The 56,363-nt window shown below is 70.5% G+C and carries 51 protein-coding genes, 1 tRNA gene and 1 pseudogene (1 of these 53 running past the window's edge); 26 read left to right on the forward strand and 27 right to left on the reverse strand.

Annotated elements, in window-relative coordinates:
• Nucleotides 1-2,116: helix-hairpin-helix domain-containing protein (locus tag GFH49_RS09690; RefSeq protein WP_230396221.1), on the forward strand; the 2,116-nt coding region annotated here is incomplete at its 5' end.
• A 93-nt stretch (nt 2,117-2,209) separates the two neighbouring features.
• Here the strand turns inward: GFH49_RS09690 and GFH49_RS09695 are convergent.
• Nucleotides 2,210-2,929 carry a hypothetical protein gene (locus GFH49_RS09695; protein WP_155055413.1) on the reverse strand — a complete coding sequence of 240 codons (720 nt, stop codon included), beginning with the start codon at nt 2,927-2,929 and terminating at the stop codon, nt 2,210-2,212.
• Between the two features lie 47 nt (nt 2,930-2,976).
• Here GFH49_RS09695 and GFH49_RS09700 point away from each other — a divergent pair, with 47 nt between their 5' ends.
• Complete coding sequence (locus tag GFH49_RS09700; RefSeq protein WP_005485166.1) at nt 2,977-3,165, forward strand: DUF5703 family protein; 189 nt, start codon at nt 2,977-2,979, stop codon at nt 3,163-3,165.
• Between the two features lie 84 nt (nt 3,166-3,249).
• Here the strand turns inward: GFH49_RS09700 and GFH49_RS09705 are convergent, their stop codons facing one another.
• The 3 genes from GFH49_RS09705 to GFH49_RS09715 form a co-directional block, all read right to left on the reverse strand.
• Nucleotides 3,250-4,119 (reverse strand): chaplin, encoded by an 870-nt coding sequence (locus tag GFH49_RS09705; RefSeq protein WP_155055414.1) that lies wholly within the window; start codon nt 4,117-4,119, stop codon nt 3,250-3,252.
• A 114-nt stretch (nt 4,120-4,233) separates the two neighbouring features.
• The gene (gene chpH / locus GFH49_RS09710; RefSeq protein ID WP_155055415.1) at nt 4,234-4,467 is read right to left on the reverse strand and encodes a chaplin ChpH; all 234 of its coding nucleotides are present in this window, start codon (nt 4,465-4,467) and stop codon (nt 4,234-4,236) included.
• 145 nt (nt 4,468-4,612) lie between these two features.
• A complete protein-coding gene (locus tag GFH49_RS09715; protein WP_155055416.1) occupies nt 4,613-5,938 on the reverse strand; it encodes a M20/M25/M40 family metallo-hydrolase in 1,326 nt (441 codons plus the stop codon).
• Nucleotides 5,939-6,125: 187 nt separating this feature from the next.
• Here GFH49_RS09715 and GFH49_RS09720 point away from each other — a divergent pair.
• Nucleotides 6,126-6,210: transfer RNA gene (locus GFH49_RS09720), tRNA-Leu, on the forward strand.
• 564 nt (nt 6,211-6,774) lie between these two features.
• Complete coding sequence (gene gltX / locus GFH49_RS09725; protein WP_230396227.1) at nt 6,775-8,139, forward strand: glutamate--tRNA ligase; 1,365 nt, start codon at nt 6,775-6,777, stop codon at nt 8,137-8,139.
• 11 nt (nt 8,140-8,150) lie between these two features.
• Here the strand turns inward: gltX and GFH49_RS09730 are convergent, their stop codons facing one another.
• From GFH49_RS09730 to GFH49_RS09770, 9 genes are read right to left on the reverse strand one after another with little or no spacing between them, the layout of a single operon-like run.
• Entirely contained in the window at nt 8,151-9,143 is a 993-nt protein-coding gene (locus GFH49_RS09730; RefSeq protein ID WP_155055418.1) for a glycosyltransferase, read from the reverse strand.
• Nucleotides 9,140-9,760, reverse strand: a complete 621-nt coding sequence (locus GFH49_RS09735) for an HD domain-containing protein (protein WP_155055419.1) — start codon at nt 9,758-9,760, stop codon at nt 9,140-9,142. Before GFH49_RS09735 ends, GFH49_RS09730 begins: the two co-directional genes overlap by 4 nt.
• Nucleotides 9,757-11,487: a carbamoyltransferase C-terminal domain-containing protein gene (locus GFH49_RS09740; RefSeq protein ID WP_155055420.1), complete on the reverse strand. Its 1,731-nt coding sequence runs from the start codon at nt 11,485-11,487 to the stop codon at nt 9,757-9,759. The genes GFH49_RS09735 and GFH49_RS09740 overlap by 4 nt, the downstream gene beginning before the upstream one ends.
• A 25-nt stretch (nt 11,488-11,512) precedes the next feature.
• Nucleotides 11,513-12,331, reverse strand: coding sequence for a radical SAM protein (locus GFH49_RS09745; protein ID WP_155055421.1), 819 nt, complete (start codon nt 12,329-12,331; stop codon nt 11,513-11,515).
• Nucleotides 12,328-13,428, reverse strand: coding sequence for a hypothetical protein (locus GFH49_RS09750; protein WP_155055422.1), 1,101 nt, complete (start codon nt 13,426-13,428; stop codon nt 12,328-12,330). The genes GFH49_RS09745 and GFH49_RS09750 overlap by 4 nt, the downstream gene beginning before the upstream one ends.
• Nucleotides 13,425-14,543: a radical SAM protein gene (locus GFH49_RS09755; RefSeq protein ID WP_155055423.1), complete on the reverse strand. Its 1,119-nt coding sequence runs from the start codon at nt 14,541-14,543 to the stop codon at nt 13,425-13,427. Before GFH49_RS09755 ends, GFH49_RS09750 begins: the two co-directional genes overlap by 4 nt.
• Complete coding sequence (locus GFH49_RS09760; RefSeq protein WP_230396222.1) at nt 14,533-15,525, reverse strand: D-2-hydroxyacid dehydrogenase; 993 nt, start codon at nt 15,523-15,525, stop codon at nt 14,533-14,535. Before GFH49_RS09760 ends, GFH49_RS09755 begins: the two co-directional genes overlap by 11 nt.
• Entirely contained in the window at nt 15,522-16,847 is a 1,326-nt protein-coding gene (locus GFH49_RS09765; RefSeq protein WP_155055425.1) for a glycosyltransferase family 4 protein, read from the reverse strand. The genes GFH49_RS09760 and GFH49_RS09765 overlap by 4 nt, the downstream gene beginning before the upstream one ends.
• On the reverse strand, nt 16,837-17,385 hold the full coding sequence (locus GFH49_RS09770; RefSeq protein WP_230396223.1) for an ATP-binding protein: 549 nt from the start codon (nt 17,383-17,385) through the stop codon (nt 16,837-16,839). The genes GFH49_RS09765 and GFH49_RS09770 overlap by 11 nt, the downstream gene beginning before the upstream one ends.
• Nucleotides 17,386-17,585: 200 nt before the next feature.
• Here GFH49_RS09770 and GFH49_RS09775 point away from each other — a divergent pair, with 200 nt between their 5' ends.
• The 5 genes from GFH49_RS09775 (at nt 17,586) to GFH49_RS09795 (ending at nt 26,895) form a co-directional block, all read left to right on the forward strand.
• Nucleotides 17,586-19,046 (forward strand): NsdA family TPR-like regulatory protein, encoded by a 1,461-nt coding sequence (locus GFH49_RS09775; protein ID WP_155055427.1) that lies wholly within the window; start codon nt 17,586-17,588, stop codon nt 19,044-19,046.
• Complete coding sequence (locus GFH49_RS09780) at nt 19,043-20,002, forward strand: FAD-dependent oxidoreductase (protein ID WP_155055428.1); 960 nt, start codon at nt 19,043-19,045, stop codon at nt 20,000-20,002. Before GFH49_RS09775 ends, GFH49_RS09780 begins: the two co-directional genes overlap by 4 nt.
• A 757-nt stretch (nt 20,003-20,759) precedes the next feature.
• Nucleotides 20,760-24,623 carry a Pls/PosA family non-ribosomal peptide synthetase gene (locus GFH49_RS09785; RefSeq protein WP_155055429.1) on the forward strand — a complete coding sequence of 1,288 codons (3,864 nt, stop codon included), beginning with the start codon at nt 20,760-20,762 and terminating at the stop codon, nt 24,621-24,623.
• Nucleotides 24,624-24,694: 71 nt separating this feature from the next.
• Entirely contained in the window at nt 24,695-26,065 is a 1,371-nt protein-coding gene (locus GFH49_RS09790) for a M1 family metallopeptidase (protein WP_155055430.1), read from the forward strand.
• Between the two features lie 395 nt (nt 26,066-26,460).
• Nucleotides 26,461-26,895, forward strand: coding sequence for a YchJ family protein (locus GFH49_RS09795; protein WP_196217913.1), 435 nt, complete (start codon nt 26,461-26,463; stop codon nt 26,893-26,895).
• A 14-nt stretch (nt 26,896-26,909) separates the two neighbouring features.
• On the opposite strand, the gene GFH49_RS09800 is transcribed toward GFH49_RS09795, so the two are convergent.
• Nucleotides 26,910-27,611 (reverse strand): FadR/GntR family transcriptional regulator, encoded by a 702-nt coding sequence (locus GFH49_RS09800; RefSeq protein ID WP_155055431.1) that lies wholly within the window; start codon nt 27,609-27,611, stop codon nt 26,910-26,912.
• A gap of 146 nt (nt 27,612-27,757) precedes the next feature.
• On the opposite strand from GFH49_RS09800, the gene GFH49_RS09805 reads away from it, so the two are divergent.
• The 4 genes and pseudogenes from GFH49_RS09805 to GFH49_RS09820 all read left to right on the forward strand — a co-directional run bounded on the left by GFH49_RS09805 (nt 27,758) and on the right by GFH49_RS09820 (nt 31,462).
• Complete coding sequence (locus GFH49_RS09805) at nt 27,758-28,276, forward strand: gluconokinase (RefSeq protein WP_155055432.1); 519 nt, start codon at nt 27,758-27,760, stop codon at nt 28,274-28,276.
• A gap of 112 nt (nt 28,277-28,388) precedes the next feature.
• Complete coding sequence (locus GFH49_RS09810) at nt 28,389-29,786, forward strand: GntP family permease (protein WP_155055433.1); 1,398 nt, start codon at nt 28,389-28,391, stop codon at nt 29,784-29,786.
• A 13-nt stretch (nt 29,787-29,799) separates the two neighbouring features.
• Nucleotides 29,800-30,104, forward strand: a pseudogene (locus tag GFH49_RS09815) (SDR family NAD(P)-dependent oxidoreductase); the annotation flags it as partial.
• Between the two features lie 233 nt (nt 30,105-30,337).
• Nucleotides 30,338-31,462: a hypothetical protein gene (locus GFH49_RS09820; RefSeq protein WP_196217922.1), complete on the forward strand. Its 1,125-nt coding sequence runs from the start codon at nt 30,338-30,340 to the stop codon at nt 31,460-31,462.
• A 9-nt stretch (nt 31,463-31,471) separates the two neighbouring features.
• Here the strand turns inward: GFH49_RS09820 and GFH49_RS09825 are convergent, their stop codons facing one another.
• The 3 genes from GFH49_RS09825 to GFH49_RS09835 all read right to left on the reverse strand — a co-directional run bounded on the left by GFH49_RS09825 (nt 31,472) and on the right by GFH49_RS09835 (nt 34,013).
• Entirely contained in the window at nt 31,472-32,089 is a 618-nt protein-coding gene (locus tag GFH49_RS09825; RefSeq protein WP_155055435.1) for a cytochrome b/b6 domain-containing protein, read from the reverse strand.
• Complete coding sequence (locus GFH49_RS09830) at nt 32,076-32,825, reverse strand: molybdopterin-dependent oxidoreductase (protein WP_155055436.1); 750 nt, start codon at nt 32,823-32,825, stop codon at nt 32,076-32,078. The genes GFH49_RS09825 and GFH49_RS09830 overlap by 14 nt, the downstream gene beginning before the upstream one ends.
• Before the next feature lie 237 nt (nt 32,826-33,062).
• Nucleotides 33,063-34,013 carry a hypothetical protein gene (locus tag GFH49_RS09835; protein ID WP_155055437.1) on the reverse strand — a complete coding sequence of 317 codons (951 nt, stop codon included), beginning with the start codon at nt 34,011-34,013 and terminating at the stop codon, nt 33,063-33,065.
• A gap of 475 nt (nt 34,014-34,488) precedes the next feature.
• On the opposite strand from GFH49_RS09835, the gene GFH49_RS09840 reads away from it, so the two are divergent.
• The 7 genes from GFH49_RS09840 to GFH49_RS09870 all read left to right on the forward strand — a co-directional run bounded on the left by GFH49_RS09840 (nt 34,489) and on the right by GFH49_RS09870 (nt 40,248).
• Complete coding sequence (locus tag GFH49_RS09840) at nt 34,489-35,382, forward strand: DMT family transporter (RefSeq protein WP_155055438.1); 894 nt, start codon at nt 34,489-34,491, stop codon at nt 35,380-35,382.
• A gap of 33 nt (nt 35,383-35,415) precedes the next feature.
• Complete coding sequence (locus GFH49_RS09845) at nt 35,416-35,949, forward strand: NUDIX hydrolase (RefSeq protein ID WP_155055439.1); 534 nt, start codon at nt 35,416-35,418, stop codon at nt 35,947-35,949.
• 2 nt (nt 35,950-35,951) lie between these two features.
• Nucleotides 35,952-36,344 (forward strand): YidH family protein, encoded by a 393-nt coding sequence (locus tag GFH49_RS09850; protein WP_155055440.1) that lies wholly within the window; start codon nt 35,952-35,954, stop codon nt 36,342-36,344.
• Complete coding sequence (locus GFH49_RS09855; protein ID WP_155055441.1) at nt 36,341-36,670, forward strand: DUF202 domain-containing protein; 330 nt, start codon at nt 36,341-36,343, stop codon at nt 36,668-36,670. Before GFH49_RS09850 ends, GFH49_RS09855 begins: the two co-directional genes overlap by 4 nt.
• Nucleotides 36,671-37,375: 705 nt before the next feature.
• Nucleotides 37,376-37,672, forward strand: a complete 297-nt coding sequence (locus tag GFH49_RS09860; protein WP_155055442.1) for a hypothetical protein — start codon at nt 37,376-37,378, stop codon at nt 37,670-37,672.
• A 290-nt stretch (nt 37,673-37,962) separates the two neighbouring features.
• Nucleotides 37,963-39,024 (forward strand): phosphotransferase family protein, encoded by a 1,062-nt coding sequence (locus GFH49_RS09865; protein ID WP_155055443.1) that lies wholly within the window; start codon nt 37,963-37,965, stop codon nt 39,022-39,024.
• A gap of 6 nt (nt 39,025-39,030) precedes the next feature.
• Nucleotides 39,031-40,248: an acyl-CoA dehydrogenase family protein gene (locus tag GFH49_RS09870; RefSeq protein ID WP_155055444.1), complete on the forward strand. Its 1,218-nt coding sequence runs from the start codon at nt 39,031-39,033 to the stop codon at nt 40,246-40,248.
• A gap of 102 nt (nt 40,249-40,350) precedes the next feature.
• On the opposite strand, the gene GFH49_RS09875 is transcribed toward GFH49_RS09870, so the two are convergent.
• Together GFH49_RS09875 and GFH49_RS09880 are read right to left on the reverse strand one after the other, a co-directional pair.
• A complete protein-coding gene (locus GFH49_RS09875; RefSeq protein ID WP_155055445.1) occupies nt 40,351-40,944 on the reverse strand; it encodes a TetR/AcrR family transcriptional regulator in 594 nt (197 codons plus the stop codon).
• A gap of 44 nt (nt 40,945-40,988) precedes the next feature.
• Nucleotides 40,989-41,840 carry an SDR family oxidoreductase gene (locus tag GFH49_RS09880; RefSeq protein ID WP_155055446.1) on the reverse strand — a complete coding sequence of 284 codons (852 nt, stop codon included), beginning with the start codon at nt 41,838-41,840 and terminating at the stop codon, nt 40,989-40,991.
• Between the two features lie 185 nt (nt 41,841-42,025).
• On the opposite strand from GFH49_RS09880, the gene GFH49_RS09885 reads away from it, so the two are divergent.
• Entirely contained in the window at nt 42,026-43,282 is a 1,257-nt protein-coding gene (locus GFH49_RS09885) for an exo-beta-N-acetylmuramidase NamZ family protein (RefSeq protein WP_155055447.1), read from the forward strand.
• 139 nt (nt 43,283-43,421) lie between these two features.
• On the opposite strand, the gene GFH49_RS09890 is transcribed toward GFH49_RS09885, so the two are convergent.
• Nucleotides 43,422-46,232 carry a penicillin acylase family protein gene (locus GFH49_RS09890; protein ID WP_155055448.1) on the reverse strand — a complete coding sequence of 937 codons (2,811 nt, stop codon included), beginning with the start codon at nt 46,230-46,232 and terminating at the stop codon, nt 43,422-43,424.
• A gap of 199 nt (nt 46,233-46,431) precedes the next feature.
• On the opposite strand from GFH49_RS09890, the gene GFH49_RS09895 reads away from it, so the two are divergent.
• Both GFH49_RS09895 and GFH49_RS09900 read left to right on the forward strand, forming a co-directional pair.
• A complete protein-coding gene (locus GFH49_RS09895; RefSeq protein ID WP_155055449.1) occupies nt 46,432-47,040 on the forward strand; it encodes a hypothetical protein in 609 nt (202 codons plus the stop codon).
• 122 nt (nt 47,041-47,162) lie between these two features.
• Nucleotides 47,163-47,891 carry a 3-keto-5-aminohexanoate cleavage protein gene (locus GFH49_RS09900; protein ID WP_196217914.1) on the forward strand — a complete coding sequence of 243 codons (729 nt, stop codon included), beginning with the start codon at nt 47,163-47,165 and terminating at the stop codon, nt 47,889-47,891.
• A 45-nt stretch (nt 47,892-47,936) separates the two neighbouring features.
• Here the strand turns inward: GFH49_RS09900 and soxR are convergent, their stop codons facing one another.
• Nucleotides 47,937-48,407: a redox-sensitive transcriptional activator SoxR gene (soxR, locus tag GFH49_RS09905; RefSeq protein WP_155055450.1), complete on the reverse strand. Its 471-nt coding sequence runs from the start codon at nt 48,405-48,407 to the stop codon at nt 47,937-47,939.
• A gap of 138 nt (nt 48,408-48,545) precedes the next feature.
• Here soxR and GFH49_RS09910 point away from each other — a divergent pair, with 138 nt between their 5' ends.
• Nucleotides 48,546-49,007, forward strand: coding sequence for a MaoC family dehydratase (locus GFH49_RS09910; RefSeq protein WP_155055451.1), 462 nt, complete (start codon nt 48,546-48,548; stop codon nt 49,005-49,007).
• Between the two features lie 27 nt (nt 49,008-49,034).
• Here the strand turns inward: GFH49_RS09910 and GFH49_RS09915 are convergent, their stop codons facing one another.
• The 3 genes from GFH49_RS09915 to GFH49_RS09925 all read right to left on the reverse strand — a co-directional run bounded on the left by GFH49_RS09915 (nt 49,035) and on the right by GFH49_RS09925 (nt 51,679).
• Nucleotides 49,035-49,658: a TetR/AcrR family transcriptional regulator gene (locus GFH49_RS09915; protein WP_155055452.1), complete on the reverse strand. Its 624-nt coding sequence runs from the start codon at nt 49,656-49,658 to the stop codon at nt 49,035-49,037.
• A 94-nt stretch (nt 49,659-49,752) separates the two neighbouring features.
• A complete protein-coding gene (locus GFH49_RS09920; RefSeq protein ID WP_155055453.1) occupies nt 49,753-50,040 on the reverse strand; it encodes a YiaA/YiaB family inner membrane protein in 288 nt (95 codons plus the stop codon).
• Between the two features lie 487 nt (nt 50,041-50,527).
• Nucleotides 50,528-51,679: an acyl-CoA dehydrogenase family protein gene (locus GFH49_RS09925; RefSeq protein ID WP_155055454.1), complete on the reverse strand. Its 1,152-nt coding sequence runs from the start codon at nt 51,677-51,679 to the stop codon at nt 50,528-50,530.
• A gap of 89 nt (nt 51,680-51,768) precedes the next feature.
• On the opposite strand from GFH49_RS09925, the gene GFH49_RS09930 reads away from it, so the two are divergent.
• Nucleotides 51,769-52,419, forward strand: a complete 651-nt coding sequence (locus GFH49_RS09930; protein ID WP_155055455.1) for a TetR/AcrR family transcriptional regulator — start codon at nt 51,769-51,771, stop codon at nt 52,417-52,419.
• Nucleotides 52,420-52,569: 150 nt separating this feature from the next.
• Nucleotides 52,570-53,280: an ArsR/SmtB family transcription factor gene (locus GFH49_RS09935; RefSeq protein ID WP_155055456.1), complete on the forward strand. Its 711-nt coding sequence runs from the start codon at nt 52,570-52,572 to the stop codon at nt 53,278-53,280.
• 262 nt (nt 53,281-53,542) lie between these two features.
• Here the strand turns inward: GFH49_RS09935 and GFH49_RS09940 are convergent, their stop codons facing one another.
• The 3 genes from GFH49_RS09940 to GFH49_RS09950 form a co-directional block, all read right to left on the reverse strand.
• A complete protein-coding gene (locus tag GFH49_RS09940) occupies nt 53,543-54,622 on the reverse strand; it encodes a Zn-dependent alcohol dehydrogenase (protein ID WP_155055457.1) in 1,080 nt (359 codons plus the stop codon).
• An 11-nt stretch (nt 54,623-54,633) separates the two neighbouring features.
• On the reverse strand, nt 54,634-56,022 hold the full coding sequence (locus GFH49_RS09945) for an aldehyde dehydrogenase family protein (protein ID WP_155055458.1): 1,389 nt from the start codon (nt 56,020-56,022) through the stop codon (nt 54,634-54,636).
• 149 nt (nt 56,023-56,171) lie between these two features.
• Nucleotides 56,172-56,363 carry the 3' end of a DUF3574 domain-containing protein gene (locus GFH49_RS09950; protein WP_155055459.1) on the reverse strand. It continues 261 nt past the right edge of the window, so the window shows 192 of its 453 coding nt (coding positions 262-453); its start codon lies off the right edge, out of view — the gene reads right to left on this strand; its stop codon occupies nt 56,172-56,174.

The raw sequence follows: 56,363 nt of genomic DNA on the forward strand, positions 1-56,363 counted from the left end.
CCAGACCGGGACCGACGCGGACGCCGGCCAAGGCGCAGCCGACGCGGGCGAGGACCACGGCCGCGACGGAGCGGGCCAGGCATCGCGTACGGGGGATGAGGGCGCCGGCGCCGCCCAGGTGTCGGAGGCTGAGGCTGAGCTTGCTGCTCAGCGGGTCGAGCGGGAGCGGATCGAGCGCCGGAAGGCCGAGAAGGCGGCGCCCATCACGGCAGGGGCGAAGCTCAGTGGAACGGCCGCCGAGCTGCTCGCGGCCGTGCGTGCCGTGGAGAGCGGCGAGAGGCCCGCCGCCACCGTCTTCAGCGAGCCGGAGCCGACACCCCGGCGTCCCGCCCCCGAGCCGGTGCGCCGCCCGCAGACCGAGGCGGTTCAGACAGCCGACGCGGGCGCGGTCACGGCCCCCGCAGCCGAGGCCGTCGACGCCGTGCGGCACGTGCTCGCCGGCGGTGGCGCCCCGGAGGCGCTCGCCCCGCAGGTCGCCGCGGTCCTCGGCGAGAGCGCGAGCGACGTGCTGCGGGCGGACCCCTGGCAGTTGCTGCGGGTCACCGGGGTGCGTCCCGAGCAGGCCGACGGGTTCGCGCGGGCGCTGCTCGGCGCCGAGTCCGGCCCGGCCGACGAGCGGCGCGGCCGTGCGGTCACCGTCTGGCTCCTGGAGCAGGCCGCCCTGGCGGGGCACACCGCCCTCGACCTGCCCGACCTCACCGCCGCGCTGGCCCAGCGGGGCGTGCCGGACGCGGACACCGCCGTACAGAACACGCTCGCGGAGGGCGAGGCCCTGGCCTTCCAGGACGCGTTGGACGACAAGGGCGGCGACGAGGGCGACGAGGAGCGGCCGGTCCGGATCCTGGTCGGTCTGGAGCGGTACGCCCTCGCCGAGGAGAGCCTCGCCGACGGACTGGCCCGGCTGATCAACTCCGTGCCCAAGCAGGACGGTTCGGCCGACGAGTGGGAGCGGGCCGCGTCGGCGGCGGGCTCCGCGGGCGAGTTGATCCGCGCGGTCGCGGCCCACGGTCTCGTGCTGCACACGGGCGGCGAGGCGTCCCTGGCCGAACCGGCGGCGCTGCTGCGCACTGCTGCCGAACTCGGCCTCCGCGCCTGGGCCGCCACCCACAGCCCGCTGGGCCGGACGCGTTTCGCGGCGCTGCTGAGCGAGCCGGGCGGCTCCCGGGTCACCACGGTGTCCGGCCTGCTCTCCGGTGCCGAGGGCCCCGGCCGGGACGCGGACGGTGCTCTCGACCTCGACCTCCTCGTAGTGCTGGACGCTCCGCAGCTGGACGTGGAGACGGCCGCGCTGCTCTCGGAGTCGTTGCCGGACGGGGCGCGGCTGCTGCTGGCCGGTGATCCCGGGGTGCTGTGGTCGGCGGGTCCGGGGCGGGTGTTCGCGGATCTGCTGGCGGCGCGGGTCTGCCCCCAGATCGCCTCCCGGCGGCCCGACCCCGGTCCGCTGGGCGAGTTGGTCTCCGGGATCGGCGTCGGCGAGCTGAATCAGGTGGACTCGCCGGGCAGGGAACTGGTGATCGTGCCGGTGCGGGACGCGGGCGAGGCGGTGCACCGGACCGTGCAGCTCGTCGCGGACTCGGTGCCGCGGGCGATCGGCGTGCCGGCCGGGCAGACCGTCGTCATCACGCCGGGCCACGGCGGCGCGGCCGGTACGCGCGCGCTGAACGCGGCACTGAAGGAGCGGCTGAACCCCGGCCCCGGCCGGTTCGGCGGCTTCGACCCCGGCGACCGGATCGCCTACTCCCCCGCACCGGGCCGTACGCTGCCGGGCCAGGTGGTGAAGGCCGACGCCGACGGGCTGCACCTGTCGTGCGCGGGCGCCCCGGTCGTCGTACCGAAGGAGCGGGTGGAGCAGTCCGTGCGGCACGGGTGGGCGCTGACCGCGCACCAGGCGGTGGGTGCCCGGTGGCCCGCGGTGGTCGTGGTGCTGCCCGGTGACGCCGCGCAGGCCCTCAGCCGCCCCTGGGTCTACACCGCCTTCGGCCGGGCGGAGCGCCATCTGTCCGTGGTCCACGGAGTCGAGCAGGCGCTCCCGCGTGCGGTGGCCGAGGTCCCGCCCAAGCCCAGGACGACCCGCCTGCCCGTCCTGCTGGCCCCGCAGGTCCCGGCGGCGGGCTGACGGGCTGACCGCCGCCGACATGGACGACGGCGGCGGCCGCGGAGGCCGGAACCTCCGTGACCACCGCCGTCGTACCGGTCGGCGTTCAGCCTGTCAGCGGTCCACGTCCAGTGGCTCCAGGTCCTCTTCCTCCACCTCTGCCTCCGCCTCGTCCTCATCCAGGGCCGAGTCGAGATCGTCGTCCTCGACCTCGGCGTCGATCTCGTCGTCGAAGACCGCACTGACGTCGAACCGGCAGACCACCTGCTGCGGGTCGATCGCCTCGAACGGTGTCTCCAGCCACTCGCCGGGATCGGCGGGCTCGTCCGACGCCGTCACCCAGAGCGTGGAGTCGCCCTCCTCCAGGCCGAACTCCTTGTGCCGTGAGGCGATCTCGTCCGGTTCGAACTCGCCGAACAGGATGCCCACCGCTCCGTGCACGGTGGCGGAGGTGTCCGCGCCCGCACCGTCCCTGCCCTCGTCGTCCGCCGCCTCGACCCGCTGGGCCTGCGCCAGCAGCCGCTGCGGTTCCACCACGGCGTAGTCGCGGCGGATCAGCACGCTCAGCGCGTTCGGCTCCTCGGGCCCCGCGTACGGCGGCAGCGCGCCTTCGGTACCGGGGATCTCGAAGGGTGTGACCTCGTCGTAGCGGTCGTAGAGCAGCTCGTCGTACTCCTCGGCGGCCGCGGCGAGCTGGTTGAACGCCTCGTAGACGGCCGGGTCGTCCTCCCCCAACCGGCGTTCGACCGCGGCCAGGTGGCGGTCGAGCGCGGTCTTGACCGCCTCGGCGGCGGCGCGTACCTCGGCAGCGGTGGGCTGCGCAGCATCAGACATAGAGCAGACGCTATCCGTACCGGGGCTCTGCCCGCACAATAGATGCGATGCCGGAATACGAATTTGTCGACGTGTACGTACCGCGCGGGGTCTCCCGCAAGGACGCAACACGCCTGCTGACGGACCATGCCGAGTACGGACACTGGGAATTGGACCGCCTGAGCCTGCTGCGGGACGGGAGCCGCAGGGTGCGGTTGCGCCGACGGATCATCCGCCAGGTGCGCGCCACGTGGTGAGCTGAGGCAGGAGAAACGGAGCGGGCCCCACCGTGGCGGAGCCCGCTCCGTTTCTGTGCGTGCCGCTACTTCTGGACGGTGCCGCTACGCCGAGGCGCGTGCCCTGCGGTAGAGCACCGTGCCCGCCAGCAGTGCTCCCGCGCCGACCGGGAGGACGACGCCGAGGGGCAAGTCACCGCCGGTGTGGGCGAGCTGGGCGCTGCCCTGCGGCTGACTGATCGACTGGGCGCCGGTCTGGTTGCCCTGCGACGAGCCGTTGCCGCCGTCCGGAGTCTCATCGTCCGCGCCGGGCGGCGTGCCGGGCTCCACGGGGTTGCCGGGCTGCTCGGGATTGCCCGGATCGCCGGGGTTGCCGGGGTTGCCGGGCTGCTCAGGGTTACCCGGGTCACCTGGTTCACCGGGATCACCGGGATCACCGGGCTGCTCGGGGTTGCCCGGATCATCCGGATTCCCGGGCGGCGGCGTCTCGTGGTCGCCCCCGCCGGGAGGTGTGCTCGGCTGTCCGCCGCCGGAACCGTCGTTGTTCGCGCAGTCGTTGCCCTTGGTGCCGCTGCCGACGCCGATGATGTCGACGCTGTTGCCGCAGACGTTCACCGGGACGTGGACCGGCGCCTGGACGTGGTTGCCCGAGCCGACGCCCGGGGAGTCCTTGGCGTGGCCGTCGGCCTGCGAGCCGCCGGAGCCGCCGGAGCCGCCGTGACCGCTGTTCCCGCCCTGGTTGACGCACTCGTTGCCCAACGCCGGGTTGAGGATCCCGACGACGTTGACCGAGTTGCCGCAGACGTTGACCGGCACGTCCACCGGCGCCTGCACCGTGTTGCCCGACAGCACGCCGGGCGACTTCGAACTGGAGCCGCTCGCGCCCGAGTCGGCGTGGGCCTGACCGCTGACGGCGGCGATCACGCCGGTCGCGGCCGCCACGGTCATCAGGCCTTTGCGGGTGACCTGTCTCATTGCTGCTTACCTGCCTTGTACCTGCGTTACCGACGCGGAAGACCGGACGGCCCCGGAGCGCTTGGTGTGCGCTCCGGGACCGGCGGTGTGGACGAGAACCTCAGAGAGGTGGCGTCACTTGTTGACGCAGGTGTTGCCGAAGGCGGGGTTCAGCAGCCCGATCACGGAGACGGTGTTGCCGCAGACGTTCACCGGGACGTGAACCGGGGCCTGAATCACGTTGCCCGAGACGATGCCGGGAGAGTGCACGGCGGCACCCTGCGCACCCGAGTCGGCAACGGCAAGGCCCGCACCCGCGAGAACCAGACCACCAGTGGCGGCAGCAGCGGCGACGACCTTCTTGAACATTATTCCTCCTTGTTGGCAATGCGATCCAAAGTCGCGGATCACATCAGCTGTAACGAGGAGGAACTAATGGAGCTACGAGCTTATGGTCGTCTTCACCCGTCCCGGGCGATCTCCGTACACACGGGCGAATGCCGACGTCAACGCGTCATGACGCGTCGATGAACCGGTCGAGTACCCGCACCCCGAACTTCAGCCCCGCCACCGGCACCCGCTCGTCGACGCCGTGGAACATGCCCGCGAAGTCCAGCTCCGGCGGCAGCTGCAGCGGCGCGAAGCCGAAGCAGCGGATGCCGAGGTCGTCGAAGGACTTGGCGTCGGTGCCGCCGGAGAGCATGTAGGGGACGGCCCGGGCGATCGGGTCCTCGGCGCTCAGCGCGCTCTGCATGGCGTCGACGAGCTTGCCGTCGAAGTCGGTCTCCAGCGCCTTGTCGCCGTGCACGTCCTCCCGCTTGACCCGAGGGCCGAGGATCCGGTCGAGGTCGGCGAGGAACTCCTCCTCGTACCCGGGCAGGAAGCGCCCGTCGACGTGCGCGGTCGCCTGGCCGGGGATGACGTTGACCTTGTAGCCGGCGCCGAGCATGGTGGGCGCCGCCGAGTTCCGCAGCGTCGCGCCGACCATCTTGGCGATGCCGCCGAGCCTGGCCAGCGTCTCGTCCATGTCCTCCGGGTCGAGTTCGGTGCCGAGCGCGTCGGACAGCTCATCGAGGAAGGACCGTACGGTCTTGGTGACCCGCACCGGCCACGTGTGCCGCCCGAGCCGCCCGACCGCCTCGCACAGCTCGGTGATGGCGTTGTCGCTGTTCGTCATCGACCCGTGACCGGCCGTGCCGTCCACGGTGAGCCGCATCCAGTGCATGCCCTTCTGGGCGGTCTCCACGAGATACAGCCGCAGCTTCTCGTTGACGGTGAAGGAGAACCCGCCGACCTCACCGATCGCCTCGGTGACGCCCTCGAAGAGGTCCGGGTGCTCGCGGACCAGGTGCTTGGCGCCGTACGTCCCGCCGGCCTCCTCGTCCGCGAGGAAGGCGAGGACGATGTCGCGCGGGGGCTTGCGTCCGCTGCGCAGCCGTTCGCGGACGACCGCGAGGGTCATCGCGTCCATGTCCTTCATGTCGACGGCCCCGCGGCCCCACACACACCCGTCGGCGATCTCGCCGGAGAAGGGGTGGTGGGTCCAGTCCTGGGCGTTCGCCGGTACGACGTCGGTGTGGCCGTGGATCAGCAGCGCGGGCCGGGAGGGGTCCGCGCCCTCGATCCGGGCCACCGTGGAGGCGCGGCCCGGGTGGGACTCGAAGATCCGCGGTTCGAGCCCCACCTCGGCGAGCTTCTCGGCGACGTACTCGGCCGCCTTGCGCTCGCCGGGACCCGAGTGGTCGCCGTAGTTGCTGGTGTCGATCTGGATGAGCTCGCGGCAGAGGTCCACGACCTCGTCCTCGCCCGTGACGCTGCTGGCCGTGTCCGTCCCGCTCACGCTGCTTCCTCCCACTGTCACTGCTGGTGGTCCCCCTCATCCTCCCTCCCTCGCCGGTCCGCCCCAAGACCCTTCCCACCCCGTCACACGCCGTTCACGCGACGACAGGGGGTGATCGGCCCACCCTCCGGAGCCTGGTAATGTTTCCTTCGTCGCGGCGGGGGAAACCCCGCATGACACACACCTTGTCCGGGTGGCGGAATGGCAGACGCGCTAGCTTGAGGTGCTAGTGCCCTTTATCGGGCGTGGGGGTTCAAGTCCCCCCTCGGACACTGACCGTATCCCCAACTTGTGCGGGTCGAGCTGAGTCTCGGCCCGCATGAGCTGTTTTGCGGGGTCGTAAACGGCTGGAGGGCGATGCAGGCGGCGAGCATATTCCGGACCTCCGCCTGGTGGCTACGGGTGTCATGGCGCGGTACACGATGGCCATTGGCGTCCTGCCGCAGGCGGCGCATGAGGACTCTCCGCAGGCAGGTGACGACTTGCGGGTCCCGAACGACGACGGGGTCACAGTCGGCGAGGCAGGACGCCAGCCCCTCGCCCTGCCGTCCGTCGACCACCCAGCGCCAGGCATCGGCCCCTGTAGGCGGCGCTGTGTCGGTAGAGAGCACCGCCGCGCCCATGATTCGACCGAGCGCGTACGCGAAGGGGCTCCCTCCGCTTCCGGGACAGCCGACCACGATCACCTTGTGCATCGGAATTCTCTTGCTTGTGCTCATGTGAATGCGGTGAAGCGATGATGCGCCGTCGGGCCGGGGCGAGGGCCGGGGATCGGTACGCTTGCGGGCATGTCTACCGCTCCCGTTCGTGTTCGTTTCGCCCCGTCTCCGACCGGAATGTTCCATGTCGGCGGGGCCCGGTCCGCTCTCTACAACTGGGCTGTCGCGCGACAGTCCGGCGGCAGGTTCGTCCTGCGGATCGAGGACACCGACGCGGCCCGCAACAAGCCGGAATGGATCGACGGCATCATCAGCGCGCTGGCGTCGATCGGGATCTCCGAGTCGGACCCGGCATTCGAAGGGCCGTTCTTCCAGTCCCAGAACGCCGACCGGCACCGTGAGGCCGCCCAGCGGCTGTACGCGGAGGGGAAAGCCTATTACTGCGACTGCACGCGAGAGCAGTTGCAGGAGCGGACCGGCTCGCAGCACCTCGGCTACGACGGCTTCTGCCGGGACCGCGGTCTGGAGTACGCGGAGGGGCGTGCACTGCGCTTCCGTACGCCCGACGAGGGTGAGACCGTGGTCGTGGACCTGATCCGCGGGGAGCCGGCCTTCCCCAACTCCGCGATCGAGGACTTCGTGATCGCTCGTGGCGACGGCTCGCCAGTTTTCCTGATCGCCAACGTCGTGGACGACCTCGACGAGGGGATCACGGAGGTCATCCGGGGTGAGGAGCATCTGTCCAACACCCCCAAGCAGCAGCTGCTGTGGGAGGCCCTGGGCACGAAGCCGCCGGTGTGGGCGCACCTGCCGGTCATCGTGAACGAGAAGCGGCAGAAGCTCTCCAAGCGCCGGGACAAGGTCGCGCTCGAGGACTACCTCGGGGAGGGCTACCTGCCCGAGGCGATGGCCAACTACCTGATGCTGCTCGGCTGGGGCCCGGGCGACGACCTCGAGATCCGCCCGTACGAGGAGCTGGAGCAGCTGTTCCGCGTCGCGGACGTGAACACCTCCCCGGCGTTCTTCGACGTGAAGAAGCTGTCCGCCTTCAACGGCGAGTACATCCGCGCACTGCCGGCGGAGAATTTCATCGACGCGTGCCAGCAGTGGCTGTGGGAGCCGTACGCCACCTGGCGACCGGACGCGTACGACGCCGAAGTCTTCGTGAAACTGGCTCCGCTGGCGCAGACCCGGATCACCGTCCTCAGTGAGATCACGAAGTACGTGGACTGGGTCTTCCTCGACAACGCGCCCGAGGACGAGGCGTCGTGGACGAAGGCCATGAAGTCCGGCGCCGAGGAGATCATCAAGGACACACGCGAGCAATACGCCGCGGCGGCATGGGACGCGGATTCACTGAAGACCGTACTGGAAGACGTGGCCGCCGCCCACGGGCTCAAGCTCGGCAAAGCGCAGGCACCGGTGCGTGTCGCCGTGACGGGCCGTACGGTCGGTCTTCCGCTGTTCGAGTCGCTGGAGGTTCTGGGCCGCGAGCGGACCCTGGCCCGGCTCGATGCCGCTCTGACGAAACTCGCGGGTTGATGCCGCCCCGGTCATGAGGCTGTCGCCCGGGTGAACAACGCTCCCCAGGCATCCGCGAAGTAAGCGGTGTCGAAGCGGGCCAGGGCGTCGTACGCGGCCTTGGCCCGCTCCGGCGGCGCATCCGCCTGGGCTCGGACCTGCTGAACGAGTCTTCCGAAGTCGGGCGCCAGTTGCCCGGTCAGGCCGGCGAGATCGCTGAGGCCGGCCACGGGCCGGATGAGGCAGGGCATCCCGAGGAGCAGGGCCTCCGCCGCGCATCGGCTCCATCCCTCGCGCATACGCGGCGCGAACACGCCGACGTCGCAGGCTCGCAGAAGCCGTAGGTACTGCGGTCGTGGCAGGTCGTAGTGGTGTCCCGCGAAGCCGATGGTGTTGCTCCCGGTCGTCACGACGTGGATGCCGGGCGCTCCGCGCAGAGCCTCGACTACGGTCTCGATGCCCTTCCAGTGGACGGCCTTGCCGGCGTACACGGTGATCTCGTCGTGGGGCAGGCCGAAGCGGTCCTTGCAGTCGGCGGGGTCCAGGCCCCGGACGTGGTCGATCTCCGTGAGGTCGAAGGCGTTGTGGATGACGTGGACGTTCCGCACTCCGCGGTCCCGTAGGAAGTCGGCCCAGTAGGGGGCGACGCATACGACGGCGCGGCACTGGGGCAGGACGGCGAAGAGCCTGCGCCAGAGCAGCGGTTCGACCGGCCAGGAGTCGAATTGGAGCGGTTCGTAGTGGTGCAGCAGGAAGACGGTCCGGGCCCGCATCTCGGGGGTGAAGAGCAGGACGCTCAGGTCGTCCCAGAGGAACCAGCCCCGCTCCTTCTGCAGGTCGCGGATGTGGGGCGCGACACGGGCGAGGTGGCGGAGCTTCCGGCCGCGTCGGACGGCGTACGTGCGCTTGTAGTCGGGGACCATGCGCCACTCGACGGCATCGGCGGTGGCCTCATGGATCATGCGCAGGTATACGCGTCCTCCGGTCCGGCCGTAGGGCGCCATGGAATGTATGACGGGCTTCACGCTGTGCCCTCCCCTGACCTTGTCCCCCGGTAGCAGTGGTACTCCTCGACGAGCAGCTCACGGACGGTGCGGTGGTGTGGCCCCAGATGCCGGGCCGCCTCGGCGAGCGGGAGGTACGTCTCCTCCAAGGCGTTGAGGAAACGGGTGCGTCGCTCCGGCACCGGGGAGTGGCGGAGGTCCCTGAGGTTGTCGACGCGGTCAGCGAGCCGAACGAGGAGTTCGTTCGGGCTGAGTGCGGCAAGCTTCCTGTGCCACGCTGCTTCGTCGCCAGGACGCTTCTGTCTCTTCTCCAGGCGGTGGTCGGGCGTCATGGCACGGAGATGTCCGACCACGTCCTCACCGAGGCTGGCAGCGATCAGAGGCTCGGCAGTTGGAGAGACCTCCAACGCGTCGTGGAGCAGGCCGAGAATGAGGATGTCGGGGTCATGGGCACCGAGTTCCCGACGGAGGAGCGAAGCCACTCGGACGGGGTGGGCGAGGTAGGGCGTGCCCTGGTCCCGTTCGTGACCGGCGTACACCGCCAGAGCCAGGGCCACCGCGTGGTGGCCACGCGGGCTGTCCCCTTCGGGCCAGGTCGACAGGCCGAGTGCGTCGCTCGCCGCGCCGTGTGAGGTCACGGGGTCACCCCCGATGCGGCCAGCGGTTCGGAAATCTGGTGTACGACACCGGGGGCGACAACGAGCGTGTCCTCGACTGCGAGTGCGTCCAATCCGAGCTCCACCGCGGCCCGCACGGCCTGTTCGGCGGTGCGCAGGATCGGGGTGCCCTTGAGGTTCAGGGAGGTGTTGAGGAGTACAGGCAGGTCGGTGGTCTTCTGGAACTCCTCCAACAGTCGGCGTAGCCCGGTGTGTTGTCGTCCGACGGTCTGGAGGCGAGCGGTCCCGTCGCGATGGACGATCGCCGGGAGGCGGTCGGCACGGCAGGCTCGGACCGTCACCACGCGGTTCATGAACGGGTCGCCCTCGCCGATGAACCAGGCGCCGGCCTCCTCTGCCAGCGCGACGGGAGCGAAGGGGCGGAAGGAGGCGCGGCGTTTCAGGGCGTTGAGTCGGTGGCGTGTGTCCTCCCGGCCCGGATGAGCGAGGATCGAGCGGTGTCCGAGGGCCCGGGGGCCGAACTCCAGCCCGCCCCGGACCCAGCCGACGACATGGTGGTTGGCGAGCAGACGGGCGACCGTGGGAGTCAGCCGGTCACCGAGTCCTCTCACGACGCGGTAGTCGGCGGGCAGCGGTCCGTCCGGGACCAAGCCTGGAGTTGGCCCCCAATCCGCGTCCTCCGGGATGGATGGGCGGGGTTGTCCCAGTACGTAGTTCCAGGCGAACAGGGCCGCCCCGACGGCGGTGCCCGCGTCGTGCGGAGCTGGGGCTACGAAGAGCCCGTCGAAGCCCGACCGTTCGGCGAGGGTGCCATTCAGGTGAGAGTTCAGGGCGCAGCCGCCGGAGAAGACCAGGGTGCGGGCGCCGGTCACGTGGCGCAGGTGCCGGGCGACGTGTATGACCGCCTCGCTGAAGACGCGTTGTGCGGCGGCCGCCAGATCGGCGCGTAGTTCCAGCGGCTTGTCTGCTGCCGATGGCGCGGTCCATTCCGCATCACCGAGCACAAGTGGTGTGTCGGTGTCGTACGAGCCCCATGGGGCCACGACGTGTACGTGACCGTTGTCCCCCAGCACGAGAACGTCGTGCAGCGCCTTGTAGAAGCGGTCGGGATCGCCGTGTGCGGCGAGGGCCATCATGCTGCCCTCCGCTTCGTCTCCTGGCGGGATCACGCGCAGGGCGAGGTTGCGGTAGAAGTGGCCGAGCGACGGGTGCGCTCGTTGCGGTGCGGCGCGGCCAGGACTGATGAGCGGCAGTGCCTGGTGTACGCGGTCGATCCGGTCGGGGCGGAGGTCGTAGCCGGTGATGCGCTCGCGTCCGACGGCGATGTCAGTGCCGAGCGCGGAGCCGCCCGCGTCGATGACGAGACCGGCTGCGTGGTCCTCGCCGGAGAGGAGGTATCCGGCAAGGACGTGGGCGGTGTGGTGGGAGATGAGATTCAGCCGGGCCGTGAGGAGGGCGGGGAGCATGGCGGAGAGTTCCGCCCGCTCCTCTGCCACCCAGGCGCCGGTCGGCGGGTTGGGCCGCATGGCCGGTGCCCATACCTCGTCGATGTCGTCGGGGGTGAGCCCTGCTGTCTCCAGGCACCAGGCAAGGGACTGGGTGGGAGAGGTGAGCAGTCCGGCGGCGCGTGAGGAGCGGTTGTGCTTGGCGCCACTCCACCGCTCCTCCTCGGCGGCGTAGATGTGACCGTCGACGATGAGGCAGGCGGACGTGTCGTGATGGAAGTTCAGGCCGAGCACTGCGGGCATGGAGCGCCTCCTGGGGTGAGGTGTCTCAGGCAGCGGCCGTTGTACGGGCCGGGGCGGTCGGCGCGGGAAGGACCTGGTGTCCGGAGTCGCGGTACTCGTGGCATTTCAGGCAGAAGCGGTAGTGGCCCGTACGAGGGGCGAAGACCTTCTCGGCGAAGTCCTCGTCCCAGACGCTGAACTCGCTGTCGTACTTGGCCATCGCGTTGAAGCAGCGGTAGCAGGAGCCGTCCACCTCGATCATCAGGTGCTGGTCGAGGTAGAGGTCGCACAGGCCGCCGAGCTTGTTGGCCGGTTGGCCGACATCGATGTGGTGGACGTGGTTGGTGACGTGGATGGCCCCGTGTTCTTCGCACAGTTCGGCGAGTCGGGTCAGCCGGGCTCCGTCGATGGCCTCCAGCACGCTGTTGACGACGACCGCCTTGCCGGCCGAGGCCAGGACCGGGAGCGTGACGACGACCTCGTCGTAGTTGCCGTGCTCGTTGTCGCAGCCGATGAGGACCTGGTCGTAGTGGGCGAGCGTTGCTTCGAGGAGCCGGGTGTTGCGGGCCAGAGTGATCGCGTTGGTGCCCAGCACCATGGCACGGTCCGGGAACCTTTCGCGGGCGAGGCCGCTGAGCTCGGCGAAGTCGCGGTGGACGGTCGGCTCGCCGCCGTTGATGTGCAACTGCCGGAAGGGGACGCGGTCCAGGCGGTCGAGGACCGTCTGGAAGGTGTGCAGGGACATGTTCACGCCCTGCCCGCCCTCCGCGAAGATGCAGAAGTCGCAGTGACGGTTGCACTTCGTCGTGATCTTGATCTTCGCGGTCTTCAGCGTCCGCGTCTGCATCGGGGGCTCCCTGGTCATGTGGACTGGGCGGTGAGGAACTCCTCGACCACCGGTTCGTGGCGCCTCCACCGGTCCAGAAGCGCGCGGAGGCTCTCGGCGGTGGTGGGACCGTCGGGCAGTAGACCGGCCATGGCGGCAGCGAGTCGCCCCTCCCTGCCGGAAGTGCCGTCGGCAATACGGTTCAGGGTCTCCCTCGCGGCTCGGATCTCCTTCGCCTCGCGCGCGATCAGGTAGCCGGTCGCGGTCCCGGCGGGCGGATCGAGGTAGTAGAGCCAGCGCGCGACCCGTACGCGGAGCAACCCGGCTGTCATCGTCCAGGCGACGGCGTCCGACCCGGTGTGCTCATCCACCTGCCTCGGTGACGGCGTACGGCGCAGCATCGCGTCCACGACGCCGTGCGCCTCGCGCAGAAGATCCCTCGGCGAATGGCCGGGCGGCAGTCCCTCGGTTCCGTACCGAAGGAAGCTCTCTGCGTGGACTTCGAGCTCCCCTGGATGCCACTGGACCAGCGCGGCCGACTTGCCCGGGCAGCGGGTTCCGGTCGCGAGTGCCGCGGCGGCGAACCAGCAGGGGGCCACGTAGTGCCAGGCAACGCAGTGCCCTCGATAACCGGTGAGGTCGCTGTGGACGTTATCGGCGCTGTCCTTCTCCAACTGGTACCGGCCGCCGATCCTTGCTCCGAGAATGCCTCGGTAGAACCGCTCGTCGTCCCTGCTCCACGGCGCCATCTGGGCGTGGGACTTCCACCTCTGGAGCGCCGTCGTACTCCCCGTGACCAGGCTCCAGGTGGCGAGCTCCGGAGGGGAGACACGGTGTTGGTCGAGTTCGGCCGTGGTGAAGGCGAAACCCGGGGGGTGTTCCAGGAGCCGCCGGTGGGTGATGTCCTGAGCCACCGTGCGCGCGTGGGCGAGGGCGAGGCTCTGGTTCCAGTCCCACCAGGAGGCAGGAAGCTGGTGGAGGATGACCCGTACGTCGATGTCGGAGTGCGGGGAGATCAGGTCGCCTGGTTGCCACTTGTGGGTCAGCATGGCCGTGCCGATGCCGTGGGCGGCCAGCTGCTCCGCGTAGGCCGAGCTGACCTGGGCGTACGTGGGAACGGTCTGCGTGGTGATCACTGTTCCTCCCCTAGCTCTCGTCGGAGAGAGCAGCTGGCGCCCATGCCGCTCGCCAAGGGGAGGAGTGGCAGCACGGGAACGCCCTTGGGGCGTTCGAGGCGGTCCCAGCGCAGGTCGTAGTCGACGTAGTGGAAGCCCTGCCACGCCTCGTTGCCGTCGCGCTCAACGATGGCGCGGAAGAGATGGGTGAAGGCGTCGGTCAGCGTCCCGTTGGCCAGATGCGGCTTCAGCTCGATGTCCCGGTTGTGCAGGATGCACGGACGGGCGATGCCTGTCGGTGTGATCTTGATGCGGTTTGCGTCGGAGCAGGTGGCGCAGCTCGAGTTGGAGATGAACCCGATCGAGCCCTCCCAGCCCGGTGGTCGGAGATAGCGTCCGGGACTGCGCACCCCGAGTTCCGAGCGCGGGATCTCGCCGGCCTTCTCGAACCACGTCTGGAGGTGCCCCCTGACCTCGTCCTCAGCCACGAACTCTGTCGAGAACAAGGCCTCGGCCGGCCCAATCCGCTGCAGCTCGATGAGGCGTACGGCGACCGGGCGTCCCTTGGCGAGCTCGGCGACTCCGAACGCGTCCTCCAGATAGGACCGTTGGAGAACGCAGTTGACCTTGACCCCTATCCCGAGGGCGAGCGCGGCGTCGATGGTGGCGAGCGTCTCGTTCGAGTCTCCCCCGCCCATGATCTCGGCGGAGCGTGCCGGGTCCAGGCTGTGCAGGCTGACGTTCAGGTAGGTGAGACCGGCCTCGTGCAGGGCCTGGACGGACAGCCCGCGGCGGAGGTTTCCGTGGCTGGTCATGCCGATCGCGGCACCCGTCCCCAGCCCCTTGGCGAGGGCCGCGACGACATCGAGGATGTCGCCTCGCAGAGTCGGCTCGCCTCCCGAGCAGTGGGCCTTGCGGATCCCCCAGGCTCCGGCCTCCTCCGCGATGGCCACGTAGTCGGCAGGGGTCAACGGCCGGTCCTTGTGGCCGTAGTCGGGGACACAGCGCGGCTTGCAGAAGGTGCAGTCGCGGTTACAGAGGGAGTTCAGGGTGAAGGCGAGGTAGGGGTGGTTGCGGCCGGTTTCGGAGAAGGCACGCAGGAGCTCGGCCCGCGCCTCGTACGGTTCAGCGGACATGTCGGTCTCCGTCGGGGAGTGGGATGACGATGCCGTTCAGTGGTCGGTCGTCCAGGTGGAGCCGTAGGTTGTCGCCGAAGAAGGCGACAGCCCTGTCCATGTAGTCGTGACTGAACACGGCGCTCTTCGGGGTGAGTACGACGCGTGGATGGTGACGCAAAGGGTCGTCGGCGGGCGGCGGCTTCACCGATGGCACGTCGAGCGCGGCTCCGGCAATGTGCCCGGAGTCGAGTGCGTCGAGAAGCGCGGCGTGGTCGACGGTGCTGGCCCTGCCGAGGTTGAGGAAGACGGCTCCAGGTCGGCAGGCCGCGAAGGCGGACGCGTCGAAGAGGTGTCGTGTCTCGTCGGTGGCCGGCAGCAGGTCGACGACGGCCTGCGACCGGGCCAGAGCTTCGTGCAGCCGGGAGGCCGGAACCCACTCGATACCGAGGGGGTCGTCCTGCGGCCGCTGCCGACGCACGCCGATCACGTGCATGCCGAGCGCCTGTGCCGCGACGCCGAGGCGGGTGCCGATCTCGCCACAGCCGACGATGGCGAGGGTCTGACCGTGCAGGTCGAAGAACGACTCCGCGATCTGGTCCTTCCACCAGCGGGACCGGCCCTGCAGCCGGTGGCTGAGGAAGAGGCCGCGCGAGAAGCCCAGGAGGAGCCCGAGGGCGTGCTCGGTCACCGGGCGGGCGTGGTAGCCGTAGCCCCGTGTGAGTCCGATACCGGCAGTCCGGAGCGCGTCGACAGGGAGATGGTCCACGCCGGCGGATGGCGTGGCGACCCACCGAAGGCGAGGCGCGTCCTTGATCCAGTGAGCCAGGAACGACCAGCCGAAGTAGACGTCGGCTGCGGAAAGGTGCCACGGCGCGTCAGCCTCCGGCACAGCCAGAAACGTCACGCCGGGAAACTCCGCATGCAGCCCCTCGGCATGGGTTCGCCCGAAGTTCCAGAACTCATAAGGCGAGTTGAGGCAGACCAGGACGGTCGTCGTCACAGTGTCCTCCGCTCGACATCGGAGGGTTCCAGTGCCCACGGGATGTGATCACGCACGTACGAGCGGACGGTTGTCCCGTAGTCGTGTCGCGCCGTGAGAAGGGCACGCCCCTGCCGACGCAGCAGATCGCGCTCGCGCGTCGTGGCGAGCAGTGCCCGGCGGATGGCGTCGGCGAGATCGGCGGGATTGTTGGGTTCCGCGGTAAAGCCGGTCTCGCCATCGATCACGGTCTCCATGAGTCCGCCGACGCGGGTCGCGACGACCGGTCCGGCTCCCGCGGAGAAGGCTTCGAGCGGGATCCTGCCGAAAGGTTCGGCCCGAGAGGGCACGACCATGGCGCGAAGCGCGGGGCTGCGCAGCCACGTTCGGTAGACGGGCGAGAAGCGCCCGAGCAACGTGGCATCGAGGTCCAGTTCGCGCGCCCTCTCGTGCAACTGGCGGTGGTACGGGGTGGGATATCGCGCGTCCGAAGTGGCGGCGAGAACGAGGTGCGGGAGACGTACACCCTCGTGCTGGAGAAGAGCCACGGCCGAGAGAAGGTCGTCGAAACCCTTGCTCGCGACGGCGCGTCCCATGGCAAACAGGAACCCCGCCCGGGCGGGCGGCGGTAGCGGTGCCGGTTCCGGCTCGTGGGGCCGGTCGTACAGGAGAAGTCCGTTGGGCAGGTCGATGATGGCCCAGGCCGGGACGTTGTACTGGTGCTTCAGGTGCAGACGCATGTGCTGCGAGATGGCGGCGATCCTGGCGCCCTGGCCCACCGCGGCGATCAGCCCGTTGCGCTCCCAATGAATGCGGTCGTTCCTGCCCTCCGCCAGCTTGCTCGTGGAACGCGGTACGAGTAGGAGGCCGGCTCGGCACTCCTCCATGTGCTGTGCCAGGCCGAGGAAGGGGGTGTCCAGACCGATCACATGGGCATGCCGCGCCTGCGTCAGGAGCTCGCACGCCATGTCGCCGACGATCTGGCACAGGGTTTCGCTGTCGCGGGTACTGGCGCCCGCCGGGTGTGGGCACGGGACCGGTACAGCTTCCGCCTCCACGCTGTCGAGCAACCGCTTGGTCCGCAGGGTCCATCGCTGGTCGTACGCCGGGTCAGAGTGCGGGACGTGGGTGGGGAGAACGAGTAGCCGACCCGGGGGAAGGGTGAGGGCAAGCGCCTCCAGGAAGGCCCGGTTGCTGAAGCCGGAGCCGGAGGACGCTCCGTAGAACCCCTCGTGCAGAGCGACGAGAACCTTGGGGGCGCGGACCCCCGCAGCAGACTGAGCCGTATTCGGCGTTCCGACCGCTGGCGAGGCCGACAAGGCGCGGACGGGTTCAGCTGCCATGGCGGGACTCCTTCGAAGGACAAGGTGCGGGGAAGGCGCAGAGTGTGGGCTGAGCCGCGATGGGCAGGCGGCACCAAGCCCGGGTCCCGGTGGTGCCCACCTCAAGTGAGGAGCCGACGGTCAGGGCGTCGACGATCAGATGACCACGCCCCGATTCGTCCGACAGCGCCGGCTCCCTGTCGTGAACCGGCCGACGCGGCGAGCCGCCGTCCGTCACCGTGATCTCGACCGCCGGTTCGGCTTCATCGGGGTCCACCTGAACCCTGAGCAGGATCGGCGGGCTGCCGTGGCGGTAGGCGTTGGTCACCAACTCCGAGCAGACCAGTGACACGGAACCGGTGACTTCCTCCGAGGCGCCGAGCAGTGAGACGACCTCCTTGCGGGCCACGCTGGCGACGGTGGTATCGAAGGGGAGCTCGACGCTGACATACGCCGGTCCGGGTCGATACGGACCAGCCTCGTACGTAGTTGCGGGGGCCGCCCGCTCTCCCGGCTCCCTGCCCGTGACCGGGTCGTGCCCGGTACCTGGACCTGCCACGATCGCCCTCCTTCCGACAGGGGCCCATCTCTCGACGGATCGTCAGTCCAGGACATCGGAGTCGGCTGGGACACAGGAGGCGAAGGAGCGGTCAACTCGGTCAACTTGGCGACGGGACAGGCGAAGTGACTGGACGATGGGAATAACTGAACGCAAGGGTGTGCGTCGGCACAGTGACCGGACCTGCGGAGGAGTGCCGTATGGCGACAGCGGCCAGAGGGCGCAACGACGCGCTGGCAGCGTGCCTGGACGAGCTCGGCTGGAGCCCGAAGGTGCTCGCGCGCAAGCTCAATCGCGTCTTCGGTACGGGCACCGTCGCCGAGTCGGCTCCGTACCACTGGCGCGACGCCGGACGCGTTCCACGCGCCCCGCTTCCCACCATGACGGCCTACGTCCTCTCGCAGGAGCTGGGACGCGTCGTGTCAATGGACCAGCTGTGGCAAGGCAAGGCCCCGGAGTCCCTGGCCTTCGTGCCGTCAGATGCAAGCATGGAATACACCTGGACGTTCCGGGGACTTGCTCGCATCTTGGAGGACTGGGTGCTCAGCGGACTGGTCGATCGTCGCCGTTTCCTGGCGATCTCGGGCTCTGGCCTGCTCGCGGTGGTCTCCGAGTACCTTGACGGCACGGCCGGCCGCGGGCCGTTCAGTGCCAGGCTCACGGACGACACATCCACCGACCCGCTCGTCGCTCAGGTGGAACAGAACCTCCCGCTGCTGCAGCAGCTCGACGACGAACACGGCGGGGCTCGCCATCTCCCTTATGTCGGAGCCCAGTTCAGATCAGTGGGACTGCTGCTCCACGAGGGCGGGCTCTCCGACGCCGCGACGGTACGCCTGATCCGCGCCCTGGGCGAGATCGGGCAGCTCGCCGGCTGGATGGCGTTCGACTCCGCGGACCACGGTCTGGCGCAGCGGTACTTCGTGACCGCGCTCCGCGCAGCACACCAGGTGAACGACCGGGCCCTGTGCGCGCACATCCTCGCCGACCTGTCGTTCCAGGCTGCCTCGCGCAGCCACCCCGCCGACGCCGTCGCTCTCGGTGAGGCGGCTCGGCGGGCAAGCGAGGGTGGAACCGCCTCGGTGCGTGCCTCGGTTCTCTCACGACTTGCCTACGGATACGCGGCGGCAGGACGCAGTACGGACTTCGAGCGCACTAGCGCGTTGGCCCGCGAGTTGATCGAGGACCGCACCGGCTCCGAGGAGGAGCCCCGCTGGATGTACTTCCTCACCCCCAACCACCTTGAATGCCAGGCCGGTTACTCACTGATCAGCCTCGGCCGCACGGAACTGGAACGGGGAGACCGGGCCCGCGGCCGGCGCTTCGTTCGACAGGGGCAGGACCTGTTGGAGACCGGGGCGTACACAGTGGAGAAGGGAGATCCGAGCCAGCGCCGGGCTCTCTTCGAAGGCGCGTGGCTCGCCCTCGGCTACAGCGCCTCAGGGGACCTGGAACGCTCCTGCGAGGTCGGCGAGACGGCCGCTGCCCGCCTCAGCACAGTGCGGTCGCCGAGAAGCACGGCCGTGCTGAACCGGCTGGCGACCGAGCTGCGCCGGAAGCAGCGGAACGCGTACGTCCGGGACTTCCTCCCCGGCCTCGAGGGACGCATCTCAGAGCAGTCGAGCTTGAGGAGTGCTCGAACAGCTACGGTCGGATCATGACAACGAACGAGACGATCGTCGTCGTGGGTGGCGGGGTCTCCGGCCTCACCACCGGAGTCGTGCTCCTTGAGGCCGGGCTGCCGGTGCGGCTTGTCGCCGAGGAGATTCCCGGGCGTACGTCGCTCGCGGCCGGGGCAATGTGGGGGCCGTACCTGGTTGAGCCCTGGGCGAAGGTCCGGGAGTGGAGCCTCGCGTCGCTCGACGTCTTCCGGCAGCTTGCCGAGGTGGGTGGTGCAGGCGTCCGCATGGTGAGCGGGGTGGAGGCGGCCCGGCACCCTGTCGAGACGCCGCCGTGGAGCGAGCTTCTCCCTGACTTCCAGCAGGCCGATTCCTCCGAGCTTCCCGACGACTTCGTCTCGGGCCACCGCTTCACCGTCCCGTTCGTCGACATGCCGGTCTATCTCGACCATTTGCGGCGCCGGTTCAGTGATCTCGGCGGAGCGGTCGAGCAGCGCGTGGTCCACTCCCTCGACGAGTTCGCGGACGCGGCAGCCGTCGTGAACTGCGCAGGCATGGGCGCGGTAGGGCTGGCCGAAGACAGCACTCTGCGACCAATTCGAGGACAACACGTGGTCGTTGAGAACCCGGGCATCACCGAGTTCTTCTCCGAGGACACGGGGCTGTCGCCCGATCTCGTCTGCATCTACCCGCACGGCGACACGGTCGTTCTAGGCGGTACCGCGATCGACGGCGATGGCGACCTGTCCGACGACGTAGCCGCAGCCAAGAGCATCATCGAGCGCTGTGCTGCTGTCGAGCCGAGGTTGGCGGACGCTCGGGTCATCGAGCATCGGGTTGGCATCCGGCCGACTCGTTCCGAGGTGCGGGTCGAATCCGGCCGCTGCAAGGGCGGCGTTCCTGTCATTCACAACTACGGGCACGGCGGCGCTGGGGTGACCTTGTCGTGGGGCTGTGCGCGCGAGGTGGCTCGGTTGATCACCAGCAGGCTTCGGTGACCGAGTCCTTGCAAGGCTGACGGAGGGGACTCACGGCGCCAGGGTCCGGTGGGGGTTCGGATGGACGTGCCTTTCCGGGCGATCAGTGGGGCTCTGGTTGGCCTGCGACGATGCGTACAGACCGGTGGCAGTCGCGGCTGGAGGACTTCGCGCACAGCGGCGTGATTCTCATCGTCGGGGAGCTCGCGAGCAAGAGTGCAGCGGACGCGAGGGCTGGCGTCGGCCGCAGGGTGGGAGCCGGGGTGGGCCGTTGTCGCCGTTTGTTTGGTAGTGAACCAGAGGTGGGCGGCCAGCGAACGGACAGCGGGTGCCTGCCTGTTATCTGCGCGGGGAGCACAGCTGGTGCAGGATGCCGGTGCAGTTCGGCAGGGGACCATCCCCGCGGGTGCGGGGAGCACCGACTCCTCGGCCGTGGCGTCCGGGCCGAAGAGGTGCTCCCCGCACCCGTGGGGAGCGTCCCGATGTAATAGACGGGACCTGCAGTTCAGTTCCCCGCAACCGTGGGGGCGATGCCGGACCCCCTTCGCGATCAAGTGTGGGCCATCTCTCGCCGGGCGGGCAGACGCCGAGGTCACGGCACCCGGCGGCTGCTCCGGCATGCCCCGAACAACCCGCCCGAGTGGCCGTCAGGTAACCCGGAACCTAACGTCGTACTAAAATTTCCGGCTTGTTACGGAGCTGGAGCCGGACAACCCCAGGCAAACCTGCGGGCCCGCCAGCGCCCCGGAGGCTTCCGGGATCGAGACGCGAGGACCCGATGGCAGCCCTACACGAGAGCAGTGCTCTCGGCCTGCTCGACGAAGAGATCCGCGAGCGATTCGGCAGTACCGCACGTTTCTCGGGCGGGGCCGCGGCATCTCCTCGCACTCTGGTCGATGTCTTCGAGGCGTCCGTACGGTCGTATCCGGACGAACTCGCCCTGGACGACGGTGTGCGGCGACTTACGTACCGTGCGCTGGCCGTCGAGGTCGCGGCGCTGCGGCGCAGGCTCTCCGCCGCCGGGGTCGGACTGGGTGACCGGGTGGGCGTGCGGGTGCCGTCCGGGACCGATGAGCTGTACGTGGCGATCCTCGCCGTGCTGGCCGCGGGCGCCGCGTATGTGCCGGTGGACGCCGAGGACCCGGACGAGCGGGCCGAGTTGGTGTTCGGCGAGGCCGACGTGCGGGCCGTCATCGGTGCGGGGCATGCGATCACCGCCCACGGCAGGGCGGACGTCCCCGCCGGCCGGCCCGGCGCCGAGCACGACGCCTGGATCATCTTCACCTCCGGCTCGACCGGGAAGCCCAAGGGCGTCGCCGTCACCCACGAGAACGCCGCCGCGTTCGTGGACGCCGAGGCCGCGCTGTTCCTCACCGAGGACCCGATCGGGCCCGGCGACCGGGTCATGGCGGGGCTGTCGGTGGCCTTCGACGCGTCCTGCGAGGAGATGTGGCTGGCCTGGCGGTACGGCGCCTGCCTGGTGCCGGTGCCGCGTTCGCAGGTCCGCAGCGGTGCCGATCTCGGGCCGTGGCTGGTCGAGCAGGAGATCACCGTCGTGTCGACGGTGCCGACACTGGCCGCGCTGTGGGAGCCGGAGACCCTGAACGACGTACGGCTGCTGATCTTCGGCGGGGAGGCCTGCCCGCCCGAGCTGGTGCAGCGGCTGGTGACCGAGGGGCGCGAGGTGTGGAACACCTACGGGCCCACCGAGGCGACCGTCGTGGCATGTGCGTCGCTGCTGAGCGGCGAGGAGCCGATCAGGATCGGGCTGCCGCTGAACGGCTGGGAGCTGGCCGTCGTCGACGAGGCCGGGGTGCCCGTCCGGATGGGCGAGAGCGGTCAGCTGGTGATCGGCGGGGTCGGGCTGGCCCGGTATCTCGATGCCGGCAAGGACGCGGAGAAGTACGCGCCGCTTGAGTCGCTGGGCTGGGAGCGGGCGTACCGCAGTGGTGACCTGGTCAGGGCGGAGCCCGAGGGGCTGGTCTTCCTCGGTCGGGCCGACGAGCAGATCAAGCTCGGCGGGCGGCGGATCGAGCTGGGCGAGGTGGATGCCGCGTTGCAGGCGCTGCCCGGTGTCGCCGGTGCCGCCGCGGCCGTACGCACCGCCCGCAGCGGCAATCAGCTGCTCGTCGGGTATGTCGTCACGCAGGACGGCTGGGACCAGGCGGCCGCCGTCGAGAAGCTGCGCGCCGAGCTGCCTGCCGCGCTCGTGCCGCTGCTCGCGCCGGTCGGCGATCTGCCGACGCGGACGAGTGGCAAGGTGGACCGCAATGCGCTTCCCTGGCCGCTCGAGAATCTCGAAACCCCGGAGGCCGAGCGGCTCTACGGCACCGAGGCCTGGCTCGCCGAGCAGTGGACGGAAGTCCTCGGCATCCCCGTGAGCAGCGCCTGCGACGACTTCTTCGCGATCGGCGGCGGCAGCCTGGCCGCCGCCCAGCTGACGACGCGGTTGCGCGCCCGTTACCCGAGCGCGGCCGTCCTCGACATCTACCAGCAGCCCACGCTGCGGAAGCTGGCCCGGCACCTGGAGGAGTCCGCGCAGGACGACAACGCCCAGCGGACGATCGCTCCGGTGCCCAGGCGTGCCCAGGTGGTCCAGCTGCTGGTCCTGCTCCCCCTGTTCACGCTGCTGGGGCTGCGCTGGATGGTGCCGCTGGCCGCGCTGGGGAACGTGCTGAGCGGGTACTCCTGGCTGCCGACCGCTCCCTGGTGGCTGGTCGGGTCCGGGGCGCTGCTGCTCTTCAGCCCGCCGGGACGGCTCGCGATCGCCGCGGGTGGGGCGCGGCTGCTGCTGCGGGGCGTGACGGCGGGGCGGTATCCGCGCGGCGGCGGTGTGCATCTGCGGCTGTGGGCCGCCGAGCGGCTCGCGGAGTTCAGCGGCGCGACCTCGCTGACCGGGTCGTGGCTGGAGCGGTACGGCCGTGCGCTGGGCGCCAGGATCGGGCAGGACGTCGATCTGCACTCGCCGCCGCCGGTCACCGGGATGCTCAAGCTGGGCCGGGGCGCCGCCGTCGAGACCGAGGTCGATCTGTCCGGGTACTGGCTGGACGGTGACCGGCTGGAGATCGGCCCGGTGAAGGTGGGTGCCCACGCGGTCGTCGGCACCCGCAGCATGCTGTTCCCGGGCGCCCGCGTGGGCAAGCGGGCCGAGGTGGCGCCGGGGTCGGCGGTCTCTGGGCAGATTCCCACCGGTCAGCGCTGGGCCGGAGCGCCCGCAGTGAAGCTCGGCAAGGCGAAGCGGAACTGGCCCAAGGACCGGCCGCGCCACGCCACGTTCTGGCGTGTCATGTACGGCATGACAGGCATCGCGCTGACGCTGCTGCCCGTCCTCTCCCTGATCGCCGCCCTGCTGGTCGCGGAGGCCTTCGTGGCTCCGGGCGCCGGGCTCGGCGAGGCCCTGCGGGGTGCCGTGCTCGCGCTGGTCCCGGCGACGCTCGCGTTCGGGCTGACGTACGCCGTGCTGATCCTGGTCGCCGTACGGCTGCTGAGCCTGGGCCTGCGCGAAGGCACGTATCCGACGCTCAGCCGGACCGGCTGGCAGGCGTGGACGGTCACGCAGCTGATGGACCGCTCCCGGGAGTCGCTGTTCCCGCTGTACGCCGGGCTGGTCACGCCGGTGTGGCTGCGGCTGCTCGGGATGCGGATCGGCAAGGGAGCCGAGGTGTCGACCGTGCTGGCGCTGCCGAGCCTGACGACGGTCGGTGAGGGTGCCTTCCTCGCCGACGACACGCTGACCGCGCCGTACGAGCTCGGCGGTGGCTGGGTGAGGATCGGGCGCGCGGAGATCGGGCGGCGGGCCTTCCTCGGCAACTCGGGGATGACCGCGCCGGGGCGGACCGTGCCGGACGGCGGCCTGGTCGGGGTGCTGTCGGCGACTCCGAAGAAGGCGAAGAAGGGCACGTCGTATCTGGGGCTGCCGCCGGTGAAGCTGCCGCGCAGCGCGAGCGACGGCGACCAGAGCCGGACGTACGATCCGCCGGCCCGGCTGCTGTGGGCGCGCGGCCTGGTGGAGCTGTGCCGGATCGTGCCGGTGTTCTGCTCGGCTGCGCTGGCCGTGCTGACGGTGGCGGCGCTGAGTGCGCTGGGCGGCTGGGCCTGGCTGCTGGGCGGGCCGGTGCTGCTCGGGGCGGGCGGGCTGGCGGCCCTGCTGTCGATCGCCGCCAAGTGGTCGCTGGTCGGGCGGCACCGCAGCGGGGAGCACCCGCTGTGGAGCTGCTTCGTCTGGCGCAACGAGCTGGCGGACACGTTCGTCGAGGTGGTGGCCGTGCCGTGGTTGGCCGCGTCGGTGCCGGGTACGCCGGTGATGACGGCGTGGCTGCGCGGGCTGGGCGCCCGGATCGGCAAGGGCGTGTGGGTCGAGAGCTACTGGCTGCCGGAGACGGATCTGGTGACCCTTCAGGATGCGGCGACCGTGAACCGGGGCTGTGTGCTGCAGACGCACCTCTTCCACGACCGGATCTTGCGGACGGATACTGTTGTACTCCGTGAGGGCGCGACGCTGGGTCCTGGCGGAATCGTCCTGCCGGGCAGCGCGATCGGGGCCCGCACCACGCTGGGTCCCGCGTCACTGGTGATGGCCGCGGAGTCCGTTCCCGAGGACACGCGCTGGCTGGGCAACCCGATCGAGGCATGGCGTCGGTGACCGCGGCCGTGTGGGCGTCGGGTGGAGCAGGACGTCGTCGTACGAGCGCGGCGCGAGGAGCAGACGCAGCAGTGGCAGTTCAGCAGTCCGTGGGTGCGGACCCGTACTTCCCCGACAACGGTGACGCCCGTTATCGGGTGCATCGGTACGAACTCGCGCTGGACTACCGCCCGGGGCCGAACCGCCTGTCGGGGACGGCCCGGATCAACGCCATAGCGGGCCGGTCGCCGGTCGGCGGGTTCCAGCTGAACCTGGCCGACTTCAAGATCGGCCGGGTGCGGGTGGACGGACGGCAGCCGCACTACACGCATCGCGGTGGCAGGCTGCGGATCCGGCCCGCCAAGCCGATCCGCGCCGGGGCGGCGTTCACCGTGGAGGTGCAGTGGTCGGGCAATCCCAAGCCGGTGAGCAGCCCCTGGGGCGGGCTCGGCTGGGAGGAGCTGGAGGACGGGGCGCTGGTGGCGAGCCAGCCGGTCGGGGCGCCGTCCTGGTACCCGTGCAACGACCGCCCGGCGGACAAGGCGTCGTACCAGATCTCCATCACGACGCCGTCGGCGTACTCGGTGGTCGCGGGCGGGCGGCTGCTGACCCGGACCACCAAGGCGTCGACGACGACGTGGGTGTACGAGCAGCCCGCGCCCACGTCGAGCTATCTCGTCGGGCTGTCGATCGGCAAGTACCAGACGGTGCTGCTCGGCGATCCGGGGCTGGGCGGGGTGCCGCAGCACGGGCACATTCCGGCACATCTGCTGCCCCAGTTCTCCCGGGACTTCGCTCGGCAGCCCGCGATGATGGAGCTGTTCCAGGAACTGTTCGGGCCGTATCCGTTCGACGAGTACGCGGTCGTGGTGACGGAGGAGGAGCTCGATGTGCCCGTCGAGGCGCAGGGGTTGTCGCTGTTCGGCGCCAACCATGTGGACGGGGCGCGGGGTTGGGAGCGGCTGATCGCGCATGAGCTGGCGCATCAGTGGTTCGGGAACAGTGTGTCCATCGCGGACTGGCGGCACATCTGGCTGAACGAGGGGTTCGCCAAGTATGCCGAGTGGTTGTGGTCGGAACGGTCGGGTGGGGCCACGGCGCAGCAGCATGCCGCCGCGGCTCACCGGGTGCTCGCCGGCCAGCCGCAGGATCTGAAGCTCGCCGATCCTGGGCGCAAGTCGATGTTCGACGACCGGCTGTATCTGCGGGGTGGGCTCGCGCTGCATGCGTTGCGCTGTGCGATGGGTGATGCGGACTTCTTCCGGATGCTGCGCGGCTGGGTGGGGTTGCACCGTAACGGCGCGGTCACCACGGACGCGTTCACCGCGCATGCGGCGCGGTCCACGGCGGAGCCGTTGGAGGATTTGTTCACGGCGTGGTTGCACAAGGGGGCGTTGCCGCCGTTGCCTGAGCAGGATGTGCGGGTTCCGGTGCGGCCGAGTTTTCCGCCGAGCAGCGCGTGACAGCTGGGGCGGGGGCGGGGGCGGTTGTTCTGGGGCCGGGGCGGTTGTGCTGCGGGTGGGCCGGTTGTGCTGCGGGTGAGGCGGTTGTTCTGGGGCCGGGGCGGTTGTGTTGCGGGTGGGGCGGTTGCGCTGCGGGTGGGGCGGTTGCGCTGCGGGTGGGGCGGTTGCGCTGCGGCTGCGGGTCGACTGTGGCTTGTCGCCGACATGGAGGAAGCCGCTGCCGGGGAAGGGCTCTTGCCGCCCGTGTCGCCGCCCTCCCGCATGTTGAAGGTCTCGTCAAGGTCCGCTCGAACTCGGCGAAGCCGGTGACGCGCACCGGCACGCGGCGCTCGCTGCGGTCGTCGGCATTCCGCTCCAATCCCGTCTCGGGCACGATGTTGCAGCAGAATGGCGGCATGTCCCGACGCAACGCGGCTCACCGGCCAGGACGCGCTTCCAGCGCCGCGCACACACGTTCCTGTCCATGCGGTCTCGCGGGGACGTACGAGGAGTGCTGTGGCCGATTTCATCGGGGGGACGCGACGGCACCGACCGCCGAGGCGCTGATGCGCTCGCGTTACAGCGCTTTCGTGAAGCGGGACGAGGCGTACCTGCTGAGCACCTGGCATCCACGGACGCGGCCCGCGCGGGTCGACTTCGACCCCGGGATGAAGTGGACGGGGCTGGAGATCCTGGGTACGAGTGAAGGGTCGGCCTTCCACCCCACCGGGACGGTGACCTTCCGCGCCTCGTACCGGGGCGGCTCACTGCACGAGCGGAGCCGGTTCGAACGGGTGGCGGCAGCGTGGGTGTACGTCGACGGGGAGTTCCTGGCCGAAGTCCGGGACTAGCGGCCCGGCAGGCACTAGGGAGCGAGGATGTCCAGCTCCTGGAGTGCGCCCTCGGTGATTTCCTTCGTCAGGTGCTCGGCGCGGGCCGCGTCGCCCGCCCGGACCGCCTCGGCGACCTGCACGTGCAGGGTGACGGCGGCCGGGTCGGGGTCCTCGAACATGACGTCGTGATGGGTACGGCCCGCGAGGACCTCGGCGACGACATCCCCGAGGCGGGCGAACATCTCGTTCCCGGAGGCGTTGAGGATCACCCGGTGGAACGCGACGTCGTGCAGGAGGTAGCCCTCCAGTTGGTGGCCCTTGGAGTGGGCGACCATGCCGAGGGCGCACTCGGTGAGTTCGGCGCACTGGTCGGCGGTAGCGTGCTTGGCGGCGAGGCGCGCGGCGACCGGTTCGATCGCGGAGCGCAGCACGGTGAGGGAGCGCAGTTGCTGGGGGCGGTCGGCGCCCGCCAGACGCCAGCGGATCACCTGCGGGTCGTAGACATTCCACTCGGACCTGGGGCGGACCGTCACGCCCACCCGGCGGCGGGACTCGACCAGGTGCATGGATTCCAGGACACGGACCGCTTCTCGCATCACGGAACGTGACACGTCGAATCGCTGGGCCAGTTCGTCCGTGCGCAGAACGCTTCCCGGCGGGTACTCGCCCGCGGTGATCGCGGGGCCGAGGGTTTCCAGTACGTGGCCGTGCAGCCCTCGGCCCGGTGTGGTCATGCACTCAGAGTACGGGGAACATCACGCGAACAAAAAGTCAGACTTATTCATCACAGACTCTTGAATTTGTCGTACTTAATGGGTTTCAGTTCGGTGAGATTTTTCGAGGGCATGCGTCGACGGAGACAGCAGACAGTGAGGCAGCGATGAGTACCCCCCAGGTCGTCGTGGTCATGGGCGTCGCGGGCACCGGCAAGACCACCATCGGTCCCCTGCTCGCCGCCCGGCTCGGCGTTCCCTACGCCGAGGGCGACGACTTCCACCCGCAGGCCAACATCGCCAAGATGTCGGCCGGCACCCCGCTCACCGACGAGGACCGGTGGCCCTGGCTGGACGCCATCGGCTCCTGGGCGCACGGGCGGGCGGGGCTCGGCGGGGTGGTCAGCAGCTCCGCGCTGAAACGGTCGTACCGCGACCGGCTGCGGGCCGCGGCCCCCGGCGTCGTCTTCGTGCACCTCACCGGCGACCGCGCCCTCATCGAGGACCGGATGGCGCACCGCCAGGGGCACTTCATGCCGACGGCGCTCCTCGACTCCCAGTTCGCCACGCTCCAGCCGCTGGAGCCGGACGAGGTGGGCGTCGCGGTCGACGTCTCCGGCAGCCCCGAGGAGATCACCCAGCGGGCCATGAACGCTCTCACGGCTCTTCCCGAGCCAAACCCTTGAGGCCCTTGAGGCCCCTCATCCCCTTGATCCTCCTACCTCCCTGACCTCCTGACCTCCTGGCCCCTAACCCCCCACGCACCTTCCCCATCCCCGTACCTGCAAGGGAACCCCCGTGACCAGACTCAACGCCGAGTTGCTGGCAGCGGACGCCGCCGAGCCCATCACCTCGGCCGGCCACGCTCAGCTGGGCATCGCCGTCCTGGCGGGCATCGCCGTCATCGTCCTGCTCATCACCAAGTTCAAGCTTCATGCCTTTCTGTCGCTGACCATCGGGTCGCTGGCGCTCGGCGCGTTCGCCGGGGCGCCGCTGGACAAGGCGATCACCAGTTTCACCAATGGGCTCGGAAGCACCGTCGCGGGCGTGGGCGTGCTGATCGCGCTGGGTGCGATCCTCGGCAAGATGCTCGCCGACTCCGGCGGCGCGGACGAGGTCGTCGACACGATCCTCGCCAGGGCGAGCGGCCGTTCGATGCCGTGGGCGATGGTGCTGATCGCCTCCGTGATCGGCCTGCCGCTGTTCTTCGAGGTCGGCGTGGTGCTGCTGATCCCGGTCGTGCTGATGGTCGCCAAGCGCGGCAACTACTCCCTGATGCGCATCGGCATCCCGGCGCTCGCGGGACTCTCCGTGATGCACGGCCTGGTTCCGCCGCACCCCGGTCCGCTGGTCGCGATCGACGCGGTCAAGGCCGACCTGGGTGTCACGCTGGCGCTCGGTGTTCTGGTCGCCATCCCGACGGTGATCATCGCCGGTCCGCTGTTCTCCCGGTACGCGGCCCGCTGGGTGGACGTCCCGGCCCCCGAAAAGATGATCCCGCAGCGCGCCTCCGAGGAGCTGAAGAAGCGCCCTGGCTTCGGCGCGACCCTCACCACCATCATGCTGCCGGTCGTCCTGATGCTGTCGAAGGCGCTCGTCGACATCGTCATCGACGACCCCGAGAACACCACGCAGCGCGTCTTCGACGTCATAGGCTCCCCGATGATCGCCCTGCTGGCCTCCGTGCTCCTGGGCATCTTCACTCTGCTGCGGCCCGCCGGGTTCGGCAAGGAGCGGGTCTCCGGGCTGGTCGAGAAGGGCCTCGCACCCATCGCGGGCATCCTCCTCATCGTCGGCGCGGGCGGCGGCTTCAAGCAGACGCTGATCGATTCCGGTGTGGGCGAGATGATCCTGGACATCTCCGAGGACTGGTCGATCCCGGCGCTGCTGCTGGCCTGGCTGATCGCGGTGGGCATCCGTCTCGCGACCGGCTCGGCGACGGTGGCGACCGTCTCGGCGTCCGGTCTGGTCGCCCCGCTCGCGGTCGGCATGTCCACCACCGAGACCGCCCTGCTGGTCCTCGCCATCGGCGCCGGCTCGCTCTTCTTCAGCCATGTCAACGACGCCGGATTCTGGCTGGTGAAGGAGTACTTCGGCCTGAGTGTCGGCCAGACCATCAAGACCTGGTCCGTCATGGAGACGATCATCTCGGTGGTCGCGGGCGGCATCGTCCTGCTGTTGTCCTTGTTGGTTTAGAAGGCGTACGACGATGACGGCTCACCCACTCTTCGACATCACCGGCCGCACGGTCGTCCTGTACGGACGGGACGAACAGCGCCTGGCCAAGGCCGCTTCGGCACTGCCCGGCGACGTGCACACCGCGGTGTCCGACGTCACCGACGGGCCCTTGGCCGCCGCCGGAACGGCGGATGTCGAAGAGCGGGTGGCCCGCTCGGCATCCTGGTCAACAACGCGGGGATGCAACTGCGCGCCCCGCTCCTGGAGTTCACCGACTCTGACTGGCGCCGAATCCTGGACACCAACCTGACCACCGCGTTCCCGGTCGGCCGCGAGGAGCATCCAGACAGCCGACGGGCCCGGCACCCGGTGACCCCGCCCCGGGGCAGGTCCCCTTCGCGGGCAACCTGCTCTGCTTGGCTTCGTCTCTTGAGTGGCGGTCTGCCCCAGCTTTCGCAGCCTGGGAGAAGTGGCTTTCCCGGGCTGGGGTGCGCGTCCCATCATGGGGAGATCTCCGGGGCGGAGGCCCGTTCGGGCCGCGGTCCTGGGTCGAGGGCATCGGGGGCGGTATGGCGGTATCACTCGGGGCGCGCATATCCGGTCTGTTGATCGCTGGAGCGCTGGCGATCGCGACGGCTGCTGCGTGTGGCGGGGTCGGGGACGGCGACGGTGCCGCGGGCGGTCCCGGTGGTGGGGGGACGAGTATCTCCGGCGGGGGCGCGGGCGACGGCGGGGCGAGCGGTGCCGGTGGCCCCGCCGCGGACACGCCGATGTGGCGGCCCGATGGTGGGGACGGCGAGGTCGGCGCCACCGATGGGGCGACCGGCGGAATGACCGGTGGGACGACCGGCGGTTCCGAGGGGGCCAACAGGGCTGGTCGGTCGGGCAGTTCGGGCGGGAACGGTGACTCCACCGGCGGTGGCGGGCACGTCGAGGCTCCCGGCTGGCTGCCCCGGGGGCCGAAGTCACCCGACGGCGACCGGACCGCCGACCCGGAGAGCGTCTACGACGCGCTCGGTGAGCACCCCGAGAAGTGCGGGGTCACCGCCGGGCTGATCCCGGCCGAACCGCCGGACGACGACTGGCGCGCGGTCCGGGCACTCGCCGAGGCATGCAAGGCCGTTCAGGGCCAGGGCGGCGACTGGGACACAGCGGCCGCGGACTACGCCGCGCTGCGGGGCAGGCTCACCGGCTGCAAGGGGCGAGCCGCCTACGCCGTACTCGGCGAAGTGCTGCGCTTCCACCGGCAGCATCCGTCCACCACCGTGCGGTTGACGCCGTCCGAGGCTGATGGCGGCGATGTCTGCGACTTCCGCGTCGTCGCGGTGGACGTCGGCGGGGACGGCGAGGCCACGCCGGGTGACACGATCACCGTCCGGGTCGGCGGCATCTACTTCGACAAGCGGGAGCTGCTCAGCGCGACCGGGGCCGTGACCATCGCCGGAGTACCGGCGCAACCCGCCGCGCAGCAGGACCACGGCGCCGAGCCACGCGACCAGCTGACCTTCGTGGTCGTCGTCCCGGTTCCGCCGACCGTCACCTATCCGCAGAGCGCCGACGTGAGCGTCACGTACGGCGGGACGGCGGCGCTGGAGGGCGCCTTCACCCTCGTCGCGCCCGGTACCACGGACTCCGCGAGCCCCTCGCCGGTCGAGTCGTCCGGCACCCCGTCGTCGTCCATCCCTTCACCGTGAGCGACCGCGTCACGGCCGCCAGAGCGAATGTTCCCGGTCCGCCCACTCCCGCGACACCGACCCCGTGCGCATGCCGTGCCGGGCCTCCGGATCCGCCAGCGCCATGCCGACATGGCCGGCGAGGACGATGCCGATGGTCAGGGCGAGCCAGTCGTGGACGAAGGTCGCGCTGGTGCGCCACATCACCGGGGTGAGGTGGGTGAACCACATGATCAGGCCCGTGCCCAGCATCACCAGCGTGGCGCCGGCGATCCAGGCGGCGTAGATCTTCTGCCCGGCGTTGAACTTGCCCGCCGGACGGGCCGACGCCCGCTTGTCGCGGCGCAGGGCCGCACGCAGCCAGACCCGGTCGTGCGGTCCGAAGCGGTTCAGGAAGCGCAGGTCGGCGCGGAAGGCGCGGGAGACGAGACCGGCCAGTACCGGGACGGGCAGGGCGAGTCCGGACCATTCGTGGATACGGACCACCAGCTGGCGGCGGCCGACGAGTTCGGCGAGTTCCGGCAGATACAGACAGGCGGCCGTGACCACGCAGATGCCCATCAGCAACGCGGTCAGCCGGTGCACCCACCGTTCGGCCCGGCTGAACCGGCGGACCCGCGCGGCCGGGGGTGCCTCACGTAGGCTCATCGTCACGTCCGTTCGAGCGGCCGACCCAGCCATCGATGTCGTAGCCGCGTTCCTCCCAGTAGCCGGGCTGCACCTCGTCGGTGAGGGTGATGCCGGAGAGCCACTTGGCGGACTTGTAGAAGTACATGGGGGCGACGTAGAGGCGGACCGGGCCGCCGTGGGAGTGGCCGAGGTCCTTGTCCTGCATGCGCAGGGCGACCAGGACGTCCGGGCGGCGGGCCTGGTCGAGGGTGAGGCTCTCCGTGTAGGCGCCGTCGAAGCAGGTGAAGCGCACCGCCCGGGCCGTGGAACGCACTCCCGCGGCGTCCAGCAACCGGGACAGGCGCACCCCCTCGAAGGGTGTTTCCGGCACGCGCCACCCGGTGACGCACTGCACGTCCCTGACCATCCGGTTCTGCGGCATGGCCTGCAGGTCGGCCAGCGTGTACGTCTGCGGGCGGTCGACCAGGCCGTCGACGGTGAGGCGGTAGTTCCCGGCATCCTTGTGGGACACGGAGGTCACCACCGAGTAGTAGCGGAAGCCGCCGCCGTTCGGAAGCAGGCCGGTCAGTCCCGTGGGGTCCACGTCGGCCGCGCTGCCGAGGAAGGCCTCCAGGCCACGTTGCAGAGGGGGCGCGGCGATCATGCCCAGAGCGCCCAGGCCGAGGGTGCCCAGGAAGACCCGACGGCCGACCGGATTACCGTGTTCCTCGGGTTGTTCGGACTGCTGGGGCTGTTCCAGCTGTTCGGCATTCACCCGTCCATTCGAGCACCCGCGGGCCCGGCGCGGCCAGGGGTCGCGGGTGCTTGTCAGGGTTTCTTAATCATTTCCCGGCGCCCGCGTCTGCCGGTTCCCCGTGTCCGTCTGCCGGTTCCCCGTGTCCATCTCCCGGTCCCGTGTCCGTCTCCCGGTCCCCGATCCCCGTGTCGATCAGGTGCAGCCGGGCAGCTCGGCAACTGTGCGACGGCATGGGAAACAGGGGTGGCACGGGGGTCATGCCGTGCCGAGTGCGGTGGCTCGTGCGGCTCGGAACGCGGTGTACGGGTCGTGGTCCGGGTACGACCACGGGTCGGGGGTGGCGTGCTCGCCGATGCGGTGGAACAGGGCGGCGGCCTCGGCGCCGCGGCCTTCGCAGACCTTGGCGTGGGCGAGGAAGTTCAGATCGACCAGGCGGCGCGGTTGGCCCTCGTGCTCCCACTCCAGCCACCAGTCGAAGGCGGCCTTCATGTCCTGCCGGGCCCGGCGCCCGGCCCAGTGCCCCGAGGCGGCCGGGTCGGCGGGCGCCTGACCGGCGGCGGCCAGCGCGCGGTAGCGCTCGGCGTGCGCGACGACCGGGAGGATCGCGAGCGGAGAGTCGGCGGGGGCCCGCTCGGCACAGTGGGCCGCGAAGTCGTAGACCTCGTGCAGCGGGTCCGGGCCCGCCTCGGCGCGGCGCTCGGCGAGCCGGGCGACCATCAGATGGTGCGCGTGATGGTGGTCCGCGTACCGGCCGCGGATCTCGCCGAACAACCGGATCACCTCCTCCTCGGCGCCGAAGCGGCGCTCCAGCATCAGCAGACCGAGCCACGGCGTGGGGTCGGCGGGCGCGAGCGCTGCGGCGGCGTGGCAGGCAGCACTGGCCTGGACGGGCTTCTCCTCGCCCCGCAGGGCACGTCTGACCAGTGAGAGGGCCAGCAGGACGCAGGCGTCGGCGGAGTCGGGTTCGGCGAGCAGCCAGTCCCGGGCCCAGGCCGTGCTGTACGGCTCGTCGGCGAGAACGGTGACGCGGTGGCCGCGGCGGTCGAAGTCGTCGGCGGTGTGGGCGAGGAGCGTGCGGGCCGCCTGCCAGCGCCCTTGGGCCAACGCGGCGCGGGCGGCGGCGAGTTCGGCGTCGTCGAGGGCAGGGTCGAAGGTCTGGGGCGCGCGTCTTCGGGTACGGACGGGAGGTGGCGGAGGTGGGGGCACCGCGGGATCTTCCTCACGCGCTCATGGCGGCGCGGTTCGTCGGTCGGTCTTGGTTCTGGTGGGCCATCCGGCGATGTCCGGTCACCAGCCAGCACTATCGGCTCGCCGGCGAGTGATCGGCTCGCCAGCGAGTGATCACTTACAGCAAACCTTCAGCCAATACATCCCGTCAAGGCCCACTCGGCCCTTACACGCGTCAACTCCCGTCACAGAAAAGACACTTGTGGTTTACCGATCAACCGAGACCGACGCATGATCACCACACCCTGGCATTTGACTGTGGCGTGCGCCATAGCGCTGCTCGCCCGGCCGTCGGACCATGGCGGGACGGTCATGCGACCGCCCTTGATCCACGGGGTGCCGTGACCGAGTCCACCGCCCGGTTCGGACACTCCCAGGGGCACACCGGGCCCCGGAGCACTACAGTCGGCCGGACGCAGCCCCCCAGCCCGGCCGAACGATCGAGGTACGCAGCGTGTCGCTTCAGGTTCTGATACTCGCGCTGAGCGCCGCCTGCTGCCTGGGCTTCGGCTTCGTCCTCCAGCAGAACGCGGCCCAGCGGGCGCCCCTCAACGACTTTCTCTCCCCCCGCCTGCTCCTGGACCTGATGAAGGTGCCGCGCTGGCTGGGCGGCCTGGGGCTCATGGTGGCCGGTATGGCGCTCGGCGCGATCGCGCTGGGCCAGGGCGAGATATCCCTGGTGGAGCCGCTGCTCGCGACGAACCTGCTGTTCGCGATGGCCTTGTCCCGCCGCCAGACCAGACAGCCGCTGGGCCGCCAGGGCTGGGCGGGGCTCGCACTGCTCGCGGGCGGCGTGACCGCGTTCATCGTCGCGGGGCAGCCGACCGGCGGCACCGCGCTCACCGACCCGCTGCGCCACTGGCTGATCATCGGTGTCATGGTCGGAGCCGCGCTGCTGCTCACGGCGTATGCGAAGCGCTCCCGGCTCAGCTCCGGCCCGGCGCTCCTCGCCGTGGCCGCCGGCCTGCTGTACGGCGTCCAGGACGCCCTGACCCGGGTGAGCGGCCAGCGCTTCTCCGACGGCGGCTTCGTCGAGCTGATGACCGGCTGGCAGCCGTACGCCGTGCTGGCGCTCGGCGTCACCGGCCTGATCCTGGTGCAGAGCGCGTTCGAGACGGCGTCCCTGCGCATGTCGCTGCCCGCGCTGACCGCCGCACAGCCGCTGGCCGGGATCGCCTGCGGGGTGGGCTTCCTCGGCGACCAGTTGCGCACCGACCCGGGCGCACTGGCCTGGGAGGCGGCGGGCCTCGCGGCCATCGTCGCCGGGATCGTCATGCTGGGCCTGCATCCGGCGATGCCGTGCGGAGCGCCGGTGCGGGAGCGGGCGCGCGATCTGCAGCCGAGCTGACCGGCCGGCGGCCTGAGCGGTTGGATGGGCGGCATGAGCGCTGCTGACGAAATCCTCGACATCGTCGACGACGACGACCAGATCATCGGCCGGGCCCCGCGCGGCGAGGCCTACGCCCGCGGGCTGAGCCACCGCTGCGTCTTCATCGAGGCCCGCGACGCCACCGGCCGCCTCTTCGTCCACCGCCGCACCCCGACCAAGCTGGTCTTCCCCTCTCTCTACGACATGTTCGTCGGCGGGGTCGTCGGCGCGGGCGAGCCCTACGACACCGCCGCCCTCCGCGAGGCCGAGGAGGAACTCGGCGTCACCGGCCTGCCGCAGCCCGACTTCCTGTTCAAGTTCCGCTACGACAACGGCGTCGGCCAGAGCTGGTGGTCGGCGGTGTACGAGGTCCGCTGCGACCTCCCCGTACAGCCGCAGGCCGAGGAGGTGGCCTGGCACGACTTCCTGCCGGAGGCCGAGGTGGAGCGACGCCTGGCGGAGTGGGAGTGGGTGCCGGACGGGCTGGCGGCGTATGAACGCCTGAGGGCATACAGAATGGGAAATTCGCGACCGGTATCGTCCTGAACGTGATCGATCTCGCTCGGAACGTCCGTCTGTGGTTCGCCCCACAGAAGATCCGCGACGAGGGCACCACCCCCGACTACCGCTTCTCTCTGGCGAACGAGCGCACGTTCCTGGCCTGGCTGCGGACCGCCCTCGCGCTGATCGGCGGCGGTTTCGCGGTGGACCAGTTCCTTCCGGACCTGCGGTGGGGCTGGCGCGTCGGCCTTGCACTGGCGCTGCTCGCCGCGGGCGTGCTGTGCTCGCTGCGCGCGGTCAACCACTGGCTGCGCTGCGAGCGGGCCATGCGCAGGGGCGAGGATCTGCCGGTGTCACGGTTCCCGGCGCTGCTGAGCCTCGTCGTCGCGATCGTGGCCCTCGCGATGGTGTTCGTCGTCCTCGTCGGCTGGGAAGGGTGACCGCCGAACCGGCCGGGGGCTGGACCAGGGACCCCGGTCTGCAGCCCGAGCGCACCCGGCTGGCCTGGCGGCGTACGACACTCTCGGGCACCGTCGCCGCCGTGCTCGCCATGCGGACGGTGCTGCGGGGCGGCGCGACGGTGGCCGGTGTCCTCGTCTGCGCCCTGTGCGTGGCCTTCTGGCTGGGCTTCCTGCTGGTCGCCCACAGCCGCATCCGCACACTCGCGGCGGCCCACGACCCCGCGACCCTCTCTCCTCGCCAGGCCGCGGCGGCGGTCCTGTGCACCATCGCGCTCGCGGTGTGCGCGGCGGCCCTGATCTCCTGACCCGGATCCGATACGCGCCCCCGTCTCCTGGCCCGCCGTCACAACGGCCTTCCCTTCCTGGTCCGGCCTACTGGTTCAGTTCAGCCGGTACGCGTCGGCGGTCCGCTCCAGGCAGCCCGGACCGCCGAGTGAGGTCCTCGGCGCCGGGACGCACCCAGCACGTTCCCCGAGAGCCTGAGCGCCTCACCGCCGCCGGTGCCGGTGCCGCGTCCACGCCCCCCGGACGGCCACCCCGCGCGCCCTCTGGGCCAGCCAGCCCCTCGCCGTACTCCGCCGACGGCGGCCCGCTGCCACGGGCTCGCCACCGGGCGAGCGCACGTAGTCGTGGTTACTCTCGCTCGCCGTGCCGATGCCCTGGGCCCCAAGTGGCGGGCGTGCTGGACGGCGACCGAGCCGACGCCGCCGGTCGCCGCGTGCACCAGAACGTCTCCTCGCGCTTCACCTCAACGGCTTTGACCAGCACCTGGAAGGCGGTCGCCGGGCCAGGGGCAGCCCGGCCGCCTCCTCGTAGGAGACCGCGTCACCGAATGCGAGCACCTCGGGCCCGCCGTAGCGTGTGTGGCTGATGCCCTTGATGGGTCCGCCCCTCCGGGGCGCCCGGGCGCCACGCACGCCGAATGACCGGATATGCACTGTTCGCGTGGCAGCGTGGCTACCTGTCCGACGTCATCGGACGTACTGCCGAGCATCCGAAGGTGAACCAGCATGACCGTCCTGCACCAGGAACACACCACCCACCCGCACACCCACGGACCGGGCTGCGGGCACACCGAAGTGCCGCACGAGGACCACATCGACTACGAGCACGACGGACATCTGCACCGCGCGCACAACGGCCACTGGGACGAGTGCGAGCCCGCCGGGCACACCACCCACGAGGGCCACGACCACCAGCACGGCGAGGACTGCGGACACCTGCGGGTGCAGCACGGCGACCACGTCGACTATCTGCACGACGGCCACCGGCACGCCGCGCACGACAGCCACTGGGACGACCACTGAGGCGACCGCCGGCACGACCGTCAGGCCAGCCATCGGCCCGACCATCGGCCCGGCCATCGGCCTGACTGTCAGCCTGACCATGGGCCCGACCGCCGACCTGGCCATCGCCCCGACCGCCAGCCCGACCGAGAAGCATCGCCCGACAGCTCCCCGCGCCACCATGGGCGTCCACCGCCGGGGAGCTGTCGCCTAAGGTGGCTCCGATCACGTTCGCTCCCCGTACTGGACTGCATACCGACCGGTCGGCATCATGGTCGGGGACCCGTTGTCGCGTGAGCGAAGGAGCAACGATGAGCGCCGACCACCCGCCAGGTCTCGATCTCGACCGGCTGCGCGGTCTGCTCGACAGCGAGCGGCCCGGCCTGGTCCACGGCCCCCTGACCGGCCGGCTGATCGAGGGCGGACGGTCGAACCTCACCTACGCGGTCTCCGACGGCACCTCCCGCTGGGTCGTACGGCGCCCTCCGCTCGGCCATGTCCTGGCCACCGCGCACGACATGAAGCGCGAGCACCGGGTGATCAGCGCACTGCACCCGACGAACGTGCCGGTGCCGCGCCCGGTGCTGATGTGCGAGAACCCCGAGAACGGAGCGGTGCTCGGAGCGCCGTTCTACGTCATGGAGTTCGTCGAGGGCACCCCGTACCGCACCGCCGACCAGCTCGCCCCGCTCGGCCCCGAGCGCACCCGGGCCGCCGTGCTGTCCCTGGTCGACACGCTCGTCGAACTGCACGCGGTGGACCCGGCGTCGGTGGGCCTGGCGGACTTCGGCCGTCCCGAGGGTTTCCTGGACCGGCAACTGCGGCGCTGGGGCAAGCAGTTGGACGCCTCCCGCAACCGCGAGCTGGCGGGGATCGACGAGTTGCACGCCGCCCTCGGCCGGGACCTGCCCCACTCCCCCGCGCCGACCGTCGTGCACGGCGACTACCGGCTCGACAACGTCCTCATCGGCCCCGCGAGTGAGGCGAACGAGCCAGAAAAGGGTGTCGACGAGATCAAGGCGATCCTCGACTGGGAGATGTCGACGCTCGGCGACCCGCTCACCGACCTCGGCCTGCTGGTGATGTACGGCACACCGCTCGGCACGCCCGACTCCCCGGTCTCCACGACCGCGGAGGCCGCGGGGCACCCGGATCCGGCCGAACTGATCGAGCGGTACGCCGGGCTCTCGGGGCGCGACGTCTCCGCGGTCTCCTGGTACACGGCGTTCGCGTGGTTCAAGCTCGCCGTGATCCTCGAAGGCATCCACTACCGCTACACGCTGGGCCAGACGGTCGGCGCAGGCTTCGACCGCATCGGTGACCTGGTCCCCGTCTTCGTCGAGCACGGCCTGACCACCCTTCAGGAAGGCTGATCCGCCATGGACTTCGCGTTCGACGCACGCACCGAGGAACTGCGCGCCAAGCTGCTCGCCTTCATGGACGAGTACGTCTATCCGGCCGAGTCCGTCGTGGAGGCGCAGCGCGCTCAGCTGGACTCCCCGTGGGAAACGCCGGCCGTGATCGAGGAGCTCAAGGCCGAGGCACGCAGGCAGGGCCTGTGGAACCTCTTCCTCCCCGACGCCGAGTACGGCGCCGGGCTGACCAACCTCCAGTACGCCCCGCTCGCCGAGATCACCGGCCGCTCCCCGCAGTTGGCGCCGACCGCGCTGAACTGCGCCGCACCGGACACCGGCAACATGGAGGTGCTCACCCAGTTCGCCGACGAGCAGCAGAAGAAGCAGTGGCTTCAGCCGCTGCTGGCCGGTGAGATCCGCTCGGCGTTCGCGATGACCGAGCCGGAGGTGGCCTCCTCGGACGCCACGAACATCACCACGCACATCGAGCGGGACGGCGACGACTACGTCATCACCGGCCGCAAGTGGTACATCTCCGGGGCGATGAACCCGGACTGCAAGATCTTCATCGTGATGGGCAAGACCGCCCCGGACGGGCTCGACGTCCGGCGGCAGCAGTCCATGGTCCTCGTCCCCCGCGACACCCCGGGCGTCACCGTGCAGCGCGCCATGCAGGTCTTCGGCTACGAGGACCACTACCACGGCGGCCACGCCGAGGTGATCTTCGACCACGCGCGCGTGCCGGTGTCGAACCTGATCGGCGAAGAAGGCGGCGGCTTCGCCATCGCGCAGGCCCGCCTGGGCCCCGGCCGGATCCATCACTGCATGCGGCTGATCGGCATGGCGGAGCGGGCGATCGAGCTGATGTGCCGCCGCGCCGTGTCCCGTACGGCCTTCGGCAAGGCGCTGGCCCAGCAGGGTGTGGTCCACAACTGGATCGCGGACGCCCGCGTGACCGTAGAGCAGCTGCGGCTACTGGTGCTGAAGACGGCCTGGATGATGGACACGGTCGGCAACCGGGGCGCCCACACCGAGATCCAGGCCATCAAGATCGCCACGCCTCGTGCGGTCGTCGACATCATCGACCGCGCCATCCAGCTGCACGGCGCGGGCGGTGTCGGCCAGGACTTCCCGCTCGCCGAACTGTACGCGGGCGCCCGGACGTTGATGATCGCCGACGGCCCGGACGAGGTGCACCAGCGCTCGCTGGCGCGACGGGAACTGAAAAAGTACGCCGGGTAGCCACGCCGTCCCCAGCTCCCGTTGCGGGGCTCACCGCACCGTGCGGTGAGCCCCACGCCCCACTGCCCCACGCCGCCGCGTGACGTCCGGGGAGCACGACCGTCAGGGCCGCAGCGACCGCAGCAGCAGGTCCGCCAGGTGCTCGGCGACCTGCTGGGGGCTCATCGGGCCCTCGGGCCGGTACCAGGTCGACAGATGGTGCACGGACCCGAAGTGGTAGTCCACCACCAGGTCGGCGGGGGTGGCCCTGGAGAAGACACCCGCGTCCTGGCCCTCCTCGATCAGAGCGCGGAAGCGTTCGTGGTAGCGCCGGCGCTCGGCGCGCACCTGCTTGTTCTTCTCCGGGCTCAGATGGTGCATGGACCGGAAGAAGATCATCGCGTCGTCGAGGTTCTCGATCGTCGTGACGACGACGTCCTCCGCCGCGTCCCGCAGCCGCTTGTCGATCGGCTCGTCGGCGTCCGCGAACGCGTCGAGCCGCTCCTGCTGGACGCGCAGCACGCGCGCGTACACCTCGTGCAGGAGGTCGTCCTTGGAACCGAAGTAGTGGTAGAGCGCCCCCTTGGTGACGCCCGCCGACTCGACGATCTCCTGCACGGAGGTGCGGTCGTAGCCCTGCTTCGCGAAGAGCCGGGTGGCGGCGGCGAGCAGCCGTTGCGGGACGGGCGTACCGTCTCCGTCCGTCGTCCTGGGCACTGCTGCCACCTGCCTTTCCGAGCTGTCTGCTGTTCTCTTGTTCTTCACTGACTGTCTTGCGGCCGGGAACGAAGCTCCCGAGGAGGATCTTCCCACTCGCCGTCTTGGGCGACGCGGGCAGGATCTCCCCCTGCCGCGGCCTGCTCCCACTTCTGCTGGATGTGGTTCATGTTCATCAGCCAGCGGTCGGGGGCGGCGGCCCGGGCCTGGTAGTACCCGGCGACCTCGGGGTGCGGCAGGATCAGGAACCGGTCCTCCTCGATCCCCTCGAACAGAGCGTCCGCGACATCCTCCGGCTCGATGGCGGTCGGCGCGAGCACCAGATCGCCCGCACTGCCGGTACCGGCCAGCATGTCGGTCCGCACACCCTGCGGGCAGATCGCATGCACCTTGATCCCACGGTGGCGATACGTCAGCGACAGCCACTCGGCGAAGGCGTACGCACCGTGCTTGGTCACGCTGTACGGCGCGGCCCCGATCATGGTGAGCAGGCCGGCGGCGGACACGGTGGACACGAACCGCCCCCGCCCACGCTCCAGCCACCCCGGAAGCAGTTCCTGAGCGGCCCGCACATGCGCCATCACATTCACGTCCCAGGCCGACGCCCAGACCTGCTCGCCCGCCGCCTCGGACCCACCCGCGGGAACCCCGGCATTGGCGCAGTAGACGTCGACGGTGCCACCGAGCGCGTCGCGGGCGTCGGCCACCATGGCCGAGGCGTCACCCGGCACGGCGATCCCCCCGATCTCCGCGGCGACGGCCTCCGCCTTGCCGGCATCCAGATCGTTGACGACGACCCGTGCCCCCGCGGCGGCGAACCGCCGCGCCAGGGCGGCCCCGATCCCCGCTCCGGCCCCCGTGACGACGACTCCGTCACCCCGAACGGCTTCCACCATCGGTCTCCTTCGACTCCTCCGGCTACGGCTTCCTCCGGCCACGGCTCCCGCGGTCCAGACTAACCAGTCGGTATGTATCAAGGAAGGGTGACGGGATCCCCAGGAGCGCGGAGCGGCAGGCCACAGACGACCCGCAGACAACCCGCAGCTTCCACACAGGCCGCGGGAGCAATAACGTGCCCCCCATGCGCCTATCCAGACGAGCCCTACTCGCAGCGACAACGGCAGCAGCATCACTCACCGCAGCACCCCCGGCCACCGCAGCACCCCCGGCCACCGCGGCAGAACGCCGCAAGCCCCTCCGCACCGGCTTCGAACAGCTGGCCTCCTCCGGTTACGAACAACTCCGCGGCCAGCGGATCGGTATGGTCACCAACCCCACCGGCGTAACCCGCGACGTCCGCCACATCGTCGACGTGATGCACACGGACAACCGAGTGAACCTCACCGCGGTCTTCGGCCCGGAACACGGATTCCGCGGCACCGCCCAGGCCGGCGGCTCCGAAGGCCGCTACGACGACCCGGCCACCGGCCTCCCGGTCTACGACACGTACCTCAAGAGCGGCCGGCCGCTGGCCGACATCTTCACCGCGTCCGGCGTCGACACCATCGTCTTCGACGTCCAGGACGTCGGTGCCCGCTTCTACACATACATCTGGACGCTGTACGACTGCATGGAGGCGGCCCAGCTCGCCGGGAAACGCTTGGTCGTGCTCGACCGCCCGAACCCGGTGACCGGCCGCTCCGCCGAAGGCCCGGTCCTGCACAAGGAGTTCGCGACGTTCGTCGGCCGGCAACCGATCTCGCAGGCGCACGGCATGACCGTCGCCGAGCTGGCGCGGCTGTTCAACGGGGAGTTCCTGACCACACCGGTCGAGCTGGACACCGTAGGGATGACGGGGTGGAAGCGGTCGGAGTTCCACGACGCGTCCGGGCTGCCGTGGGTGCCCCCGAGCCCGAACATGCCCACCCCCGAGACCGCGCTCGTGTACTCCGGGACGTGCCTCTTCGAGGGCACCAACCTCTCCGAGGGACGCGGCACCACCCGGCCCTTCGAACTGCTCGGCGCGGAGGGCGTCGACGGGCGCTGGGCCGCCGAGGTGAATCAACTCGGCCTGCCCGGAGTCCACTTCAGGGAGGCGTACTTCGCTCCTGTCTTCTCCAAGTTCCAGGGGAAGACGATCGGGGGTGTCCAGGTCCAGGTGCACGACCGGGCCGCGTACGACCCCGTACGCACAGGCATCGCGCTGCTGGTGACCGCCAAGAAGGTGTGGAGCGGCTTCGCCTGGCGGCCGGACAACTGGATCGACAGGCTCACCGGTTCCACACGGGTGCGCACGGCGATCGACGCGGGAGCCGGCACGGACGAGGTGGTGGCGGGCTGGCAGGAGGAGCTGGCGGCGTTCCGGAAGGTGCGGAGGGAGTACCTCCTCTACAGCTGACTCCGGCCGTCTGGTCAGGCGCGGCAACCCACCGGCCGGCGCGCACAGCGACACCGCGCACCGGGAGCCGGCGCGGATGGTGCCGGCGGCGGGCCGTATCGCCCGGCCCGCCGCCGGTTGCACTCACCGATGCGGACACTCACCGATGTGAGGTGAACTCCACGACCTGCTGGTACGTCGGCCGGTTCTGCCAGCTGATGTTGTAGTGCCTGATGCCGCCCAGCTCCTGCTGGTTGATCGAGTCGGCGCACCACTGGTCGCCGGCCGCGCACAGGTCGTCGCCCGGGTAGACCTGGGCCGCGGTCTTGCCGGCCGCCTGCTTCAGCGTGCTGATCAGGGTGTCCCGGCAGGCGCTGAGGCTGCCGCCGCCGCAGTAGTCCTGCGCGAGCGGTCCCTGCACCGACTCACCCAGCACCGCCCGGATGTCCTTGTCGACATAGCTCCACCAGCCGTACTGGAAGGCGCTTCCGGCATGGGCTCCGGTCGGGCCCTGGGAGGCGGACGGGGGCTGGTCGACCGGCAGGTTGGCGGTGAAGGCGGCGTACAGTTCGCTGCCGAGGCCTGGTTCGAACTCGGCCTGCACCAGCAGCGGCCACCACGCGTCCAGGATGCGGATCGCTTCGGCATGGGCGTATGTCTTCGAACCCGCCGACGTCTCCGTGCGCTTGGCGCCCGCCGACACCCACGCGGACAGCCTGTCGACCGCCGACTTGGCCGTGGCGTCGGTCACCGGCGAGCTGTTGAGGACCTTGAGCAGATCCGGGAGCACGTTCTCCGCCCGCAGGTCGGCGAGCCCGGCGTCGGCCATCGCCTTGGTCAGCGAAGCCCGGGTGACGCCGCCCTCGTCGACCAGTTTCTTCACCCGGTCCTCCAGCAGATTGCCGCGGTGCACGGACCCGTCGCCCCAGGACGCGGTCGTGTAGTCCTCGGCCTGCTTGTTGTTCCAGGAGACGTAGTAGTCCTGGTCGATGGAGTTCGGGTGCTGGGACGGGGGCGTGTAGTCGGCCGTGTTGGTCGCCGGGTCCCAGTTCCGCCACTCGTACGCCGGCTGCGCCCACACCGGGAACTCCGCGTCGACGCCGGTGGCCCGTACCGGGTTGTCTCCGCTGTTGTAGTACGCGGTGTGCTCGGAGTCGACGTAGAACCAGTTGAACGTGTAGTTGATGTTCTGCACCGCGCTCTGGAAGGTCTGCGGGCTGTCGACGTAGCCCGGATCGTTCAGCATCTGGAAGCCGATGATCGAGTCGGCCTCGTGCATGAAGGACGAGCGCAGGCTGGTGTAGGCGACCTTCTTTCCGTCGACGGTCGCACGATGGGTGACGGGGCCGTACTTCGTGCGCCAGACCCGCATCGTGTACGAGCCCTCGGGGGTGCTGTCGGCTGTCGTGGGCTTCCAGGCGTTCTTCTGCTCGACCTTCTCCATCGGCGTGCAGGTGCCGCGGTAGAGGTAGTGGTGGTCGTCCTGGCACAGTTCGACGGCGTAGGTGTCGATGATGTCCTGGCCGGAGGTCGTGGCGCTCCACGAGTAGTCCTGGCCGCGGCCGAGTTCGACGTACATGCTCAGGCCGGCGAAGGAGGCGCCGCGGGCGCTGATGCCGGGGCCCTGGATCTCCTGGAGCATCAGCAGCTGGGGAGCGAAGTAGCCGGTCTGCGGCCCGAAGACGGCGACCGGGTGGCCGCTTTGGGTGTGCTCGCCGCTGACCACCAGGGCGTTGGACATGCCGCGCCTGGCGGACGAGAGCGCGGTGGCGGTCGCCGTGCTGGAGGTGTCGGCGGCGCCCTCGGTCGCCGCGCTGCCCGTACGGTCGTACACCAGCTGTTCCTCGGTCACCGAACCGGCGTCGGGCAGGGCGGCGCCCTGCGGGTCGTCGGGCTTGGAGGCGTACGGGAAGCTGGCGTCCTGGACGGTGACGACCGCCTCGGGGTCGTTGCGCTCGCGGAAGGACTCCCAGACCTCGGTGCCCTCTTCGACGCCGTACTTCTCCTGGGCGGCGAGCAGGGAGATCGCGTTGTTGACGTCGCCTCCCCCGCCGGAGCCGAACAGGGAGCCGACGACGGAAGCCAGCGCGACCAGGTCCGTGGCCTTGAAGTGCTCGATCGTGCCGGCGTTGGTGACGGAGTCCTTGTGGCCGGTGAAGACGTACTCGCCGGGGAAGTAGCGGCCGCTGTCGGAGGCGTCGATGTAGGCGTTGATGCCGTCGAGGTAGGCGTTGGAGTCGGCGAGGGCCTGCCGGCCGCGCTCGCCGTTGCTGGCGACGGCGCTGTCTATCTGCGCCTGGAGGTCGGCCTCGGTATAAGGGGCGGTGCGCCAGAACTGCTGCTCCAGGCCCTGGTTGGTGGCGGCGCCACCCGCGAAGGGGGTCAACTGGCCGCGTCCGACATGGCGGAAGACGTCCATCAGCCACAGCCGGTCCTGGGCGGCCGCATAGCCGGCGCCGAACTCCGTGCCGTACCGAGTGGTACCTGTGATGTGCGGCACGCCCGTTTTCCTGTCGCGGACGATCGTCACGTCGCTGCGGCCGGCGGGGTTGACGGTGGAGGCGACTTGATCGGCGGGGACCCCGAACGACGCGTCGTTGAAGAACGAGTTGATCGTGGCGTTGGTGAGGCTGGAATAACCGGTGGCCAGGTTCGCGTAGGGGCCGAGCTGGTCCTCGGCATGGGCGGGCTGGGCGCCGAAGCCCTGGTTCAGGATGATCTCGGCGACGGTGGCGTTGCCGTTCTGGCCCGGCGGGAGGATGTCGGAGCACTGGCCGCCGCAGTGATCGGTGACCGCCGCCGCGTCGACCGCGGCCGCGTCGGCCTCCGCCGTCTCGGCCGCCGCCGCTTGGGAAAGCGGGGTCAAAAGCCCGGCAATCAGGACGCATACGGATGCCGACTTCAGGAACCCGGGGAATCTGCGGGGAGTTCTCAGTATGTCGAGGGCGTTGCGTGGGGTGCGCCGTGGCATGGCAGCTCCTCCCGACGGGGGTGGGCCAGACGTTACCGCCGGTATCCCCGAGTTTGAAGGTGAACATGCGTCAAGTTCTGGAGGTCATCAGAAAAAGGATGGAGCCGAATCGCGTGTCGATACGTCTATTCGGCAACGTCCGAACGACGACGCCGAAGTAACCGAAGTACAGGTGCAGGTGTGACGGAGGTGCAGGGCGATGGCCGGTTTCCGGAGTCTGGCGAGACAGGTGCGAGACCCGCGGTGCGATCTGGCGCTACGGCGCTATTCGCTCCGCAAGTGCCTTGAGCGGTTCGCTCCGTACGGGCACAGGGCGACCTGGGACCATTTGTGCTCCCGGGCAGGGTTCGGTCCGGAGGACCGCTCGCCCGATCCGGCGCGGCTCGTGGCCGCGTTGGACGAGCTGGAAGAGGCGCGTTCGGTGTGGCTGGCCTACGAGGCCGGGTTCGCCGAGCGGCGCAAGAAGGAGAAGCACGACGGACTGCGCAGGCCGGGCAGCGTGGACGACTGGCACCGGCTGACCTGGGGCGGTTTCGGAGTCGCCTGGTGCGACGATCCGCGGGTTCATCCGCGAGAACCGCTGGCCGAGGTACTGCGCCGACTGATCTCCGCCCTTGAGCGCGAACCGGGTTCGGACTGCCCGGTGTGCGGCGGAGAGCGCCTGATCTGGAAGTACGACCTGGCCCATGAACCCTCGTCGGGCCCGGTGTGCACGGACTGCGGCATCGTGGTGCCGCGTCCGGTGCTGACGCCCGAGGCGCTGGCCACGGCCAGGCGCGGACGGCTGCTGTTGTCCGCGTCCGCGTAGGTACGGCGCGGTGCGACGGGGGAACGGCGGGGGTGCGCCGGGGATGCCGCACCCACTGTCGAACGCGGTGTGCTGCGGTGCCGGTGAGCGTTGATGTCAGTGGTGGCTGGCACCATCGAGGCATGGTGCAGGTGTGTCTGAACGGGGCTCGGGGAGCTGCCGACGGGGCCGGGGTGCCGCTGTCGCCGGAGGCGATGGCCGAGTCGGCCGCGCTCGCCGTCGCGGCCGGCGCGACGGACATCCATGTTCACCCCAAGACGCCGTGCGGGCAGGACTCCTTGTCGCCGCGCGTGGTCGCGGCGACGCTCGATGCGATACGGGCGCGGGTGTCGGTGCCGGTCGGAGTGACCACCGGTGCGTGGGCCGAGCCTGATCCGGTGGCCCGGTTGGAGCGCGTCCGCGGGTGGACGGTGCTGCCCGATCACGCCTCGGTCAACTGGCATGAGCCGGGCGCCGAGGAGGTCGCCGCCGCGCTGATCGAGCGGGGGGTGGGCGTGGAGGCGGGCATCCGGTCCGGGACGGACGCGGCGGGCCGGTTCGTGCGCTCGCCGCTCGCGGTGCAGGTCCTGCGGGTGCTGGCGGAGGTGACCGACGCGTCGCCGGACACGGCCGAGGAGAGCGCGCGGGCGCTGTTGGCCGACCTCGCTTCGGCTCCCGGCCGGCCGGTGTTGCTGCACGGGGAGGGCGGGGGTGCGTGGCCCGTGCTGCGACTGGCCGTGCGGCTGGGCCTGGCGTCGCGGATCGGCATGGAGGACACGGTGGTCCTGCCGGACGGGCGGCGGGCGCGGTCCAATGCGGAGTTGGTGGCGGCGGGGGTGCGGGAGTACGAGGATCGGCGGGCGTATCAGTGACCCTGCGTTCGCCGGCTGCTGCGTCGGTATGGAGCCCCTCCGCCGTTACTCGTGCTTCGTGTTGCGGCGTTCGACCATCAGGCGGGAGCCCGTGAGGCGGTCGCCGAAGATGTCGTCGGGGTTGGAGAGGACGCAGGTGTTGAGGGAGAGGCAGCCGCAGCCGATGCAGTCGGTCAAGTGGTCGCGGAGGCGGTTGAGTCTGATGCGTTCGTCGAGTTCGGAGCGCCAGGCCTCGGAGAGGCGGGCCCAGTCCTCCTTGGTGGGCGTGCGTTCCTCGGGGAGTTCGGCCAGGGCCTCGCGGATGGTGGCCAGCGGGATACCGACGCGTTGGGCGGCGCGGACGAAGGCGACCCGGCGGAGGGTGTCGCGGGTGTAGCGGCGTTGGTTGCCGGCGGTGCGGCGACTGGTGATCAGGCCCTTGGACTCGTAGAAGTGCAGGGCGGAGACGGCGGCACCGCTGCGGGCGGCGAGCTGGCCGACCGTGAGCTCGTGGATCTTCTCGTGAATCTGGGGCACCCCTCGAAGGTTACCCATCGAAGACCTGCGGTGACTCCGGCGGTCCGGAGAGTGCTTGTGCGTTGACAGGGCGCCCACCGCCCACCATGCTAAGCAGTTGCTTAGGCAGCTGGAATTTGCTACGCGAGAGGCCGGGACATGGCAGAGCCGAGGATCTTCACGTCCGCCGAGGAACTGAAGGCGGCGGTGGGCGAGCAACTGGGGTACACCGACTGGCTGGAGATCGACCAGAAGCGGATCGACCTGTTCGCGGAGGCCACGGGCGACCACCAGTGGATCCACGTCGATCCGGAGCAGGCGGCGACCGGGCCCTTCGGGACCACCATCGCCCACGGGTACCTCACACTGTCGCTGCTCCCGCTTTTCGGACCCCAGCTGATCAAGGTCGAGGGCGTGAAGATGGGCGTCAACTACGGGACGAACAAGGTTCGTTTCCCCGCGCCGGTACCCGTCGGCTCCCGGCTGCGCGCCACCGCCGTGATCAGCGGCGTCGAGGACGTGACCGGCGGCGTGCAGTTGGCCGTCGCCTTCAGCGTGGAGCGCGAGGGCGGCGACAAGCCGGTCTGTGTCGCCGAGTCGGTGTCCCGCTACTACCTCTGAGCGACCGCCCAGGCCCGGTCCGGCGGACTACTTCGCTCCCACCATCCGCAGCACGAGGTCGGCATAGAGCGCGCCGACCTCGTCCGGCGTCCAGGGACCGTCGATGCTGAACCAGCGGGCGACGTCGATGCAGAGCGAGAGCACCGCGAGCGTCGTGCCCTTCACGTCGAGGACGTCGAACTCGCCCGCGGCCACGCCGTCCTCGATGATCCCGCGCACCTCGGCGTCGCACCGGCGGCGCAGCGCGACGATCTCCGCACGGGTCTCGGGGCCGAGCGAGTCCAGCTCGTACTGCACGACCCGCGCCGTGGTGCGCCCCCCGGCGTGCCAGCGCACGAAGGAGCTCACGGCATCGGCGAGCCGCTGCGTCGCATCGCCCTCGCGCCGCGCCGCCGTACGCAGGATGTCGAGCGCCTTCTCATGGCCGATCCGGCTGATGCGGTGGAGCAGCTCTTCCTTGGTCTTGTAGTGGATGTAGAGCGCGGCCGGGCTCATGCCGGCGCGACCCGCGATGTCACGGGTCGTCGTGGCGTGGTAGCCGCGCTCGGCAAAGGCCTCCACGGCGGCGATCAGCAACCGCCGGGCCGCGTCCGGCGTGACCTCGCCCCACGCCTGCGGTTCGCCGCCGGCCGTCTCCTCCGCCGTGCTCATCGCTCACTCGCCCCTCTCGCTGACAGAACCACCACCATACCGCCGATACTGAGCGAGCGCTTAGCAAGCCGAGTCGGAGGTGTCCGTCCGGCGGTCAGAGCTTCTCGAAGGGGTCGTGCTCGGCCAGCAGCTTCTCCAGCCGCGCCTGGTCGACCCGGCTGACGATCTGCCCGGCCTCCTGACGGTCCCTGATGACCTTGGCCAAGGTGAATGCCGAGGTCACCAGGTAGAGGACGGCGATCGCGAGAAAGCCCCGCACCCAGGCGTCGGCGTTCAGCTGGTAGATACCGATGCCGGTGGCGGCCATGGCGACCGCGAAAGAGGCCACGGCCTGCCCGTAGAACGCCGCCGTGCTCTGCTGCTTGACTGGTGTGTCACTCATGCCGAACAGGATCGGCGATCGCGGCACCGGGCACCTCCGCCGAAGTACTCAGACACCTACTCAGTCTGCCGGCTGCCGCCCACGCGTCCGCGCGTCATCCGCCGGAGGTCTCGTCGATGGCAGGCATGGGAGGTCCCTCCGGATGCCATGCGCCGAGGAAGCCCGCCTGGCGACCGACATCGACGAGTTCTATGCGCGCGCCGATGCTGTCCACTCGGTGGTACACAAACGGACGGCCGTAGGGACAGCCGGAGAAGTCCAGGGCGAAGCCCTCCCGAACACGATCCGGTACTCCCACTCGCCGAGCCGGTCGGACACGGGTTCGCTCCATTCGGCCCCGGCCGAGCGCTGGAGGTCACGCATCGCTTGATCGAGGTCCTGCACCGCGAAGCACACGTGGTAGAAGGCAACCATCCACCCGTGATCCGAAATGCACGGCCGGAGAGCCAGGGGTCACCCGTACCGGCTCACAGCACCCGGTACGGCCTCAGAACGCCGACACCCCTGTCAGCGCCCGCCCGATCACCAGTTTCTGGATCTGGCTGGTGCCCTCGTAGAGGGTCATCACGCGGGCGTCGCGCAGCAGCTTGCCCACCGGGTACTCGTCGATGTAGCCGTAGCCGCCGAAGACCTGGAGGGCGTTGTTGGCGGCGCGGACGGCGGCCTCCGAGGCGAACAGCTTGGCCTTGGAGGACTCGGTGGCGAAGGGCAGGCCGCGGTCGACGAGGTCGGCGACCCGCCAGGTCAGCAGCCGGGCGGCGTCGAGGTCGAGTGCTATGTCACATATCAGCTCCTGGACGAGCTGATGGTGGGCGATGGTCCTGCCGAACTGCTCACGCTCCGTCGCATACCGCACCGCCGCGTCCAGCGCGGCCTGCGCTATGCCGACGCAGCCCGCCGCCACCGACATCCGCCCCTTCGCCAGCGCCGACATGGCGACCGAGAAGCCCTTGCCCTCCTCCCCCACCAACGCCGCCGCAGGCACCCGTACGTCTTCGAGGACGATCTCGGCGGTGGCCTGGCCCCGCAGTCCGAGCTTGCCGTGGATGGTGCGGCGGGAGAGGCCGGGCGTGGCGGTCGGGACGAGGAACGCGGAGACGCCCCGATGGCCGGGCGCGTCCGTGGAGCGGGCGAAGAGCAGGACGACGTCGGCCCACGTCCCGTTCGTGATGAACATCTTGGTGCCGTTGATGACGTAGTCGTCGCCGTCCCGGACCGCGCGGGTGGCGAGGTTGCCCGCGTCGGATCCGGTGCCCGGCTCGGTGAGGCCGAAACAGCCGACGTACGCGCCGGAGGTCAGCCCCGGCAGCCAACGGCGCTTCTGTTCCTCGTTCCCCCAGGCGGCGATCGTCTTGGCGACCAGGCCGAGCGAGACCGACACGATGCCGCGCACCGACGAGTCGCCGCGGCCGAGCTCCTCCGTCACCAGGCAGTACGCGAGATGGTCGCCGCCGCTGCCGCCGTACTCCTCGTCGATCGTCAGCCCCAGGAAGCCGACCTCGGCGAGCTTCTTCACGATGGCCCGGTCGACGTCCTCGGCGCGGTCCCAGGCGACGGCGTGGGGGGCGATCTCGCGGTCCACGAAGTCCCGGGCGAGCTGCCGGACGGCGGTCTGCTCCTCGCTGAGCTCCAGGTTCATGCCGAAGTCCCCCCAAGTCAGCCCTGCTTGACGACCGTACATTTAAATTAGCACTGCTAGTTTACACACGCAGCCCTACTATGTGCGCCATGGCCCGACCGCGCAAGCCCCTCCTCAGCACCGACCGGATCGTCGACGCGGCACGGGTGCTGGTGGACGCGGAGGGCCTCGCGGCGGTCTCGACCCGACGGCTCGCCGCCGAGCTGGGCGTGAGCGGACCCTCGCTCTACAACCACTTCCGGACGAAGGACGAGATCCTGGAGGCGGTCGCCGACTCGGTGAGCGCCCAGGTCGATCTGTCGATGTTCGAGGACACCCGGGACTGGCGGACCGCGCTGCACGACTGGGCCGTCTCCTACCGGGCCGCGCTGCGCGACCACCCGAACATCGTCCCGGTGCTGGCCCGGGGCCCCGGCCGCCGGCCGGCCGGACTGCGCCTCGCCGACGCCGTCTACGGCGCGATGGTCGAGGCGGGCTGGCCGCCCGCGCAGGCCACCTCGATCGGCGCGCTGATGCGGTACTTCGTCATGGGCTCCGCGCTCGGCTCGTTCGCCGGAGGCTTCGTCGACGACGCCAGTGCGTACGACCCCGCCGACTACCCCCATCTCGGACAGGCGCACCTCCTCGCCGAGCAGCAGGAGAAGATCGACGAGCGGGCCTTCGAGACCGGGCTGACCGCGCTGCTGGACGGGCTGGTGCGGCAGTACGAGCAGGTCAAGCGCGGTTCCCCGCGCCTGTGAGGGGCACGGGGCTGTTTCCCTGCGGCTTCGCGTGGGCGCGGCCGGGCCGCATCGGACCCGCAGTCGGCGCACGACCGCCACCGCACCCCCACCCGGCCGCCCCGCACACTTCGGTCCGAACCGAAGTGTGCGTGCCCCATCCTGGAACGCATGACCGCCAAGGACACCCGCGCCCCGCAGCTGGCCCGGCTCGCCGGGCTCGTCGCCGACGAGACGCGGGCCGTGTGTCTGCTCGCGCTGCTCGACGGACGGGCGTGGACCGCCGGTGAACTGGCCCGGCACGCAGGTGTCGCCGCGTCGACGCTGAGCGGGCACCTGGGCAGACTCGTCGCCGGCGGACTGCTCGCGGAGGAGCGGCAGGGGCGCCATCGGTACGTCCGTCTCGCCGGCCCGCAGGTCGCGCAGCTCCTGGAGGACCTGGCCGCGCAGGTCGCCCCGGAAGCGGCAGCGCGCCCGCGCACCCTCCGGGAGTCGACCGCCGGGTCCGCGATGGCCCGCGGCCGTACCTGCTACGACCACCTGGCCGGACGGCTCGGCATCACGCTCACCGACGCGCTGACCGAGCGCGGACTGCTGAGCCAGGACGCGGGGTTCGCGCTCACGGAGGCGGGGCTGCGCTGGTTCGGCGCCGTCGGCATCGCGCTCGACCGCAAGGGACGCCGTCCGCTCGTCCGGGCCTGCCTCGACTGGACCGAACGCCGCTCCCACCTCGCGGGCGTCGCCGGCGCCGCCCTGTGCCGCCATGCCCTGGATACGGGCTGGTGTGTGCGCATCGGCTCCGAGCGGGCCGTGAAAGTGACTCCGTCCGGGGAGCGGGCGCTGGGGGAACTGCTCGGTATCGAGGCGGCGGCGCTGCGGTGAGCCGGGGCGGCGACAGCGGTTCGCTCCACGGGGGTGGCGGCGGTGCCGACGAGCCAGCCGAGGCACGGTCCCGCCGACATCGCCGCGAGCGGATCGCCGACATCGCCGCGAGTGGATCACCGGCATCGCCGGCATCGCCGACATCGCCGAGTGGATCCCTCATCGCGAGGGCTCCGGGCGCCCCCGATGCCTCAGAACTCCACGAGGGCTCCGGACGCCCGACTGCCTCAGTACACCACCAGCGCCCGACCACCCAACTGCCTCAGAACACCACCAGCGCCCGACCACCCTTCCCCGCCAGCATGTTCTCGAACGCCGCCGGGATCCCGTCCAGCGCGATCCGCTCCGTCACCAGCGCTCCCAGGTCCAGGCGGCCCGCGCGGACGTGCTCGGCGAGGACCGGGAGGTCCCTCGCGGGGTCCGAGTTGCCGTAGACACAGCCGGAGAGGGTGCGGCCCCAGTGGAAGATCTCCAGGGCGTTGAAGGTGACCTGCTGGTCCTTGCCGCCGATGCCCACGACCGTGGTGCGTCCGCCGCGGCGGGTGGAGTCCCAGGCCGTGCGGATGGCCGTCGCGCGGCCCACGCACTCGACGGCGACGTCGACGCCCTGTTTGCCGGTGAGGGCGCGGATCTCGCGGGCCGTGGTGTCGGAGGCGACGAGGTAGTCCGTGGCGCCCGCGGCCCGCGCCAGCTCCTCCTTCTCCGGGGAGACGTCGACCGCGACGACCTTCGACGCGCCCGCGATGCGCGCCGCCTGGAGTGCGGCGAGGCCCACTCCCCCGACGCCGTACACCGCCACGGTCTCCCCCGGCTGGACCCGCGCCGAGTGGTGGACGGCGCCGTAGCCGGTGAGGACCGCGCAGCCGAGGAGGGCCGCGTCGGTGAGCGGGATGCCCGCCGGGAGCGGCAGGGCGCAGGACGCGGAGACGACCGTCTCCTCGGCGAACGCGGCCACGTTCAGGCCGGGGTGGAGGTCGGCGCCGCCCGCGGTCCGGGCGTACACCTCGGCGGCGCCGGTCAGCGCGTTGGCGCACAGCCAGACCTCGCCGAGCGAGCAGGCGTGGCAACCGCCGCAGGACGGGGCCCAGTTGAGGACGACTGAGGCACCGGGCGCGATCCCCGTGACACCCTCGCCCACGGCGACCACCGTGCCCGCGCCCTCGTGGCCGAGGACGGCCGGGACCGGTACCCGCATGGTGCCGTTGGACAGGGACAGGTCGGAGTGGCAGACGCCGGCCGCGGCGAGGCGGACGCGGATGCGGCCGGGGCCGGGGTCGGGCAGGTCGATGTCGGTGATCTCCAGCGGGGAGCCGATGGCGGGCAGGACGGCGGCGCGAACCATGTGCGGACTCCTCAGAACTGCAGGGACTTGGTCTGGAGGTACTCGGCCAGGCCGTGCGCACCGAGTTCCCGGCCCACGCCCGACTGCTTGTAACCGCCGAAGGGGGCAAGGGGGTTGAAGCGTCCGCCGTTGATGTCCACCTGCCCGGTGTCCATACGGCGGGCGAAGGCCACCGCCTCCGGCTGGTCGCCCGCCCACACGGCGCCGGCGAGCCCGTAGGCCGTGCCGTTGGCGATCCGCAGGGCGTCGTCCTCGTCCTCGTACCGGATGATCGACAGGACCGGCCCGAAGATCTCCTCCTGGGCGATCGTCATGTCGGGGGCGACGTCGGCGAAGACCGTGGGCGCGACGAAGTAGCCCTGTGCACGCGGGGGTTCGGCACCACCCGCGACGAGCCGCGCGCCCTCTGCCACACCCTTCTCGATGTAACCGCGCACGCGTTGCTGCTGCTTGGCGCTGACGACGGGCCCGATGCGCTCGCCGTACTTGGCGGCGGCCGTCGCGGCCAGCTCCACCGCCTCCTCGTACTGCTCCCGGTGGACCAGCATCCGCGTCCACGCGCTGCATGTCTGGCCGGAGTTGGACATGACGTTGGCGACACCGACGTTGACGGCCTTGGCGAGGTCGGCGCTCGGGAGGATGACGTTGGCGGACTTGCCGCCCAGCTCCAGGGCGACCTTCTTGACGGCCGCGCCCGCCGTCGCGCCGATCTGCCGTCCGACGGCCGTGGAGCCGGTGAAGGAGACCAGGTCGATGTCCGGGTGCTCGGCGAGCGCCTGGCCGGCGACCGGGCCGAGGCCGGTGACGAGGTTGAAGACACCCGCCGGGACCCCGGCCTCGTGGACCGCCTCGGCGAAGAGCTGGGCGACGAGCGGGGTGTCCTCGGCGGGCTTCAGCACCACGGTGCAGCCCGCCGCCAGCGCCGGGGCGGCCTTGGCGACGATCTGGTGGAGGGGGTAGTTCCAGGGCGTGATCGCGCCGACCACGCCGATCGGCTCGTGGTGGACGGTCGAGTTGCCGACCTTCTCCTCGAAGGCGTACGCGGCCGCCAGCTCGGCGTACGATCCCGCGACCGCGATGGGGACGGCCGCGTGGACGTTCTGCGAGAACTTCAGCGGCGAGCCCAGTTCGGCCGTGACCGTCTCGGCGATCTCGTCCTTGCGGGCCACGAGCACGTCGCGGAGGGCGGCCAGGCGGGCGGCCCGTTCGGCGGGCGGGGTCGCGGCCCAGCCCGGGAGGGCGGCGCGGGCGGCCCGTACGGCGGTGTCGACGTCCTCGGCGGTACCGGCCGGGACCCGGCCGATGACCTGCTCGTCGGCCGGGTTCACGACCTCGATCGCGTCCTGGCCGGCGGCGGGGCGCCAGGCGCCGTCGATGTACATGCCGTCGTGTGCCTTCATCGTGCTTCCTCCCGGGCGGAGCCATGTCGTCCGAGCACCCAAACTAGCGATGTTAGTTTTCGCTCGCCAGAGGGGCCGCCGAGGCCGGACCGATCATGCCGTACCGGTCATGCCGTACCGGTCATGCCGTACCGGTCATGCCGTACCGGTCAGAAGTCGACCTCGGCCCGGTCGTCGACCCGGCCCACCGACTCCTGGCCGAAGGCCTTCTCGTAGTCCCGGCGGATCTCCTCGATCTTCCGGTCGCTCGGGCCCGCCTCCGCCACCGGATACAGCAGGATCAGCTCGTACGACCGCTCCTTCTCGATCGTCCCGCTCACGTCCCTCCACTGCCCGCGCCC

The organism is Streptomyces blattellae, assembly GCF_009709555.1.
Lineage (GTDB): Bacteria > Actinomycetota > Actinomycetes > Streptomycetales > Streptomycetaceae > Streptomyces > Streptomyces blattellae.

What these genes read in the sequence shown, in the direction of transcription:
- GFH49_RS09915 (WP_155055452.1), bottom strand. Translation starts at nt 49,658, where the DNA reads ATGAGCACGGCGGAGGAGACGGCCGGCGGCGAACCGCAGGCGTGGGGC.
- GFH49_RS09795 (WP_196217913.1), top strand. Translation starts at nt 26,461, where the DNA reads ATGTCCCGACGCAACGCGGCTCACCGGCCAGGACGCGCTTCCAGCGCC.
- GFH49_RS09780 (WP_155055428.1), top strand. Translation starts at nt 19,043, where the DNA reads ATGACAACGAACGAGACGATCGTCGTCGTGGGTGGCGGGGTCTCCGGC.
- GFH49_RS09890 (WP_155055448.1), bottom strand. Translation starts at nt 46,232, where the DNA reads ATGCCACGGCGCACCCCACGCAACGCCCTCGACATACTGAGAACTCCC.
- GFH49_RS09705 (WP_155055414.1), bottom strand. Translation starts at nt 4,119, where the DNA reads ATGAGACAGGTCACCCGCAAAGGCCTGATGACCGTGGCGGCCGCGACC.
- GFH49_RS09745 (WP_155055421.1), bottom strand. Translation starts at nt 12,331, where the DNA reads ATGACCAGGGAGCCCCCGATGCAGACGCGGACGCTGAAGACCGCGAAG.
- chpH (WP_155055415.1), bottom strand. Translation starts at nt 4,467, where the DNA reads ATGTTCAAGAAGGTCGTCGCCGCTGCTGCCGCCACTGGTGGTCTGGTT.
- GFH49_RS09820 (WP_196217922.1), top strand. Translation starts at nt 30,338, where the DNA reads ATGGCGGTATCACTCGGGGCGCGCATATCCGGTCTGTTGATCGCTGGA.
- GFH49_RS09940 (WP_155055457.1), bottom strand. Translation starts at nt 54,622, where the DNA reads ATGGTTCGCGCCGCCGTCCTGCCCGCCATCGGCTCCCCGCTGGAGATC.
- GFH49_RS09740 (WP_155055420.1), bottom strand. Translation starts at nt 11,487, where the DNA reads ATGCCCGCAGTGCTCGGCCTGAACTTCCATCACGACACGTCCGCCTGC.
- GFH49_RS09755 (WP_155055423.1), bottom strand. Translation starts at nt 14,543, where the DNA reads ATGTCCGCTGAACCGTACGAGGCGCGGGCCGAGCTCCTGCGTGCCTTC.
- GFH49_RS09800 (WP_155055431.1), bottom strand. Translation starts at nt 27,611, where the DNA reads ATGACCACACCGGGCCGAGGGCTGCACGGCCACGTACTGGAAACCCTC.
- GFH49_RS09880 (WP_155055446.1), bottom strand. Translation starts at nt 41,840, where the DNA reads ATGGTGGAAGCCGTTCGGGGTGACGGAGTCGTCGTCACGGGGGCCGGA.
- GFH49_RS09920 (WP_155055453.1), bottom strand. Translation starts at nt 50,040, where the DNA reads ATGAGTGACACACCAGTCAAGCAGCAGAGCACGGCGGCGTTCTACGGG.
- GFH49_RS09925 (WP_155055454.1), bottom strand. Translation starts at nt 51,679, where the DNA reads ATGAACCTGGAGCTCAGCGAGGAGCAGACCGCCGTCCGGCAGCTCGCC.
- GFH49_RS09805 (WP_155055432.1), top strand. Translation starts at nt 27,758, where the DNA reads ATGAGTACCCCCCAGGTCGTCGTGGTCATGGGCGTCGCGGGCACCGGC.
- GFH49_RS09945 (WP_155055458.1), bottom strand. Translation starts at nt 56,022, where the DNA reads ATGAAGGCACACGACGGCATGTACATCGACGGCGCCTGGCGCCCCGCC.
- GFH49_RS09700 (WP_005485166.1), top strand. Translation starts at nt 2,977, where the DNA reads ATGCCGGAATACGAATTTGTCGACGTGTACGTACCGCGCGGGGTCTCC.
- GFH49_RS09935 (WP_155055456.1), top strand. Translation starts at nt 52,570, where the DNA reads ATGACCGCCAAGGACACCCGCGCCCCGCAGCTGGCCCGGCTCGCCGGG.
- GFH49_RS09695 (WP_155055413.1), bottom strand. Translation starts at nt 2,929, where the DNA reads ATGTCTGATGCTGCGCAGCCCACCGCTGCCGAGGTACGCGCCGCCGCC.
- GFH49_RS09900 (WP_196217914.1), top strand. Translation starts at nt 47,163, where the DNA reads ATGGTGCAGGTGTGTCTGAACGGGGCTCGGGGAGCTGCCGACGGGGCC.
- GFH49_RS09860 (WP_155055442.1), top strand. Translation starts at nt 37,376, where the DNA reads ATGACCGTCCTGCACCAGGAACACACCACCCACCCGCACACCCACGGA.
- GFH49_RS09765 (WP_155055425.1), bottom strand. Translation starts at nt 16,847, where the DNA reads ATGGCAGCTGAACCCGTCCGCGCCTTGTCGGCCTCGCCAGCGGTCGGA.
- GFH49_RS09885 (WP_155055447.1), top strand. Translation starts at nt 42,026, where the DNA reads ATGCGCCTATCCAGACGAGCCCTACTCGCAGCGACAACGGCAGCAGCA.
- GFH49_RS09865 (WP_155055443.1), top strand. Translation starts at nt 37,963, where the DNA reads ATGAGCGCCGACCACCCGCCAGGTCTCGATCTCGACCGGCTGCGCGGT.
- GFH49_RS09785 (WP_155055429.1), top strand. Translation starts at nt 20,760, where the DNA reads ATGGCAGCCCTACACGAGAGCAGTGCTCTCGGCCTGCTCGACGAAGAG.
- GFH49_RS09870 (WP_155055444.1), top strand. Translation starts at nt 39,031, where the DNA reads ATGGACTTCGCGTTCGACGCACGCACCGAGGAACTGCGCGCCAAGCTG.
- GFH49_RS09895 (WP_155055449.1), top strand. Translation starts at nt 46,432, where the DNA reads ATGGCCGGTTTCCGGAGTCTGGCGAGACAGGTGCGAGACCCGCGGTGC.
- gltX (WP_230396227.1), top strand. Translation starts at nt 6,775, where the DNA reads ATGTTCCATGTCGGCGGGGCCCGGTCCGCTCTCTACAACTGGGCTGTC.
- GFH49_RS09775 (WP_155055427.1), top strand. Translation starts at nt 17,586, where the DNA reads ATGGCGACAGCGGCCAGAGGGCGCAACGACGCGCTGGCAGCGTGCCTG.
- GFH49_RS09825 (WP_155055435.1), bottom strand. Translation starts at nt 32,089, where the DNA reads ATGAGCCTACGTGAGGCACCCCCGGCCGCGCGGGTCCGCCGGTTCAGC.
- GFH49_RS09845 (WP_155055439.1), top strand. Translation starts at nt 35,416, where the DNA reads ATGAGCGCTGCTGACGAAATCCTCGACATCGTCGACGACGACGACCAG.
- GFH49_RS09930 (WP_155055455.1), top strand. Translation starts at nt 51,769, where the DNA reads ATGGCCCGACCGCGCAAGCCCCTCCTCAGCACCGACCGGATCGTCGAC.
- GFH49_RS09910 (WP_155055451.1), top strand. Translation starts at nt 48,546, where the DNA reads ATGGCAGAGCCGAGGATCTTCACGTCCGCCGAGGAACTGAAGGCGGCG.